Here is a 56,298-nt window from a genome sequence, read left to right on the forward strand (position 1 = left end):
CGGACGCGACGGCCGCGCACACGCGAGCCGGGCCGCGAACGGCGGATGCTCGGTCTCGCTTCGCTCGAAACCGGGAGTTGAGGTGCGCTGGGTGCGTCGGCATTCGGGCGCCGGACACGGGGCATGCGGCTGGAGCGAGTTGATCATCACTCCGCCCGGTACGGGATGGTTGCTCTGGAAGTGCGGCCGCTCTCGCATGCGAGGGCTGTGTTGATTTGCCGACGTCAGCGGGGGATGCACGGGGCTCGCTTCGCTCGAAAGACATGGTTGGGGTGCGTTGGGGGCGTCGGTATTCGCGCTCGGGACACTGGCCGTGCGCTCGGAGCGGATCGTCGGGGCGGACCGGTACTGAGTGGTCGTGGATGTGCGGGGGTAGGAGCTGAGACCGGCCCGCGCGACCCACCCGTCTGGTACGGCCGGTGCCCCGCTGTGGCGGACCAGTTATAGGCTCGCGATCGTGGGAGTACCAACTGCAGGGCCGCTTTCGGCGGAGCCGGGACTGGACACAAGGTGGCCGAAGCGCGCTGAGCAGGCCCGCTTGCACTACGTCTCCGGCAAGGGAGGCACGGGCAAGTCGACGGTTGCCGCAGCGCTGGCCCTGGCGCTCGCCGCGGGCGGGCGCCGGGTGCTGTTGGTCGAGGTGGAGAGCAGACAATCGATCGCGCAGCTGTTCGACCTGCCGCCGCTGCCGCCGACCGAGACACGGATCGCCACCGCCGACGGCGGCGGCGAAGTGGTCGCGCTGGCGCTGGACATCGAGCACGCCTTCCTCGAATACCTCGACATGTTCTACAACCTCGGCTTCGCGGGCCGCGCGATGCGCCGCATGGGGGCCATCGAGTTCGTCACCACGATCGCGCCCGGTCTGCGCGACGTCATCCTGACCGGCAAGATCAAGGAATGCGCGGTTCGCGTGGACAAGTCCGGTAAGCGGGTCTACGACGAAATCGTGGTCGACGCACCGCCCACCGGCCGGATCGCCGGCTTCCTCGACGTCACCAAGGCCATGGCCGAGGTGGCCAAGGGCGGGCCGATCGCTTCGCAGGCCGAGGGCGTGTCGCAGCTGCTGCACTCCGATCAGACCATGATTCACCTGGTCACGCTGCTGGAGGCGCTGCCGGTGCAGGAGACCGCCGACGCGATCGCCGAACTCACCGCAGCCGACCTGCGCATCGGCACCGTCATCGTGAACCGCGCGACCGAAGGCCAGCTCCCGCCCGAACTGGGCGCCCAGGCCGCTCGCGGCGAACTGGACGCCGACGCCATCCGCGCGGGCCTCACCTCCGCGGGCATCACCCTCACCGACGGCGACTTCGACGGGCTGCTCACCGAAACGATCGAGCACGCCGCCACGCTGCAAGCACAGGACGACAGCGCCGAGGAACTGGCCAGGGTCGACATCTCCCGGCTCTACCTGCCCGCCCTCCCGGACGGGATGGACCTGGGCGGACTGTACGAACTAGCCGAACACCTCACCGCACAGGGAGTCCGATGAGCACGCCGCCCCATCCCACGGCTACCCGGCTGGATATTTCGCGGATCATCGCCGACCCGTCCGCCCGGGTTGTGGTCTGCTGCGGCTCCGGTGGCGTCGGCAAGACCACCACCGCCGCCGCCCTCGCGCTGCGCGCCGCCGAGGAAGGCCGCAAGGTCGTGGTGCTCACCATCGACCCCGCGCGCAGGCTGGCCCAGTCACTGGGCGTCGCCGACCTCGGCAACAACCCGCAGCGGGTGGCGCTGGGCCCCGAGGCCAAGGGCGAACTGCACGCGATGATGCTCAACATGCGCCGCACCTTCGACGACATGGTGCTCGAGCACACCAGCGGGGAGAAGGCGGAGCAGATCTTCGCCAACCCCTTCTATCAAACGGTCGCCTCCTCCTTCGGCGGCACACAGGAATACATGGCGATGGAGAAGCTGGGGCAGCTGGCCCACCGGGGCGAGTGGGACCTGATCGTGGTCGACACCCCGCCTTCGCGCAACGCCCTCGACTTCCTGGATGCTCCCAAGCGGCTGGGCAACTTCCTCAACGGCCGCATGATCCGGGTGATCATGGCGCCCGGCCGGGGCGTGACCCGTCTCGTGACCGGCGCGATGAGCCTGGCGGTGCGGGGTGTGTCCACCGTCGTCGGTGGGCAGATGCTCAAGGACGCGTCGAACTTCCTGCAATCCCTCGAGTCGCTGTTCGGCGGCTTCCAGGAGCGGGCCGAGCGGACCTTCGCCATGCTGTCGAAGCCGGGTACGCACTTCCTCGTGGTGGCGGCGCCGGAACCGGACGCGCTGCGGGAGGCCTCGTTCTTCGTCGACCGCCTCTCCACCGAGCGGATGCCGCTGGCGGGGCTGGTGCTCAACCGCACCCATCCGGTGCTGAGTTCGCTGCCCGCCGATCACGCGCTCACCGCCGCCGACCAGGTGGCGGATTCCGATCCGCGCACCGCGGCGGTGTTGCGGGTGCACGCCCGCCGGGTCGTCACCGATAAACGCGAGCAGCATCTGCTGCACCGCTTCACCGGCGCGCATCCGCGGGTGCCGATCGTGTCGGTCACCGCGCTCCCGTTCGAGGTGTCCGATCTCGACGCGCTGCGCGTCGTGGGCGATCAGCTCACCGGCACGGCGCGCGCGACCGCTTGATACTTAGGCGTATCCGCTATTGCTCCGAACGGAAATATTGCTCCTGAAACGAAACTGAGCCCGCTCGCGCGGGCTCCGTTTCGATGTGGCCGGATTACATCGCCACTTGATGCTGGCGCTGGGCCTGGAAGAAGTCGGCCCACGAGGTCACTTCCGGATGCTGCTTCAACAGGGCGCGACGCTGCCGTTCCGTCATGCCGCCCCACACACCGAACTCGACGCGGTTGTCCAGCGCGTCGGCACCACACTGCATGAGCACGGGACAGTGCCTGCAGATCGTCGCCGCTTTGCGCTGCGCCGCGCCGCGGACGAACAACTGATCGGGATCCACTTCCTTGCATCGGGCCTGGGCTACCCAGGCGATCCTCGCTTCGGCCTGCTCCACGTCCAATCGAGCGATGGGGGTTGTCATGTGCATTTGGTGTGCCCCTTTGCAGTCCGAACACCGGGTCAACGGCGCTCCAGAATCGCGTTGCCACCGCGCAGCACCCAAACCCCGCTGCGAAGTGCACCACATTCCACTTTGAGTGTTAGCTCTATCACACTGGGTTCTCAATCTAGGTAAAGGTATGGCGCTTGCGCAAGACCACCTCGAGATTTTTTGGTACGTCCGTCCCTGCAAAGCGGGGCACGCACTGGACGGGCAGGCAGATTGCGTACGCGCCCTCATGCGACACGCCGCCCCCGATCGCGCGACACGCCCATTCCGGTTCGCGAACAACCAGTTACGGCCTCCGGACAAATGCCGCCAAGAAGGCTCGAATGGCAACCCGTAGTCTTGTTTCGTGCCGATCACACATACGCTCGCGCGGCTGGCCGGCAGTTGCGTGCTGGCCTCCGTGCTCGTCGCCGGGTTGTTGTTCCCGCTCGCCGGCGGCTTCGGGTTCGTCTCCAACCGTGCCGCCGACGCCGTCGACAACGTCTCCTCGGAGCTGGTCGAGGGCACGGCGCCCGCGGTCTCGACCATGGTCGACGCTGCGGGCAATCCGATCGCCTGGCTGTACGAGCAGCGCAGATTCGAGGTCCCCAGCGACCGGATCTCCAACGACATGAAACTCGCGATCGTGTCCATCGAGGACCGTCGCTTCGCCGACCACGAGGGCGTCGACTGGCAGGGCACGCTGCGCGCGTTCCTCACCAACAGCGCCAGCGGCGAGGTCCAGCAGGGCGCCTCGACACTGGATCAGCAGTACGTGAAGAACTTCCAGCTACTGGTGGTGGCCAAGACCGACGCCGAGCGCCGCGCCGCCATCGAGACCACTCCGGCCCGCAAGATCCGGGAGATCCGGATGGCGCTCACGCTGGACCGGGAGCTGACCAAGGACGAGATCCTCACCAGGTACCTCAACCTCGTCCCGTTCGGTAACTCGTCCTACGGCATCCAGGACGCCGCGAAGACCTACTTCGGCGTCGACGCGGCCGATCTGAACGTCTCACAGGCCGCGATGCTGGCCGGCATGGTGCAGAGCTCGTCCAAGCTGAACCCCTACACCAACCCGGACGGCGTGCTGGCCAGGCGCAACACGGTGCTGGACACGATGATCCAGAACATTCCCAGCCGCGACGAGGAGTTCCGCGAGGCGAAGACCAAGCCGCTGGGCGTGCTGCCGGAGCCCAAGGGCCTGCCGCGCGGCTGCATCGCGGCCAACGACCGCGGCTTCTTCTGCGACTACGCGCTGCAGTACCTGGCCAACGCAGGCATCAGCCGCGAACAGATCGAGAAGGGTGGCTACCTGATCAGGACCACCCTCGATCCCGCCGTCCAGGACTCGGTGAAACGAGCGGTGACCGACGCGGCGAACCCGAACCTCGACAACATCGCGGAGGTCATGTCCGTGGTCGCGCCGGGGCAGGACACGCATCCGGTGCTCGCGATGGCCAGCAGCCGCACCTACGGCCTGAACCGGGACGCCAGCGAGACCGTGCAGCCGCAGCCGTACTCCATGGTCGGCGACGGCGCCGGCTCCATCTTCAAGATCTTCACCACCGCCGCGGCCATGGAGAAGGGCCTCGGCATCGATGCCCAGCTCGAGGTGCCTGGGCGGTTCGAGGCCAAGGGCATGGGTAACGGTGGCGCCCGCGGGTGCCCGGCCGCCACCTACTGCGTGGAGAACGCGGGCCGGTACAAGTCGCCCATGTCGGTGACCGAGGCGCTGGCCACCTCGCCGAACACCGCGTTCGTGAAGTTGATCCAGGCCGTCGGGGTCACCCCCACCGTCGACATGGCGGTCCGGCTCGGCATGCGCTCGTTCACCGAGGCGGGCACCTCGGGCCACGGCAACCAGAGCCTGGCGGACATGATCAAGGACCAGAACCTCGGCTCGTTCACCCTCGGCCCGGTCGCGATCAACCCGCTGGAGCTGTCCAACGTGGCCGCGACGCTGGGTTCCGGCGGCCGGTGGTGCCCGCCGAACCCGATCAAGGAGGTCATCGACCGCGAGGGCAAGCAGGTGCCGCTGACCCAGCAGGCCTGCGAGCAGGTGGTCGAGCCCGGCCTGGCCAATACTCTGGCCAACGCGATGAGCAAAGACGACACTTCGGGCACGGCGGCGGCCGCGGCCCAGTCGGTGGGTTGGAATTTCCCGATGTCGGGCAAGACCGGTACGACCGAGAGTCACCGCTCCTCGGCCTTCCTCGGTTTCACGAACGCGCTGGCCGCCGCGGTCTACGCCTACGGCGACAGCCCCACCCCCGGCGAGATCTGCTCGTTCCCGCTGCGCAACTGCGGCGACGGCAACCTGTTCGGCGGTAACGAGCCCGCTCGCACCTGGTTCAACGCGATCAAACCGGTGATACCGCTGTTCCCGCCGCCCGGGTTGCCCCCGCTGGACGACAAGTACGTGCGCGGCGCGAACAACGCGCAGGTGCCCGATGTCGTCGGCAAGACCCAGGGCGAGGCCACCGCGGCGCTGGTGGCCGCAGGCTTCCAGGTGTCGCCGGTGACCGGGGCGGGCGATCGCCCCAAGGGCACCGTGATGGGCACCGCGCCGAACGGATCGGCGATCCCCGGCTCGGTGATCACGCTGTACATCAGCGACGGCACCGTCCGGGCCGCGCCGCCGCCCGGGCCGCCCGCCCCGCCGCCGGGCATCCCGGGACTGCCGCTACCGCCGCAGCTGCCACCGATCCCGATTCCGATTCCGATCCCGCGCTGACAGGAGAAAGGGGCCGCGAACCACACGGTTCGCGGCCCCTTTTCTCGTCGCGGTCCTACAGCCGCGCCTTCACTGCGGCCGAAATGCGCGAGCCGTCGGCCTTGCCCGCGGCGAGCCCGGTGGCGATCTTCATGACCTGCCCCATCTGACGCATGCCGGGACGCTCGCCGATCTCCTCGGCGACCTGTGCGATGGCGGTGTCGGCGAGGTCGGCGACTTCGGCGTCGGTCAACTGGGTCGGCAGATACTCGTCGATGATGCGCGCCTCGGCGTGCTCGTTCGCCGCCAATTCGCCGCGCCCGGCCTGCGTGTATACCTCGGCGGATTCGCTGCGCTTCTTCGACTCCTTCTGCAGCACGGAGACGACCTCGGCGTCGGTGAGCTCACGCGCCTGGGTGCCGGCGACCTCGGCGGTCTGGATCGCCGACAGCAACATCCGCAACGTGGAAAGGCGCAGCGTGTCCTTGGCTTTCATCGCGGCGGTGAGATCCGCTCGCAGCTGCGATTTGAGTTCCGACATGCCGCTCACGGTAGCGGCTCCGGGGCGGTGGTCCCACTACATTTGCCGCGCGGCCCGATTTCCCGCCGAGAAAAGGGGCGCTTGTGCGGAAACACACTCGGCGCTCCTGAGCGAGGTCACCTATGCTGGGCAAATGCCCGTGATCTCGACCTCTGCTGTACGCACGACCGCGCTGGGAGCCGCCGGGGCCGCGGTGGCCGGAATCGGCTACGCCTCGCTGGTCGAACGCAACGCCTTCGTCCTACGGGAGGCGACCATGCCTGTGCTGGCGCCGGGGTCGTCGTCGCTGCGGGTGCTCCACCTCAGTGACCTGCACATGACGCCCGGGCAGAAGCTCAAGCAGCAGTGGCTGCGGGAACTGGACCGGCTGGAGCCGGACCTGGTGATCAACACCGGCGACAATCTCTCGCACCAGAAGTCGGTGCCCGCGGTGGTCCAGGCCCTCGGCGGATTGCTTTCCCGCCCGGGGCTTTTCGTTTTCGGCAGCAACGACTATTTCGCGCCGGTGGCGAAGAACCCGCTGAAGTACTTCAAGAAGGACCACCGCCGCACCTACGGCGCTCCGCTGCCGTGGAAAGACCTGCGCGCGGCCTTCACCGAGCGCGGCTGGCTCGACCTGACACACGTGCGCCGCGACCTCGAGGTGGCCGGTATCCGCATCGCCACCGCCGGCGTGGACGATCCGCACCTGCAGCGCGACCGGTACGACACCGTCGCAGGCGCCCCGAACCCGCTGGCCGATCTGCGGCTCGGCCTCACCCACTCCCCCGAGCCCCGAGTGCTGGACCGCTTCGCCGAGGACGGGTACGACTTGGTGCTGGCCGGGCACACCCATGGCGGCCAGTTGTGCCTGCCCGGCTACGGCGCGCTGGTCACCAACTGCGGAATCGACCGGTCCCGGGTGAAGGGTTCCTCGAAGTGGGGCGAGCACACCCGGTTGCACGTCTCCGCGGGTGTCGGCACCTCCCCGTGGGCGCCGTACCGTTTCTGCTGCCGTCCGGAGGCGACCTTGTTGACGCTGGTCGCCGCACCGCCGAAGCGACCGGGAGCCGACACGGGCCACGGAGTGTCGGCATCGGAGGCCGTCGCCCGCTAAGGTCCCCTGCCGAGACGTGTGGCAGGTAGGGGACAACTGTGAGTGGATTCGACGACCGGCGCGACGACCCGACGATCATGGGACGGCCCGCCGGGCCGCCGGATCCCCGGCAACAGCCCTTCCGCGCACCGCATTCCGCGTTTCCTCCGGCGGGAGACGACGCAGGTGCCCGGCCACCGGAGGCAGGAGCCGGTAGCCCCCGAGAGTGGTCCCCCTGGCAGCCGAGCGGATACGACGAACCGGCCCGCCCTCCTGTCACGCCTTGGCAGCGCGGCGCACCGGAGCAGCCGACCTCGAACGGGCCTGCCCCGATGTCCCCGTGGCAACCGGGAGCCGCGACAGGTGACGGCGACGGGCCGCTGGATCCGGGGCAGGTCGACCCAGCCACGCAGTGGCAGCCGAACCGAGAGCCCGCCCCGACACTCCAGTGGCAACCCGGCGTCCAGAGCGACCCACCGACATCTCGGCTGTCGGACGGCGACTCGGGCTCGCAGCCGCACACACCGGCCGAGCCGACCGTGCTCGCCGAGTGGGTCAGCCGACGGCCGGGGACCCCGGGCCGCGACGATCCCACCAGGTCGGCCCCACCCCTCGGGCAGACACCCTCCGACCAGTGGCAGACCCCGCCGGATCTCGTCCACGGGCGCAACGATCCGACGATGCTCGGACAGCCGCTCGGCGCACTCGACCAGCCCGCCCCCTTCGGCAACCGGACGCCGGGCCCCGGTGGCCAGGCGCCACCCCAGCTCGGCTATCCGGGCGCCGGTCCGTTCGGTCAGCCGGTCCAGGCTTCGCAGTGGCAACCCGCAGGCGGCCCGGTGCGGTACGGCACGCCGCCGGATGGCCGGTATCAGTCCGGCTACGGTCCGCAGCGCGGATTCGGAGGACCACCACCGAACCATCCGAACGGGAGCGGCCGAGGAAAGCTCGTGCTGTCGGCCGGCCTGGCGGTGTTGCTGGTGGCCGGTCTCGTGGCCGGAATAGTAGCCCTGAGCACGATGAAGACGGACGATGATTCCGCTCGGGACACCGCTCCATCGATGGTGAACGCCCTCACCACCACGACGGTGGACGCGCCCACCCGGACCACGACCAAAGCGGCACCCACGACGACCGCGCGGGGCTCCGGTGACAAAACACCGGTGATCCCCGGATATCAGGTCGTCAGAGCACCCGACAGCGGCGCAGCCTACGACGTGCCCGGCGACTGGACGATCGCGCCGCAAGGCACCATCGGCGGCTTCGGCGAGCCCCCGAACGCCGTCGCGGGTAAAGGCCTGGCCAGCGAGGGCAAGGGCTACTGCCCCGGATCGACCCGCACCGTCGCCTTCCTCACCGGCTCGGGGACCTCCGACCCGGGAAAAGCGGCCACCGAACTCGGCGTCAAGACCGCCACACTCGCCTATAAGGCGACGCCCGGCGGCACACCCGCTCTGCCCATGCCGCTGGCTTCGCTGGACGGCTCCCAGCACGGCATGTTCGTGGAGACCAAGGGCACCGTCACCGACGCCAAGCCCGGCTGCGCGAAGGCGTACTCCGTGTACACCGCGGCGTTCCCCAACGACAACGGGAACTTCGTCATGGTGATCGCCGCCGACACCGGCGTACCGCACGCCATCGACGCCGACACCGCCAAGCGCATCTTCACCAGCATCCGCCCCCTCGCAGGCTGACTGACCTGCCGGTTTAACGTCTCGGGCCGCCCTGTTGTAAGCTACTCCAGGTCCACTTCACGGGGTGTGGCGCAGCTTGGTAGCGCGCTTCGTTCGGGACGAAGAGGTCGCAGGTTCAAATCCTGTCACCCCGACTCGTGGTTGAGACGACGGGAAGGCCCCTGACCGGTTCACGGTCGGGGGCCTTCCTCGTTATCGAGGCAGCGGTGGCGACGCCGATGCCGGAGGGCAGCGAAAAGCAGGGTCGAACGCCACCCGCGACAGAATGGGGTTCGCCGTGACGACGCTCCTACCCGCGCCGACACCGCGTCGATCCGATGTCCGCAATGGCGGACGACCCGTTCACCGACGCATAGCTACCCGCGCTGGCCCGAATTCGTCTGTGCACCAGCAGCTTTAGTGAGGTGGGCCGATCCGGATGCGTAGGCCCGGCACCATGCAGGCCTGCGCGCGACCGGACTTGGGCGCTGCCCGTCGCGCGGCCACTGCGGCCGCTCGCCATTGCCGACGAACCCGACACGATGACGGTCGGCGGTCCGTCGTAGGTTGGACCGCTGGTATGCGGGAATATCATCGCTGGATACTTATTTCCGCAATCGACGAAAGGTCGGCAGATGAGCAAGCCCGCCGATAGCGTGCCCGCGGACAAACCGCTGTCCGGGAAGACCGCCCTGGTTACGGCGGCCTACACCGGAATCGGCCGGTCGATCGCGAAAACGCTTGCCGCGCAGGGTGCACAGGTCGTGGTGCACCATCCGCACTTTCCCGAGCCCGCCGCGGACGTGGTGAAGGAGATCACCGAGGCAGGCGGCTCGGCGCTGGCACTGGCGGCGGACATCGCCGATCGCGGTGAGTACGAGGAACTGGTGCAGGCGCTGCTCGACGAATGCGGCGGCTGGCACGTGCTGGTCAACACCGCGGCGGTACCGGAGTCCGAGCCGTTCCCGAAGCTCAGCTCGGAGGCGTTCGACAGCGCTTTCGCGGCGACGGTGAAGGGCGTGTTCCACGGCCTGCAGCTGGCCTTGCAGCGTTTGGCCGACGAGGGCCGGATCATCACGGTCTGCGATCCCGCGGACCCGGGCAGCGCGGTGCACGACGCGACGCGCGGCGCGGTCGAGCAGCTCGGCCAGGCCGTGGCCCCGGACTTCGTGCCGCGGCGGATCACCGTCAACACGGTCAGCTACGGCGTCGGCACGACCGACAACGCGGAACTCGAGACCGCCCTCGCCGCGCTCGAGCCGGCCGAGCCGGGCGCGGTGGTCGCCTATCTGGCCGGCGCCGGGGCGAGCACGGTGAACGCGCAGGTGATCCGGCTCAACGGCACCGGCGGCCGCTAGCCCTGCGGCGCGCCCGCCGCAGCGAGCGCGCCGCAGGACGGTCAGGCGACGATCGTGCTGCCGTAGGTACTGAAGCCCCGGCCCAGCGCCTGGCAGGTGAAGCTGCCGTGGAAACCGACCTGGCACGACGCTCCGGCGTGCTCGATGATCGGACCCCACGGTCCCGAGCCGGTCTTCACGTCGTCGATGCGAGGATTGCCACCTGGCAGGGTGTACGGCGTGCCCGGATCGAAGGTGGGATGCGCGGGCAGCCAGGGCTGGTCGATCGCGATTTCGTTTACCGGCACCGGCACCGGCACGTACGTGTCGCCGATGTAGTAGCTCATATACATGGGAGAGGCGAGATCACATCCGAGCGAGCCGTTCGCGAAGATCGCGCAGTTCGTGCTGCCCACCGAAAAGTAGACCGTGCCCGCGTCCGCTTGGGCGTTACCGGCCGCGAGGATCGGCGCCGCCGCCACCGCGGCGAGCGCTCCGGCGAACTTCGTGCTGCGCTTCATATTGTCTCCCTGTTGCTTCGCTGATGGACAACCGGTCCGATGACTCTGCTGAGTCTGTCGAACCGGGACGGGATTCCGTTTCGCCGGGCCCCACCGACCGGTCGTCCGGGCACCGCGCCACGCACGGCGCGGTGAGCAGACGCTAACGCGGCGATAACTTACGGACACCCCATCGACATGCGAGGTCAATAGCGTATACAGCCATGTCGACACGGATAGCGACCCTGGCGGACGCGGCGGGCAAATCCCTGCGCGACGTGGTGTACGAGGCACTGCGCAGCGAGCTCATGAACGGGGACATCAAGTTCGGCGAACGTCTGACCGAGCCGAAACTCTCCGCGCGATTCGGCATTTCGCGCACGCCGATCCGCGAAGCGCTGACCGTCCTGTGCTCGGACGGACTGCTGCAACGCGAAGAATACGGCTTCAGTCCGGTCCGGCCGAGCATTCCGCTGATCCGGGACCTGTACGAGTTGCGAATCACCCTGGAACTGGGCGGTCTTCAGCGCGCGATGACCAATCCCGCGGTCGCGCACGACCGGGAGCTGCTGGAATCCGAGCGCGCCGCCTGGCTGGAGCTGCGCGCCGACCCACCGGAACAGGAGCCAGGTTTCGTGGTGCGCGATGAGGAATTCCACGTCACGCTGCTCACCGCGGCGGGCAACACCGAGATGGTGCGGGCACTCAAAGCGGTGAATTCCCGCATCCGTCACGTGCGCATGTACGACTTCATGGTCAACAACCGGATCGAGACCACCATCGCCGAGCATCTGGGCATCCTCGACGCCGTGCTGGCGGACGATCTCCCGCTGGCGTATCGGCTGTTGCACACGCACATCGGTGAATCGCTGGACGTGGTGCTCGAACGGGTCACCCGTGCGATCGCGGCGATGTCGCTGGCCACGGATTAGCGGGGAGCGGTAGTGGGGCTGGAATTCGATGCGGTGCTCGTCGCGAACCGCGGCGAGATCGCGTGCCGCATCATGCGTAGCGCCCGGGCACTCGGGCTGAAGACGGTCGCGGTGTACTCCGACGCGGATGTCGGGGCGGCGCACGTCGAGATGGCCGACGTCGCCGTGCGTCTGGGTCCTGGCCCGGCCGCGGAGTCATACTTGCGCGCCGACTTGGTGGTCGACGCGGCGCTGGCGACCGGGGCCGGGGCCATTCATCCCGGCTACGGATTCCTCTCGGAGAACGCGGAGTTCGCCACGGTGGTGGAGGAGGCGGGCATCGCGTTCGTCGGACCCACTGCCGAGCAGCTGCGCGTCTTCGGCGACAAGCACACCGCCCGTACGGCGGCGCGTGCGGTCGGCGTACCGCTCATTCCGGGCAGTGACCTGCTCGAAGCGGCCGATCACGCGGTGGCGGAGGCGGAGCGGATCGGCTTTCCCGTGATGCTCAAGGCGGTCGGCGGCGGTGGCGGCATCGGCATGCAGGCTTGCTTCGGCCCGGACGAGGTGCGCGCGGCCTACGAGCGCGTGCAGCGCATCGCGGCGGCGAACTTCGGTTCGGCGGGCGTCTTCCTGGAGCGTTTCGTCGCGCGGGCCAGGCACGTCGAAGTGCAGTTGTTCGGTGACGGCCACGGCCGCGTCGTCAGCCTCGGCACCAGGGACTGCTCGCTGCAACGCCGCAACCAGAAGGTGATCGAGGAGGCGCCCGCGCCGGGACTCCCCGCGCAACTGTCGGAGCGCCTGCTCGCCGCGTCCCGGGAACTCGCCCGCTCGGTCGGGTACCGCTCGGCCGGGACGGTGGAATTCGTCTACGACGCCGACAACGGAGCCGCGTCGTTCCTGGAGATGAACACCCGCTTGCAGGTGGAACATCCGGTCACCGAGGCGGTCACCGGCGTCGATCTGGTGGAGTGGATGCTGCGCCTGGCAGGCGGGGACACCTCGATGGTGGACGAACTGCCCGAGAGCGGTCCTGCGATCACCGGTCACGCGGTGGAAGCCCGCGTCTACGCGGAAGATCCCGGCCACGATTACCGCCCCAGCGCGGGCCTGATCACGGCCGCGCGCTTCCCGGACGACGTACGGGTGGACACGTGGGTCGACACCGGTTCTGAGGTCAGCCCGTATTACGACCCGTTGCTGGCGAAGGTGATCAGCGCGGGCGAGAGCCGAGCGGACGCCTTCGCCGCGCTGCGCACCGCGCTCGCCGCCACGCGGATCTACGGCGTGCAGACGAACCTGCCGCAGCTGCGCCAGGCCACGGCCGAAGGCCGGGTCCTGCGCACCGAGCACACCACCACCACGGTGGCCGAGATCCGCCCGGTCGGCCGACGCATCGACGTTCTGCGCGGCGGGACCATGACCACGGTGCAGGACCACCCCGGTCGGATCGGCCTGTGGAACGTCGGCATACCGCCGTCCGGCCCGATGGACGACCTCTCCTTCACCCTCGCCAACACCGCGGTCGGCAACCCGGCCGGGGCCCCCGCGCTCGAATGCACCCTGGAGGGCCCCCGATTGCGGTTCTCCGATACCACCCTCGTGTGCGTGACCGGTGCGCCTGCTCCGGTGACCGTGGACGGTCGCTCGGTGTCCATGTGGGAGCCCGTCAGGGTGGCCGCGGGCGCGGTGCTGGACATCGGCGCACCCACCGACACCGGCCTGCGCACCTATCTGGCGGTGCGCGGCGGTATCGACGCGCCGCTCTATCACGGCAGCGCGGCCACCTTCACCCTCGGCGGATTCGGCGGGGTGACCGGTAGCGCCGTAACCACCGGCGACGTGCTCGGCATCGCCCCGGTCGACGCGAGCGCACTCGGCTCTCCCGCCGCGGTGCCGCCGGATGAGCGGCCCGGTTTCACCCACGAGTGGCAGCTCGCGGTAGGCGTCGGCCCGCAGACCTCCGCGTACTTCACCGACGCCGACATGATCCAGTTCTGCACGCACCCGTGGCGGGTCGGCAGCCACGCCAATCGCACCGGCATCCGCTTGGAGGGCCCGAAACCGGCCTGGTCGCGCACCGATGGCGGCGAGGCCGGGCTGCACCCGTCCAACCTGCACGACAACCCCTACAGCGTGGGCGCGCTGAACGTCTCCGGTGACACGCCCATCCTGCTCGGACCCGACGGCCCGAGCCTCGGCGGATTCGCCTGCCCGCTGACGGTGGTGTCCGCGCATCGCTGGCGGATGGGACAGTTGCGTCCCGGCGACTCGGTGCGGTTCGTGCCGGTCGACGACGACAAGGCGGCCGCGTTGCGTTCGTCCGGTGGCGGTCGCGTGCCGGATCTGGTCACCAATGCTGCTGCGGCCCTGCGTGATCGCGGTGTTCTCGGCGGACTCGACGCGTCGCGGGACCGTCCGCGGGTGCGGTACCTGCGCGCCGGGGACGACAACATCCTGGTCGAATACGGCGAGATGGTGCTCGATCTCGGGCTGCGCATGCGGGTGCACGCGCTGGCCGAAAGCCTCGCCGGCGTCCGGCTGCCCGGCATTCTCGACGTGACGCCCGGCGTCCGGTCCCTGCACATCCACTTCGACCCCGCGGTGCTGCCGCTGTATCGGCTGCTCGGCACGTTGACCGAACTCGAACTCGAGCTGCCCGCCACGACCGACCTGGTGGTGCCGAGCCGCACCATCCGGTTACCGCTGTCGTTCGACGACCCGTCCATCGCCGAAGCCATCGACCGTTACCGCAGCGGTGTGCGCGACACCGCGCCATGGCTGCCGTCGAACATCGAGTTCATCCGCCGTATCAACGGGCTCGCCTGCGTGGACGATGTGCGCACCACCGTCTTCGACGCCGAGTATCTGGTGCTCGGACTCGGAGACGTATACCTCGGTGCGCCGCTGGCGGTTCCGCTGGATCCGCGGCACCGCCTGGTCACCACCAAATACAATCCGGCGCGCACCTGGACCCCGTCGGATGCCGTCGGCATCGGCGGCAAGTACCTGTGCGTCTACGGGATGGCCTCCCCGGGCGGCTATCAACTGATCGGCCGCACGGTGCCGATCTGGTCAAGCTACCGGCAGTCCGCGCCGTTCGAACCGGGCACGCCCTGGCTGTTCCGGTTCTTCGATCGCATCGTCTGGGAACCGGTCGGCGCGCAACAGTTGCTCGAGTACCGGCGCGCGGCCGAGGCGGGCAGGTTCGACGCCGAGGTGAGCGAGGGCAGTTTCGCGCTCGCCGACCACCTGCGCCTGTTGCGCACCGAGGCCGACGCCATCGCCGAGTTCGAGGCCGGGCAGGCCGCCGCGTTCGAGGCGGAGAAGGACGCGTGGCGGGCGGCGGGCGAATTCGAACGCAGCACCGTCGCGCCCGTCGCCACGCCGATCGACAACCCGCTCGCCGGGCTGCCCGCCGACGCGACCGTGGTGTCGGCGCCGATGATCGGCAATGTCTGGCGGGTGGAAGTCGAACCAGGTCAGCAGGTCGAGGCCGGTGCACCGGTGGCCGTCCTGGAGGCGATGAAACTCGAACTGCCCGTGCACAGCCCGAGCGCGGGCACCGTGCTGAAGGTACTGACCACCCCCGGCGCCAAGGTGGAGCCGGGGACGCCACTAATCGTGATCGGAGTCGACTGAATGCCCGCAGGCGTCCTAGGCAATACGGCGGCCGACCCCGTCGATCGCGTCGCGGCCGCCTATCGGCGGATCGCCGAGGTCGATCGGCCGGAGGTGTGGATCACCCTGCGACCGGAATCCGAGGTCGCCGCCGAAGCGGCCACCCTTGCGCGGCGGCTCGCCGCCGGAGAGTCCTTGCCGCTGGCCGGAGTTCTGGTGGCGGTGAAGGACAACATCGATGTGGCGGGGCTGCCGACCACTGCGGCCTGCCCGGAGTTCGCCTACCTGCCGGAGGTGACCGCGGCGGCGATCGAGCGATTGCTCGCGGCCGGGGCGCTGGTGCTGGGAAAGACGAACCTGGATCAGTTCGCCACCGGGCTGGTCGGGACGCGCAGCCCGTACGGCGCGGTGCGCAACGCCCGCTATCCGGAGCTGGTGGCGGGTGGCTCCAGTTCCGGTTCCGCCGCCGCGGTGGCGCTCGGCATCGCGGACATCGGCATCGGCACCGATACAGCCGGGTCCGGCCGCGTGCCCGCGGCACTGCACGGGATCGTCGGCATCAAGCCCACCTTGGGAGTGATCCCGGCGCATGGGACCGTGCCCGCCTGCGCCGATTACGACGCCGTCACGGTCTTCGCCACCGACCTCGACTCGGCGGTGTCCGCGGCCGCGGTGATGGCGGGCCCCGAGCCGCGCGACCCGCGCAGCCGGACCTGGCCCGCCGACGTCCGGCTGGCAGCCCCGCTCGCGCCGCGCATCGCCGTGCCGCGCCCGGAGGACCTGACCGCGCTCGGCGAGCCGTATCGGGAAGCGTTCGCCCGCACCGTCGCCGGTGTCGCCGAAATCGGCGCGAAGACCGGGGAAATCGACATCTCCGTCCTGATCGACGCCGCGCTCTTGCTCTACGACGGTGCGCTCGTCGCCGAACGTCATGCCGCGGTGGGCGCGTTCCTGGACACCGCTCCGGCGGGCGCCGACCCCACGGTCACCGCGATCATCGGCGCGGCGCGGGAGAAGACCGGCACGGCGTTCGCCGCCGATCTCGAGCGGCTGGCCCGCGCGAAGGCGGCGGCCGCAGGACTGCTGCACGGCTTCGACGCACTGCTGCTGCCGACGACCACCGAACACCCCAGCATCGCAGCGGTGCGAGCCGATCCGATCGGAATCAACCGGCGGATGGGCACATACACCAATTTCTGCAATCTGCTGGACATGGCCGCCGTCGCCGTCCCCGGCGCGTCCACCGCCGACGGCGCGCCGTTCGGAGTCATGCTGGTCACCCCCGCCTTCGCCGATCAGGTGGCCGTCGACCTCGCCGCCCGCCTGCTCGGTTCGGAGAGCTCGCCGCTGCTGGTCGACCGCGGTGTCGACCTCGCCGTCTTCGGAGCACACCTGCGTGGGCAGCCGCTGCACTTCCAGCTCGAGCAACTCGGCGCCCGCTTTCTCGGCGAGATCCGGACCACCGACGCCTACCGGCTGACCGCTCTCGACACCACGCCGCCCAAGCCGGGGCTGGTGCGGCACGGACCGGGCCGCGGCGCCCCGATCGAGGGAGAACTGTTCCGCGTCTCCGCCGCCGGGTTGGGTGCGTTCCTCGCCGAGCTTCCCGCTCCCATGGCCCTGACCAGCATCGAACTCGCCGACGGCCGCGAGGTCGTCGGTTTCACCTGCACCTACGATGCCGCGAGCGCCGCTACCGACATCACCCATCTCGCGAGCTGGCGCACCTACCTCCAGCGTCGTTCCTAGGTCGCGCTTTTCACCGATGGCCCATGGCCGCGAGGGCTCCTCGCCGCCATGGGCCATTGCGCTGCCCACCTGATTAGACATTTGTTCTAGACAGTTGTGCCAGTCTGTGTTAGACATATGTCTAAGACATTTGGTCAATCCAGTGGGAGTCGAGGAAAGTCATGAACGCCAAATCCGTAAGCCAGCTCCGCGTGCTCGTCGCCGGCGGCGGCATCGGCGGCAATGCCGTTGCGCTGCAACTGCTCCGGTCCGGCATCCGGGCCACCGTCGTGGAGCGCGCCTCGGCGCCGCGGCCCGGCGGGCAGGCCGTCGACCTGCGCGGGCCCAGTCGCGAGGTGGCCGCGCGGATGGGCATGATGCCGGGCATCCGCGCGAACCAGCTCGACGAGCGCGGCATGAAGTACGTGGACGCCGCGGGCGGGGAGATCCTTCGCATGCCCGCCGAACTCTTCGACGGCAAGGGCGGGGTCGCCGAAATCGAGATCACCCGTGGGGATCTCAACCAGGTGCTGCTCGACCTGCTCGCCGCCGAAGGCGGCGTCGACTACCGGTACGGCGAGTGGATCACCGAGATCCGGCAGGACGACGCGGGCGTCGACGTCACCTTCGCCTCCGGTGCGACCGAGCGGTTCGACATCGTAATCGGCGCGGACGGGCTGCACTCCGCCACCCGCCGGATGGTCTTCGGCCCCGAGGAACAGTTCGCGACGTACCTGGGCGGATACATGTCGTTCTTCACGCTGCCGCGCCCGGAAGACCTGGAGCCGCACTGGTTCACGATGCATTCGCTGGTGGGCGCCACCGGGCTGGGCATGCGTCCGGACGCCGACCCGGCCACCTGCAAGGCGCTCGTCGTGATCCGCGCGGCCGCCGATCCCGCGCTGCGCCGGGATGTCGCCGCACAGCAGCAGTTCATCCGCGACCGCCTGGCCGGCGGCGGCTGGGAATCGGCTCGCATCGCGGCGGCCGTGTCCGAGGCGCCGGACTTCTACTTCGACGAGTTGGCCCGGATCGACATGCCGAGCTGGGTCGAGGGCCGAGTGGTCCTGCTCGGCGACGCGGGCTACTGCGGTTCACCGCTCACCGGCCAGGGAACCGCGATGGCGCTGGTGGGCGCGTACGTCCTCGCCGGTGAGCTGGCCGCGCACGCCGACAACCCCGACCGGGGCCTGGCCCGCTACCAGGAAGTGCTGCGCCCCTTCGTGAAGACGGCCCAGCAGTTGCAGCCGGGCGGCCTGAACGCTATGACGCCCAAGTCTCGCTTCGGCATCCGCGCGGGCCACGCCCTCAGCAAGCTGATGATGTCGAAGGCGATGCGCCCGGTGATGATGCGGATGTTGAGCAAGACCGAGAGCTACGACCTGCCCGACTACTCGGCCGCGACGGTCTGAGCCCACGCGCGGCGGGCTCGCGCTTCGACCGGAGTCCCGCGCGGCTCCGGTCGACGACGTGCCGGATCAGGCGATCACCGTCCGGTCGTCGAGCAGGAACGGCAGCACGAAGTCGCGCAGCATCGCCCGTTCCTCGTCTTCCCCCGCACCGGGCAGCGACAGCAACGACACCATCGCACGCACCACCCACCGACCGACGCGCTCGGCGGCGACGGCGGGCAGCCCGGGGCGGAATCCGGCGACGAAGTCCGTGGCCAGCGCGTCCACCACGCCCGCCGAATTCGCCAGCTGGGCAACGATGCCCGCGTTGGACGGTTCGAACCAGACCGCCAGATGCGGCGTTTTCCGTACCTCGGCGAGCAGCGCGGTCAACGTGTCGAGCAACTGCTCCCCCGGCTCCGCGCCCGCGGGCGCCGCGCGGTCGCGCCAGACTCGCTCGATCAACTGCCGCGCCTCCCGCCCCGCGAAGGCCACATACAGCGCCTGCCGATTCTCGAAGTAGCGATACAGCGTCGCCCTGGAACAGCCTGCGGCGTCCGCGACTTCGGCCATGCCGACCCCGCTGACGCCCTTGTCGATGAACAGCGCGCGCACCGCGTCGAGAATGCGCTCACCGGCCAGCTCGGTGCGGCCGTCGGCCAGCCAATCGCCACTCATGCCGTGTCCTCTCCTACTTCACCGCACCGCGGCGCCACTCCGACAGCGGTACCGACCGCCGCGCCGAGTTCTCCGGCCCGCCGACGCCGGGTTCACCCGCTGCGGCGCGGGCGACGCGCGCGGTCCGGGTCGCGCCACCTCGCCGCTCAGGCCCTGCACCGGAACGGCACAGTAGTCGGCCTGCGAACGTACGGACCGCTCGCGTACTCGACCGCGTCGATGTCGACCACGTACTCGGGGAACCGATCGAGCAGCTCCTCGAGCGCGACCCTGGCCTGCATCCGCGCCGCCGCCGCACCGAGACAGTGGTGCGGCCCGTGCCCGAAGGTGAGGATGCGCTGCGGGTTCCGGTCGATGTCCAGTTCGGCGGCGTCCGCGCCGAACGCCCGCTCGTCGCGGTTGGCGGACCCGAACACCAGCAGCACTTTCCGCCCCGCTCGCACCGTCTTCCCGGCCAGTTCGACATCGCGCGTCGCGGTTCGCGCCAACCCTTGCACCGGCGAGGTGAGCCGGGCGAACTCCTCGATCGCGACGCGAATCCGGTCCGGCTCCGCGGCGAGCGCGGCGCGCTGGTCCGGGTGCTGTTGCAGCAGTTGCACGGCGCCGCCGAGCAGGCCCGTGGTGGTGTCGTTGCCGCCCGCGACCATGGTCCAGGCGTAGGCGAGGATTTGGATCAGCCCGCGCACGTCCGTGTCGTCGGCCGCCATTCCCGCCTGGACCAGCAGTGACACCGTGTCGTCGCCGGGATCGGAGCGCCTGCGTTCGATCAGCCCGGCGAAGTAACCCATCATCTCCGCCGACGCCGCCTGCGCCTTGGTGTTCGTCCGGTCGATGCTGCCCGCGACGACGGCGTCGGTCCACCCGTCGAACTTCGCCCGGTCCTGTTCGGGCACCCCGAGGTAGTACGCCACCACCATGCTCGGCAGCGGCTTGAACAGCTGCTCGACGATGTCACCGCCGCCCTGTGCCCCGAGGTGGTCGAGCCGGTCGCGCACGAACCGGCGGACCACCGGCTCGACTTCCTCGACCTGACGCGGGATGAACCCGCGAGCGACCAGTTTGCGGAAGTCGGTGTGCTGCGGCGGGTCCTGCATCACCAGCGGCGGGTTGTCGGTCAGGCCGAGTTCGTCGAGTTCGCCGTATTCCACCGTCAGCCCGTCGCGAGAGGAATACGTTTCGCTGTCGCGTGCCGCCGCGTACACGTGCTCGTGCCGGGTGAGCACCCAGTAGTCGTTCTCCGGGCGCGCCGCGGGCACGACGTGCTGCACCGGATCGTGCTCACGCAGCGCCCCGTACATCTCCCAAGGCGATGCCCAAGTGGCGCCGGAACGGAGTTCGAACACTGGAGCCGACCGATACGCAACGTTCACCATGTATCGACCGTAAGACAGAACTAAGGATCTGTCTAGAACAGGTTCCAGAAGGCGGGCTGTCCGCCCTCGCGACCAGCCCAGCCGCACCTTTCCGCTGCGGACCCGGTGCCGCCACCCACCGGTTACCTTCGGCAGCGGCAACCACCGTGTCGTTGCCGGTCAGCTCCAGGAAGAGCCGGTGCGAGCGTCCGCTCCGCATCCGCGTCCACCGGGCCGGCCACCCCTCGTAGACCGGCCCGGCGGACACCACCCCCGAGGTCCGGCCTGTCACCCCTCGAGACAGGTCGTTCCCCGGTTCGCACCTTCGGTGCTGGGCTTGTTCCTCCCGCGAGACAAACAATGCAGGCCGGCGCTTGGCACGCACTTAAGAAGACCTTGCAAGATCGAAACCGCAGGTGAGCGCACCTTTACCAAGCGGTGCCCGGCAAGCTCCTACCGCGCGGGGCCGGATCGCGGGATGATGGTGACGAGTGCGCCGAACGATTGGGAGCGACGATGGAAACCGTGGTGGTCTGGATTCTGGCCAGCCTGCTGTACTGGTGGGGCCTGCTGTAGGTGTACGAACCTGGCCGCCCGAACCCGGCCAGGTCCACTACAGTCCCCGCGAAAGTCCGGCGCACCGCGGCGACGGAAGCGCGCAGCCTGCGATGCCGATCGGTTCGATGGGGCGGGCGCCGTGGGTCACCGCAGACGTTCTACGGCTACCTTCGTCACTTCCACCAGCAAGTCGCTGTTCGCCTCGGCGTCCGCGTCGGACTTGCGGCTCATGATCGCGATCACGATCGGCGCCCGGCCACCCTCGGGCCAGACGATCGCGACGTCGTTGGCCGAGCCGTAGGAGCCGGTGCCGGTCTTGTCGCCGGTCACCCAGTTCGCGGGCAACCCCGCGCGGATGCGTTCGCCGCCGGTGGTGTTCGCCTTCAGCCAGGCCACCAGCTGATCGCGTTCGGGCGCGCCGAGCGCGTCGCCCAGCGCCGAAGCGCGGTAGTCCGCCGCCAGCGCGGCGGGCGTGGTGGTGTCCCGCTCGTCACCGGGGATCGCGGTGTTGAGTTCCGTTTCCCAGCGGTCGAGCCTGCTCGCCGGATCGCCGAGCGTGCGAAGGAATGCCGTGAGCCCCTCAGGCCCGCCGATCTCGCGCAGCAACAGGTTGCCCGCGGTGTTGTCGCTCCGGGTGATCGCGGCCTCGGCCACTCGCGCCAGGGTCATCCCGTCGACCACTCCCGCACTGGTCACCGGCGAGTGCTCGACCAGATCCGCTTCGTCGAACCGGATCACTCGATCGAAATATCCCGTGTCGAGCGGATGCGATCGCAGCAGGGCGGCCGCCGCGAGCGCCTTGAAGGTGGACAGGAACGGGAAACGCTCGTCGGCGCGGTGGGTCACCGTCCTGCCGGTGCCGGTGTCCACCGCGAACAGCCCGATCTGCGCGCCGTAGCGAGCCTCCAGGTCCGCCACGCTCGTGCTCGCGGCGGGACTTACTTGGACGCTGGATGTGATCGAACCCGGCTGCGCCGCATCCGTGCCCGTGCCGCAACCGGCCAGCAGAGCCAATGCGGCGGCGAGCGCCACCCGGTGGTCGCGTGTCAGCCGAGACATGCCATCACTCTGGCACCCGGGCACCTACCGGGCAAACAGGATCGGCCGGACACGCCGAAGGCAGGCGCGCGCCGATGACGCACACCTGCCTTCGATGCGGGCGCTCAGCCCTGCGAGCTGTCGTCGAGCCCGGCGCGCACGCCCTCCTCGACCCGCTTGCCGAGGTCGGCGTCCACGTTCTTCCAGTACTCGAAAACCCGGCCGAGCACCGGTTCCCGCACACCGCCGAGCACGTGGCCGACGATGTTGCGCACCAGCCGCTCGCGTTGCGCGTCGTCGAGCACCTCGCGGACCAGGGTGCCCGCCTGGGTGAAGTCACCGTCCTCGGCGTGCCGCAGGTAGCCTGCCCGCACGATGGCCGGGTCGAAGTCCCAGATTCCGCCGTCGGGCGCCCGCTCGGGGGCGGCGTGCGGCCCACCGAACGAATTCGGCGCGTACACCGGCACATTCGGCTCGTTGTAGTGGTACCGCATGGCGCCCTCCTTGGAGTAGGAGTTCACCTCCGCCGCCCTGGCCTGGTTCGGCGGCAACTGCGCGTAGTTGGTGCCGATGCGGTAGCGGTGCGCGTCCGCGTAGGCGAAGACGCGGCCGAGCAGCATCTTGTCCGGCGAGAAGCCGATGCCGGGAACCACATTCGACGGCTCGAACGCGGCCTGCTCGATATCGACGAAGTAGTTGCGCGGGTTGCGGTTCAGCGTCCACTTGCCGACTTCGAGCAAGGGGTAGTCCTTGTGCGACCACACCTTGGTCAGGTCGAACGGGTTGAACCGGTAGCCTTCCGCCTCCGCGACCGGCATGACCTGTACGTACACCGTCCAGCTCGGGAAGTCGCCGCGCTCGATCGCCTCCCACAGGTCCTTGCGGTGGTAATCGGCGTCCTCGCCCGCGATCCGGTCGGCGTCGGCCTGGGTCAGGTATTCGATGCCCTGGTCGGTCTTGAAGTGGTACTTGACCCAAAAGCGCTCGCCCGCGGCGTTGATCCACTGATAAGTGTGCGATCCGTAACCGTTCATGTGCCGGTAGGTCTTCGGGATGCCGCGATCGCCCATCAGCCAGGTCACCTGATGCGCGCTCTCCGGGCGAAGGGTCCAGAAATCCCACTGCATGTTGTGATCGCGAAGACCGTTGCCGGGCAGGCGCTTCTGCGACCGGATGAAGTCGGGGAACTTGATCGGGTCCTTGATGAAGAAGACGGGCGTGTTGTTGCCGACGAGGTCGTAGTTGCCGTCCTCGGTGTAGAACTTCACCGCGAATCCGCGCGGGTCACGCCAGGTGTCCGGGCTGCCCTGCTCACCGGCCACGGTGGAGAACCGCGCCAGCGACTCCGTGCGCGCGCCGGGCTGGAACAGTTTCGCCTTGGTGTACCTGCTGACGTCGTTGGTCACGACCAGTTCGCCGTAAGCGCCCGCGCCTTTGGCGTGCACGATGCGTTCCGGCACCCGTTCCCGGTTGAACTGGGCGAGCTTCTCGATGAGGTAGTGGTCGTGCAGCAGGATCGGGCCTTGTGCGCCCGCGGTGAGCGATTCGTCGTCGCTCTCTACCGGGATACCGGTGTTCGTGGTGGTCGGCTCGGTCATCGGACTCCTCGGCTGGTGAACATCGTCCCGGGAGTGCTACCCGGGGTGGCAGGGTGCGGACCGCTACTCGGAACGGCAGGTCGGGCACAGCCCCCAGAAGACGACCTCGGCTTCATCGACCACGAATCCGTGAGCGTCCGAAGGGTCCAGACATGGGGCTTCGCCCACGGCGCAGTCGACATCCGCGACCGCACCGCAGCTTCGGCACACCAGATGGTGGTGGTTGTCACCGATCCGGGTCTCGTATCGCGCGGACGAGCCCGCGGGCTCGATCCGCCGCAGGATCCCGGCGCGCACGCAAGCGCGCAAGACGTCGTAGACAGCCTGCGTGGACACCGAGCCCAGCGCGTCCCGGACGGTGGCGGCCACCGTGTCGGCATCCGAATGCGGCCGCGCGGCAACCGCGTCCAGCACCGCGATCCGCGGGGCGGTGACCCGCAAACCCGCTGCTCGCAGCCACTCGCGTGGATCGGCGCCGTTGGTGTGCATGCTTCGATTCTTGCCATTTTCTGGAATAAGTCAAGAAAACAATCTGGAATCATTCAAGAAAAGTTTCGGCCCGAAGACCGCGTCTACCGGCCGCGACTCGCCGAGCACGACCGCGAACACGACCGCCCCGAAGTGGCCGACGTCACAAATCTGCCTCGGAATAGCTTGCGGGAGCCGGTGGTTGAACCCCCTGTCGGCGTCCGGACAGCCCCGGGCCGCACCCTTCGTCGCTTCGAGCGACCACCCGCCGAGAGGCGCTTGTGGGACGTCGACACCCACCGCCGGCGTCCGGACAGCCCCGGGCCGCACCCCTTTGTCGCTACGAGCGACCACCCGCCGAGAGGCGCTTGTGGGACGTCGACGGTTGTGACACCGATATGGTGTCCGAGCTCGCAGCGCCGCCGGATTCCTCGCGAATCCGGCGGCGTTGTCATTTCCGACCACATCGTCGAGTGACACCCGAGCGTGCCACCGACGGAGTTCTTCGCCGAGTCGTGCTCGCTCTGCGGCGGCGGGGGGCGATGCGGGAGGATGCACTTCATGGCGTCGCAGGACGGGACCTTGCACCGCAGGCTCGGGCTCACCGATTCGGTGGTCATCGGGTTGGGCGCGATGGTGGGGGCGGGGATATTCGCGGCGCTGGCGCCCGCGGCGGCTTCGGCCGGAAGTTGGTTGCCGGTGGCGCTCGCGGTGGCGGCGGTGCTGGCGTACTGCAATGCGACGTCGTCGGCACGGCTGGCGGCGCGGTATCCCGTGTCCGGTGGAACGTATGTCTACGGGCGGGAGCGGCTAGGGCCGTTCTGGGGATATCTCGCGGGGTGGGGATTCGTCGCGGGCAAGTCCGCCTCGTGTGCGGCGATGGCGCTGACCGTCGGCAGCTACGCCTGGCCCGAGCAGGCGCATGCCGTGGCGGTAGGGGCGGTGGCGGCGATCACCGCCGTCAACTACACCGGGGTGCAGAAGTCGGCGTTCGTGACCCGGGTGCTCGTCGCGGTGGTGCTCGCGGTGCTGGCCATCGTCATCGTGATCGGGCTGGCGGGAACGCACTCGGCGGCAACGGCCTTGCCCGACCGGATCGGCCCGCGCGAGGTGCTCACGGCGGCGGGGTTGCTGTTCTTCGCGTTCGCGGGGTACGCCCGCATCGCCACGCTCGGCGAGGAGGTACGCGACCCGCGACGCACCATTCCCCGTGCCGTCATGATCGCGCTCGGACTCGCCCTCGTGGTCTACGCGCTGGTGGCGGTCGCGGCGCTGAGCGTGCTCGGCTCCGCCGGACTGGCCCAGGCCACCGATCCACTGGCGCGAGTGGTCGGTGCGGCAGGCGTCCCCGCAGCCGCTCCGGTGGTGCGGATCGGCGCGGTACTCGCGGCGACCGGTTCGCTGCTCGCGTTGATCCTCGGCGTGTCACGCACGGTGCTCGCCATGGCGCGGGACCGTTATCTGCCGGGCGCGCTCGCCGCCGTGCATCCGCGGTTCGGGGTGCCACACCGCGCGGAACTGGTGGTCGGCGCGATGGTCGCCGTGGTGGCCGCGCTGTTCGATCTGCGCGCGGCCATCGGATTCTCCTCGTTCACCGTGCTCTTCTACTACTTGATCGCCAACATCTCCGCCGCGACCCTGACCACCGAGGAGAACCGCCCGCCCCGGTGGGTCCCCGTGGTCGGCGCGGTGGGCTGCGTCGTCGTCGGGTTCTCCCTGCCCCTCGGCTCCGTGCTCGCCGGGCTCGGTGCGCTGGCACTCGGCACCGCGTTATATGGCCTGGCCAGGCGCTCCCGCCGATGACGCCCGCCCGTCGCGGCACGGACCAGGCCCGGCACCGCACGTGCTCGGCAGGCCGATAGCGGCCGCGCGTCCCCGATCGGTCGGCACACTCGCCCGTTTGCGCGGCGGGTATGCGATAAGGGTGTCCGCCGATCGAGTTTCAACGACGAGGAGCCCGGCCCGGCCCGCGCGGATATCAGACGTCCAGTTCCCCGCCTGTTGCCCGTGTGATCAGGCGAAAGGGCGCTAGCCTCTTGCATATGGGGCGTTTCGGTGGATTCCTGGCGGGAATCGCGGCAGTTTCGCTGGTGGCGGGCAATGTGTTCGCCGGAAGCGCGGTGGCCGCGCCCGACGAGCAGGTGCGGTGCGCGGTCAGCTCGGGACGCGATCTGGAGCGGGCGGCGCCGGAACAGGTCGGTCTGGATTCCGTGAAGCTCCAGGACGCACTGACCTTCGCGTCCGGCCGAAACCGGTTCAACGTGCAGGTGTTCCGGCACAACTGCCTCATCGGCGAGGGACCGACGAACGACCAGACCGGCGACGTGGCCTGGAACATCTGGAGTGCGACGAAGAGCGTCGTCTCCCTGCTCGCCGGAATCGCCTGGGACCAAGGAAAACTCGATCTCCGAGCACCGATCGACCGCTATCTGCCCGCCGGGCTCGGCGATGCGGCGCACCGGTCGATCACTGTCGAGAACCTGCTCACCGAGACCTCGGGCATGCGGGTCGGCGTGCTGACCGAAGGCGTCACCGGTGTGATCCCGGTCGACCCGGACAGCGCGGTGCAGGCACTCGGCGTGCCGCTGGACAATCCGCCGGGCACCGTCTTCACCTACAGCCAGCGCAATGTCGACCTGCTGGCCTACGTGCTGGAGCTGGCCGTCGGCGAGCCTCTGCAACGGTTCGCGCAACGCGAGTTGTTCGATCCGCTCGGCATTCTCCGCGGCGATTACTACTGGGCGCGCGACCGCTCCGGGCACACCTACGGCTACGCGCACCTGATGATCCCGCCGAACGACTTCGCGAAACTCGGCCTGCTGGTCGGCAACGACGGGCGCTGGGGCGCGCAGCGAATCGTCTCCACCGAATACTTGACCATGGCACGCACGCCGTCACCCACGAACGCGTGCTACGGCTACCTGTTCTGGCTCGGCAGCGGTTGCGCCGAGATCGCCGACTTCCTGCCCCGTGACGTGTACGCGATGGCCGGGCTCGGGTTGCAGAACGTCTTCGTCATTCCGAGCCTCGATCTCACGGTGGTGTGGACCGGCGTCTTCGGAAACGTCAGCAGCCAGGGCATGTCGGGCGTCGTACAGAACACCCAGGAACTGCCCTACGAGTTCTTCCGCAAGGTGTTCGACGCGTTCGACGACCGGCCGGTGCCCGACCCGGGGCCGTACGTCGAGCCGCCGCTGCGGCTGGACCCCCGCCGCTTCGTCGACGCGGACATCCTGATCGCGGTGTTCGGGCTCGGTCCCGCCGCATATCCGGGCTGCAATGTCTTCGCTTGCCTGAATCACCCGCTGGACCCGCCGTTCGCGGACACCCCGCCGGGGTGCGCCATCCTGGTCTGCCTCGGACCCGACCCGCGCACCCCGGGCATCCGCTGAGCGGCGCGGTGGACTACCGGGCCGCGGACAAATCCGTGACCCAGCCGTGCACGCTGTCGGTACGCAGTGCCGCGTAGTGGCGTTTGCGCAGCCCCTGGGAGATCGGACCGGGCACGCCGTTCGCCACGACGCGGCCGTCCACCTCGACGACCGGCGCCGCGCCTGCCGACGTTCCGGTCACGAAAACCTCATCGGCGATGTACAACTCGGTGAGATCGACGGTGCGTTCGACCACCGGAATGCCGTCCTCGGCCGCCAAGGTGAGTACGGTCCTGCGGTTGATGCCGTCGAGGATGTCGCAGGAGACATCGGGGGTGATCAGCGTGCCGTTGCGGACCAGGAAGATATTGGCCGCGCTGAGTTCGCAGACGTGCCCGTTGCCATCGAGGAAGACACAGTCGTCGTAGCCGCTGTCGATCGCGTCCTGCTTGGCCAGCACGGAATTCACATACGCCCCGTTGACTTTCGCGCGGGACGGAATCGCGTTGTCCGGAATGCGCCGCCACGGACTCGACTTCAGGCGCATGCCGTCCTGCGGGACGATGGGCACCGCGTCGTAGACGAACATGCTGACCTGGATCGCGCAGCCCCGCACCCGGGTGCCCGGAATGGACTCGACCACATGCACCGTCGCCCGGACGAAAACGTCCTCGCGTGGAGCGTTCACCGCGATCAGTTCCACGACGGTCGCACGGAACCGCTCGAAATCCCACTCCGCCGCGAAACGATCGATCCCGATGATCTTGCAGGACTCCTCGAGCCTGCGGAAATGGTCGTCCAGGCGGAATGCCGTACGCGCTGCTCCATCCACATGCACCGGGAAAACGGTGTAGACGCTGAGACCGTACAACACCGCCGACGATGCGACGCCCACCGTGGCGGCATCGGCCGCAACGATCCGGTCGCCGAGATACACATGAGGATGAGGATTCGCCATCGGCGCAGGCTAACAGCCGCGCCGTGCACCGAGCGAGGCCTTTTCGGCGGGCAGACCGAGGTCAGTCGTAGTGCTTGCCCACCTTGGCGATCCAGATCGCATCGTCGACGACGCGGTAGACGATGCGATGCTCCTGCGTGATCCGTCGTGACCAGTACCCCGCCAAGTCGTGCTTCAGCGGCTCGGGCTTACCGATGCCTTCCAAGGGCTCCGCCATGATCGCCTTGATCAGTACATTGACCTTCTTCAGCACGAGACGGTCGCGCCGCAGCCATGCCGAATACTCTTCCCACGCGGATTCGGAGAAAACGACCTTCATTCGATGAGGTCGCGTTCGGCGCCGCCACCATCCTCGAGTTCCTGAATCGATCGGCGTAGGCGCGCCCCATCGCGCCCGCTGAGCAACTCCACGGTAGTCATCAGGGAGTCGTAGTCTTCCTTGGACATGAGCACAGCGTTCCCCCCCTTCGACACGATCTCGATCGTGTCGTGATCCTCATTGACTTTCCTGACCAGGGGAAACAGGTTCTTGCGCGCCTCACTGACGGTAATCGCGGCAGCCATGAGTCCCTCCAGCCAGTAGTACGAGATATGGTACCACTACCCCCGTGCCGTACCCATCCGACAGCTTCAGGGACCCGCAAGAGCGACGTTCCGAGCGAACGCGTCATTCACCGCTTCGCCGAGCGGGCGAAGCGGGCGGTGTCCATGTAGTCGCGGAAGAGCACGACCTCGCCGTCTCGGACATGGACGACGTTGACAGACGTGCGAACTCGGGCGCGGCCGGTTCCCGGGACGGTCATGTCGACCTCGTTCTCCACGAGCAGCACCTCGGGGTCGGTGGTCTCGTAGACCTGGGGATGGATGGCGTGCACTTCGATTCCGGAAAGTCCCGACCAGCGCTGCGCCAAGTGCTCGCGAATCGCCTCGCGGCCTTCCAAGCGGGCCGGGAGCCCGGGGAGGGTGAACGGAATCTCGAAGATGGCATCGGGCGCGAACCGCGCGACGAACGCCTTCGCGTCGCGGGAACGTAGCTCGCTGAACAGCCGCTCGACCACCTCACGCGGGCTTTCGACGGGCGAGTCGAGAGTCATCACACACCTCCGAATAAGCGGAACGAACGATCCGCTTATCATTCGGAACGAGCGCCCCGTTTGTCAACAGTAAACTCGTCCCCCATGACCGAGCCCGAACGCCGACCGCTGCGCGCCGACGCCCGCCGCAACCGAGAGCGGGTGCTGGCAGCCGCGCAAGAAGCGTTCGCGGCGGAGGGGCTCGCGGTGCCGCTGGACGAGATCGCGCGGCGAGCCGGTGTCGGCGCGGGCACCGTCTACCGGCACTTTCCGACCAAGGAGGCGCTGTTCGAGGCGGCGATCGTGGATCGAGTCGACCGGATCATCGCCTCGGCCCGGGAACTGGCCGACGCCGCCGACCCGGTGCCCGCGTTCTTCGACTTCCTCGCCAGGCTCGTGGCGGAGGGCAGCGTCAAACGCGATCTCGCCGATGCGGTGGGCGGCGCGGATGCCCCGGCGTACCTGCGGCCGGTGCACGAACTCAACACGGTGATCGGCACGCTGCTCACCCGCGCCCAAGAGGCGGGCGGCGTACGCACCGACATCGATGTCGATGACCTGATGCGCCTCGTCAAGGGCGCGTTCCTCGCCACCCACGGCAGCACGGCCACTCCCGCGCAGCGCGACCGCACCTTCGCCGTCGTCTTCGACGGACTGCGCGCCCGCTGATCGGTTCCGGAAACGACGAACGGGCCGCGGAAAGTCCGCGGCCCGTTCGATCGATCCGTCTCAGCGGTCGCCGATCAGTACCTCGGCGATCTGAATGGTGTTGAGGGCAGCGCCTTTACGCAGGTTGTCACCGGAGATGAACAGCGCGAGCCCGCGGCCGTCCGGCACGCCCGGGTCCTGGCGGATGCGACCGACGAGCGACTCGTCGATGCCCGCCGCGGCCAGCGGGGTCGGCACGTCGACCAGCTTCACGCCGGGCGCCTTGGCCAGGATCTCCTTCGCGTGCTCGACCGAGAGCGGCTCGGCGAATTCGGCGTTCACCGACAGCGAGTGGCCGGTGAAGACCGGCACGCGCACGCAGGTGCCGCTCACGGCCAGATCCGGGATGCCGAGGATCTTGCGGCTCTCGTTGCGCAGCTTCTGATCCTCGTCCGTCTCGCCGGAGCCGTCGTCGACCAGCGAACCCGCCAGCGGGAGGACGTTGAACGCGATCGGGGCGACGTACTTGTTCGGGGCGGGGAAGTCCACGGCGCGGCCGTCGTGGGTCAGCTTCTCGGCGTCGCCGATCACCGCGCGGGCCTGGCTCGCCAGTTCTTCGACACCGGCCAGGCCGCTGCCGGAGACGGCCTGGTAGCTGGACACGATCAGACGGCGCAGACCGGCGATGTCGTGCAGCGGCTTGAGCACCGGCATGGCCGCCATCGTGGTGCAGTTCGGGTTGGCGATGATGCCCTTGACCAGGTTGCGCGTCTGCTCCGGGTTGACCTCGCTGACCACCAGCGGGACCTCGGGGTCCTTGCGCCACGCCGAGGAATTGTCGATCACCGTGACGCCCGCCGCGGCGAAACGCGGCGCCTGCACGCGGGACATGGTGGCGCCCGCCGAGAACAGCGCGATGTCCAAGCCGGACGGATCCGCGGTCTCGGTGTCCTCGACGACGATCTCGCGGCCGCGCCAGGGCAGCGTCTTGCCCGCCGAACGGGCGGAGGCGAAGAACCGCAGCTCGTCGGCCGGGAAGTCGCGCTCGTCCAGCAGTTTCCGCATGACGGCGCCGACCTGCCCGGTCGCGCCGACGACTCCTACGCGAACTCCCATGACCTATCGCCCCGTTCCCGCGTGGACCACAGCGACCTCGTCGCCGCCCAGATCGAACGCCTTGTGCAGCACCTGCACGGCCTCGTCCAGTTCGGTGTCCTTGACCAGCACGGAGATCCGGATCTCCGAGGTGGAGATCAGGTCGATGTTCACACCCGCCTCGGCCAGCGCCTCGCAGAAGGTGGCGGTGACGCCCGGGTGGCTCTTCATGCCCGCGCCGACCAGCGACACCTTGCCGATGTGATCGTCGTAGAGCACCTGGGAGAAGCCGATCTCGGCCTGGCGCTTGGTCAGCATCTCGACCGCGCGGGCGCCCTCTGACTTCGGCAGCGTGAACGTGATATCGGTCTTGCCGGTCTCGATCTTCGAGATGTTCTGCAGGACCATGTCGATGTTGATCTCCGAGTCGGCGACGGCGCGGAACACCTTGGCGGCGTAACCCGGTTCGTCCGGCAGCCCGACCACGGTCACCTTGGCCTCGCTGCGGTCGTGCGCGACGCCGGTGAGGATTGCTTGCTCCAAGGGGATGTCCTCCATCGATCCGTAAACGTAGGTGCCCTGCTTGTCGGTGTAGGACGAGCGCACATGCACGGGCACGTTGTAGCGGCGGGCGTATTCGACGCAGCGCAGCATCAGCACCTTGGCCCCGCAGGCCGCCAGTTCCAGCATCTCCTCGTAGGAGACCTGCTCGAGCCGCTGCGCGTCGGGCACGATCCGCGGATCGGCGGTGAAGACGCCGTCCACGTCGGTGTAGATCTCGCACACATCGGCCTGCAGCGCGGCCGCCAGCGCGACGGCCGTGGTGTCGGAGCCGCCGCGACCCAGCGTGGTGACGTCCCTGCTGTCCTGGCTCACGCCCTGGAAGCCCGCGACCAGGACGACGAGGCCCTCGTCCAGCGCGGCGCGGACGCGACCGGGCGTCACATCGATGATCTTCGCGTTGCCGTGCGCGCCGGTGGTGATCACACCCGCCTGCGAACCGGTGAACGAGCGGGCCTCGGCGCCGAGGGAGTGGATGGCCATGGCGACCAGCGCGTTGGAGATGCGCTCACCGGAAGTGAGCAGCATGTCCATCTCGCGGGCGGGCGGCGACGGCGCCACCTGCTGCGCGAGATCGAGCAGCTCGTCGGTGGTGTCACCCATGGCGGAGCAGACGACCACCACATCGTGGCCCTGCTTCTTGGTCTCCACGATCCGTTCAGCGACGCGCCGGATACGCTCGGCGGTCGCCACCGAGGATCCTCCGTACTTCTGAACCACGAGAGCCACGACAGGGTCCTCCAAGATCGACAACAAACTGGTAACAGTCATTCAGGGTACCGGCCGGGGCCAGCGGTTTTGCCGCTACCTACCCGGCTTGTGGAAAAGCCCACAGCCGCATCCCATCCCGGTCGCGCCGTGCGGGCCGCGGCGGATGAGGGACGATGTGCACATGAAGAGCACACTGCTCGAGGTGCGAACAGGCCACAATGAAGTGGTACAGGACATCACGCCGCAGTGCGCGACTTTCGCGCACGAAGCAGGCGGCGACGGGCTGCTGCACGTCTTCGTGCCGCACGCCACCGCGGGAATCGCGGTCATGGAACTCGGCGCGCGCAGCGACGACGATCTGCTGGCCGCGCTGCGCGATCTGCTGCCCGCCGACGACCGGTGGCGGCACGCGCACGGCTCGCGCGGACACGGACGCTCCCACGTCATGCCCGCCCTCATCGCGCCGTACGCGACCGTGCCGGTGCTCGGCGGGAAGCTCGCCCTCGGCACCTGGCAGTCGATCGCGCTGGTCGATCTCAATGTCGACAACCCGGACCGGCAGGTGCGACTGTCGTTCCTCACCGACGCGACCTGACCCGGATTTCTCCGGGCGGAGCGATAACGGAAAGATCGCGGCCGACCCGGCCACCGCGGCCGGCCGCGTCCCAGAGGCCGAGCGCCGGCTCAGGTTCGGGTGAACCAGCTGACCTGGACGCCGTCGCCGATGGCCTTGCGCTCGGTCGGCCGGAACAGCGTCGGACGGAACTCGCCCGCGAAAGCGGGTACCCCGGTGCCCGCGACCACCGGATAGCTCTTGATCACCAACTCATCGATCTCCGCCAGCAGCGCGGCGGCGAGCAAGCCGCCACCCGCCAGCCAGATGTCCTTACCGTCCTGCCGCTTCAGTTCGCGGACCAGCCCGACCGGGTCGCGCTCGACCAGTTCGACCGCCGGGTCATCGATACGGCCGAGCGTGCTGGACACCACGTACTGCTTCATGTGGGCGTACGGGCTGGTCACGCCGATGGCCAGGGCGGGGTCGTAGGTGCCGCGGCCCATGACGAGACTGTCGAACTTCTGATTGGGCGCGTCCGCGGCGAGGCCGATGTGTGGCCGCACGTGGGTGGGCAGCGTCTCGGGATACTCCGCGCGCAGCCACTCCCACATGTCATCGCCCACCGGAATGAAGTCGATCTCACCATTCGGCCCCGCGATATAGCCGTCGAGGGAAAGTCCGACGAAATAGACGAGTTTTCGCATGAAGTACCTTTCGGATGGAGGTCGGGGCTCAGGCCCGCGTGAACCAGGTGACCTGGGCGCCGTTGCCGAACTCCCTGCGCTGTACCGGGGCGAACAAAGTGGGACCGAACACGCCGGAGAACGCGGATATCCCGCTGCCCGCGACCACCGGATAGCTCTTGATGATCATCTCGTCGATCTCGCTCAGCAATTGGGCGGCGAGTTCGCCACCGCCGACCAGCCAGATGTCCCCGCCTTCGGCTTGCTTCAGCTCCCGCACCAGGCCCAGGGGGTCGCGTTCGACCAACTCGACGGCCGGATCGTCGATGCGCCCGAGCGTGCTGGACACCACGTACTGCTTCAGGTGCGCATACGGGCTGGTCACGCCTTCGGACAGGGCCGGTTCGTAGCTGCGGCGGCCCATCACGGCGGTGTCGCACCGCTTGTTCGGTTCGTCCACCGCCATCCCCACGAGCGGACGCAAGTGACTCGGCACGAATTCCGGATACCGGCCGTTGAGCCACGCGCCCATTTCGGCGTCGGACGGATAGAAGTCGAACTCCCCCGCGGGGCCCGCGATGTAGCCGTCCAGCGACACAGCCACGTAGTAGACAAGCTTTCGCATGCCAGCACCTCACTTGTAGTACTCTGTTTGTAGTGATTGAAAGATAGTACTACGAATGGAGTGGTGTCAAGTGCGGACCAATCCGGAGCGACGACAGACGCTGGTCGACGCCGCGATCGAGGTCTTGGCGCGCGACGGGGCGCGCGGACTGACCTTCCGTGCGGTGGACAAGGAGGCCGGGGTACCCGCGGGAACGGCGTCGAACTACTTCGCCAACCGCGACGACCTGCTCACTCAGGCGGGCCGACGGTTCTACGAGCGGCTACAGCCGAGCGAAGCCACGATGGCCCAACTGACCGACGGGCCGAAGACCCGCGCCAATATCGTCGAACTGATGACGGAGACGGTCGGACGCATCGAGGCTTTCCGCACCGGCTACCTCGCGCTGCTCGAATTGCGCCTGGAGGCGACCCGGCGGCCGGAATTGCGCGCGGTGCTGACCGAGCGAGTGCGCGAGGACATCGACTACAACGTGCGCAACCATCTGGCGGCGGGCCTGCCCGGTGACGAGAAGTCGGTGCTGTTGCTCTACCTCGCGGTGAACTGGCTGATCGTCGACCGGATGACGCTGCCCGACGTGTTCACCGAGGAGCAGAGCCGGGCATTGATCGAAGCCGCGGTCGAGCGCGTGATCAGCGCGGACGACTGAATCGGATCCGGCGCCTGCCCGAATGGTTGTGACGCGCACCACTGGCGTTCGATAATGGGGCGATGATCGCACATGTAGGAGATCGACTCTGCGTGCATGGACACGTGGTGGGAGAAGTGGATCACCTGGCCGAGATCATCGAGGTCCGCGGGCCGGAGGGGACGCCGCCCTACGTGGTGCGCTTCTCCGACGGTCACGAGTCGCTGGTGTATCCAGGGCCCGACGCTATCGTCGAGCCCGCCACATCGGAATGAACGCCGCGCCGGATCGTGCGGCGGGCGGCCTCGCCCGCGCTCGATCCGGCGCTCTCCGACGGGAGACGCCGGTCAGGCGCGGCGTTTGGCGTAGCGAGTCAGCGCGAAGGCCAGCACCCCCGCGATCAGCACCTTGCCCGCCGTCTCGATGATCGCGTTGACATCCACGGCCGGATGCCAGGTCAATCGCCCGTCGCGGAGCACATAGGCGCCGACGGGCTTGGCGCCTACTCCGAACGCCACGCCTTCCCCGGCGCCCTCCCCGTCCGGACCGTTCCCAGTGCCGCCGCCTCCACCACCGCCGCCACCGACCGAGGCGGCGGGAATGACTATCGCCCCATCGGATTCGTAGGGCTCGCCGTAGACCCGGCGCACCGTGATCGTATCCCGCGCCTGCGCCAGCAGTTCGGCGTATTTCATGACATCCTCCCGCCCGACCGACGGCGCCGCAGACCGGCGCCCATTCGGATCCGATCGTAGGCGCGCGAACCTCCGGACGACCCCATCCTTCCGTCCGGAAGTTGTTCCGGCGGTAGCCGATCGCCGATCTCGACCTGATAACGGCACGTTATCCGGTTAGCCGAGATGTGGTCTCGCACAGTCAGGTTGACGAACCGGACAAATCGCGGAGACAATCGGCCGACTTGTCCAACCGGGGGTCGGAGGTATGCCATGCGCACCAAAACGGATATCCGATTCTTCGTCGATACCGATCCCGACCAGGTCATGGATGCCCTGACAGCCGTCGAATCGCTGCCGGAATGGTCGTCCTCCTACAGTGACGTCCGGGTCGCCACCCGCGACGCCCGGCGCAGGCCGCGGCGCGTTTTCCTCAAGGCGGAACTGCTCGGCAGCTCGGATCTGCAAGTGCTCGAATATGATTGGACCGATGACCGGTCCTCCTGGGTTGTCGCCGACAGCACCCGTGGCGTCCGGGGCGGCGGCTTTTTCGAAGTGTCCGACAGCGTCGACGGCACGCACGTCTGGTACCACGTCGAGCTCTATCTGCCCCTCCCTGTTCCCGGATTTCTGCTGAAACGCACTTTCCGCAAGGCCAATGAAGTGGTCGCGGAGTGTTTCATCGATTTCGCCGAGCGGTTCCCCGAAACGGAGACCTATCAACCCGTGTAGCCGCGCTGTGCTCTGCGCGAAATCGGCGGGCGGGTGCGGCAGCGAACCGGCGCCGAACCGATCGGGGTGCGACGATGAGCGGCATGATCGGTTCCAAACGAGTGCGGTTCCAGCCGATGGCCGAAGACGCCTCGGTGACGCAGCTCGAGCTGTTCTTCGACCTGGTGCTCGTCTTCGCGCTGACCATGGTCACCGGCTTGGTCGCGGACGACACCAGCGCGAAGAACGCGCTGCGCGCGGGGCTGGTGCTCGCGGTGATGTGGTGGCTGTGGATCGCGTACTCCTGGCTCGGCAATGTGGTCCGCGCCGACGAGGGCGTCGCACGGGTGGCGATGTTCGCGGCCATGGGCGGCGCGTTCCTCGCCGCGCTCACCATCCCGGAGGCGTTCGACGACAAGCCCGGCGGATGGTTCGGCCCACTGGTCTTCGCCGTCGCCTACCTGGTGGTGCGGTTGGTGCACCTGGGGATGTTCTGGCTGGCCAGTGCTGATGATCCGCAATTGCGCGGCCAGTTGCTGCGCTGGGCGCTCGGCTCTATCACCCTCGGTACTACGCTGCTGGTCGTCGCCGCGCTGACCACCGGCAGGGTGCAGATCGCGCTGTGGATCGCCGCGATTGCGGGCGACTACCTGTGGACGTTGTTCGCAGGCACCGATTGGCGGTTGAAGTCGGCCAGGCATTTCGTCGAGCGATACGGGCTGATCGTCATCGTCGCGCTCGGTGAATCGATCGTCTCTATCGGCATCGGGGTGGCCGGCCTGCCGATCTCTTGGCCGATCGCTCTCGGCTCGCTACTGGGCCTCGCCATTTCCGGTCTGCTGTGGTGGGCGTACTTCGACGTCGCCGCTCTGGCGGTGGAGCACGAACTCGTCCACGCCGAGGGCAGGCGGCAGATCAAGATCGCGCAAGGTTCCTACACCTTCTGGCATTTCCCGATGATCGTCGGGATCATCGCGCTGTCCCTCGGGCTGAAGAAAGTCCTCTACTACGTCGGGGATTCCTCGCACCACACGCTGAAGGACGCGCTGTACGGCATCCCGCTCTACGCCCTCTACGGCGGCGTCGTGCTGTATCTGATCGGTCTGGTGGGGTTCAAGCACTTCGCCACCGGCACCGTCACGACGCCCCGTGTGGTCGCCGTGGCGGTGCTGCTGGCGCTCATCCCGTTGGCCTGCGCCCTGCCCGCGCTGGCGTCGCTGGCCCTGCTGTGCGTCGTCCTGATCGCGCTGATCGCTTGGGAGACCGTGCGTTTGGCGCAGCCGCGGGACGCGATCAGGCACGCGGCGCCCGAGTGACGTGATGCCGCACGCAGTCCTCTTCGGGTGTCGGCCCGTACGCGGACGGCGGCACCCGCACACCGTCGCGGACCGCGTCGCGGATCTGATCGATGTTCTCCCGCAGCACGTCCGCGACGAGTTCGTCGGTGCGCGGATCCTCCAGCACCTGGAACACGATGCGGAAGGTGGTGTCGGCGATCAGCCGGATGATCTCGTCGTGGAACGGGATGTAGCGCACCCGGCCCGCCTGCGGGTCCTTCTTGATCAGCTCGAGGATCATCTCGTCCAGCTCGGCGCGGTTCTCCTCGAGGGCGGCCGCGATGTTGCGGGTGTAGTGGCCGGTGCGCAGCACCTGCGCCACCTCGTCCATCACCGCGATCGTCATCGGACGGCGGATGGTGTCGACGATGGTCGCCACGAACCGGTTCACCACCGCGGCCGTCACCCTGTCGCCGAACAGGCGATCGGCCACCCTGGCGAGCCGGACGACGATCACCACGATCCGCAACAGCCGGAAGCCGCGGAAGAACAGGCTGGTCACCGGGATCATCCCGAGGACCTCGTACCAGTACACGAGCGGGAATGTCCACGGCCAGCCCGCGCGGCGCCAGCGCCACAGGAACTCGATCGCGAACACCGCGCACAAGGACCAATCGGCGACCACTACCGCGTGGTAGGTGTGCCCGGAGACCGGGAAGAAGGTGATCCAGGCGACCAGCGCCACGGAGATGACGGCCAGCGCGAGCATCACGAAATCGGTCCACAGCATCGGCGGCTTGCGCGGATAGTCCTGCGGCTGCGGCGATTCCCGCAGCCCGTATCGATCAGCGGAGGAACTCTCGATGCCCGAGCTGGAAGCGGGAGCGGACACTGCGAATCCCTTCGACGCCGAACGGTGCCGCCGACATTAGTACGCCGAAAGCATGCTCGGCACGGTTGGCGATACTCCCGGACGCACCGCCCGGAGGCCTACGTGCTCAGCGACCGGCGCGAACGATCGCCTCGATATTGCGTTCGGCCAGCGCGGCGATGGTGAGCGACGGATTGACCGTGCCCGTGCTGCCCGGTATCGCCGCGCCGTCCATCACGTAGAGGCCGGGATGACCGTGCACGCGGCCGTACCCGTCGGTGGCCCGCCCCAGTACCGCTCCGCCGAGCGGATGCGCGGTGAACAGCGCGTTCGCGTCGTAGCCGAGTGCGCTGTACTCGACGAGGGCGTCCGCTCGTTCGGCGATCCGGTGGTCGACCGCCCTGGCCGCCGCCACGGTGTCCGCCCGGTTCTCGGCCGACCAGCTCAGGCCTACCCGGTTCGCGGCCCGGTCGTAGCCGAACCGGGTACGGGTCGGATCGAGCACCATGCCGAGCGAGGCAAGCGCGCCGGTCTCGAACGGGATGCCGGGGATATACCAGCTCTCCAGGGTCAGCGGTACGCCGGATTCGTCGAAGATACGGCTCGCGCTCGGCACGCCTTGGCCGTGACCGGCGAGCGCGCTGGCGCCGCGGGCGAGCACCACATCACCGTTGGTGCCCCAGCCGTCGCCGACGTGTTCGTTCAGGTTCGGCAGCGCGCCGGTGGCCTGGGCGCGGACCAGCAGTTCGGAGGTGCCGATCGATCCGGCGCCGAGGAAGAGCCGGTCGCAGGTGAGGGTGCGGGTGGACAGCACCTCACCGGTCGGCGACAGCTTCGTCACGGTGACCGCGTAGCGGCCGCCGGATTCCTGCGCGATGGCGTCCACCTGATGGCCGGGGAAGACCCCGCACCGTCCGGTGCCCTGCGCGTAGGCCAAGTAGTTCTGGTTGAGGTCGAACTTGGCGCCGTTGGAGTTGCCCAGGTTGCTCCTGGCCGCCGTGGCCGAAGGCTTCGCGCCGCCCGCGAGTTCGGCGCGCAGGATGTCCCAGTTGAAGATCGAGTCGTTCGCCTGCGGCTGGTAGCCGGCTTTGCGCACCTGGTCGTCCCAGGCGCGGGAATGCGTGAACGGCGAGGAGTTGTAGATGTCCGCGGGCATCGGGCTCAGCCGCAGCATGTCCCGCACGCGCGGGTAGTAGACGCGCTCCATTTCGCCGTAATCGACGGTGCCACCGAAGACGTGGTCGAAGAAGCGGCGCTGCGGGGCGATCATGGCCCCGCTGAAGATCACCGAGCCGCCGCCGACCGCCGCCGCGCGCCAGACGTCGATGCCCGGATACTCGGTGCAGTCCAGAACGCCGCCGAAACTGGCGAAATGCATCGGCACCTTGGTGACGCCGGTGAACTGGGTGCGGTGCCAGAAGCCGCGGCCGTCGGGCAGGTCGTCGCCGGTGAAGATCTCCCGCCACGGGTCGTTCGGCCAGCGCGAACCGCGTTCCAGCACGGTGGTGACGATCCCGGCCTCGGCCAGGCGCAACGCGGTCACGGCGGCGCCGAAGCCCGAGCCGATGACGATCGCGGGCGAGTGCTCCGCCGGGTCGGGTATCGGGGCGAAGATCTCCGGCACCCAGGCGCGGAACAAGGCCTCCCACATCGGGTCGGCGGACGCCCTGCTCGTCCCCGTCATCGTCCCCACAGCACCGAGCAGGGCTGCGGTGCCCGCCGCCTTGAACAAGGCACGTCTACGCACCGGTCACCTTCCATCATCAGGCTTAGCGTGCGCAGATTACCGGTATTCCCGTTTTGTGAACAGATATCCGTTTTTGCTATCGGTCGAACGGCAGCTCATCGGGGCGACAGGTCGCTCCGGGGGCGGGTAGCTGTAGGTCGATGAGATAGCGCTCGCGCAGCTTCCGGGTGCAGTCGTTCAGGGGGGTGTGCCCGTACCCGTCCTCGACGACGACCAACCGGGCGTTCACCAATTCCTGCTGCGCGCGCCGCGCGCCGCTGAGCGGAGTGACCGGGTCGAATCGGTTGTCGACCAACACGGCCGGGGTGTCCGATCGCAGGATCCACGGCCCGGTATACCGCTGGGCATACCCCTCGGGCGGGGACGGCCAGAAGGCGCACGCGTGGAGCAACGACAACCAGAACGCGCCGTAGGTCGGGCTGACGCCGACCAGATCCCTTGCCATGCCGGACCATTGGCCGGGATCACGCGGAAGGTGTTGTCCGCGCAGGAAATCGCGGTGAAAGAGTCGAGGAATCCGTCCGATTGCGCGGTCGCCGAGAGGATCTCGCCCACCACGTCCGGGTTGCCCGCCGGTCCGCGTTCCAGTTCGGCGAGCAGTTCGGCCAAGGCGGGCCAGCCCCGCTCCGGGTCGTACAGCAACAGCGCGTGCGACGACAGCACCTCGGCATAGGTGACCGTCCGCGCCCGCTCTCCGGCCCCCACCACGAGCGGACCCTCGCGAAGACGTTGCAGCACAGCGTCATTGCGGGTGCGGAGGTCGGCGGGGCGGACGGGAGCGCCCGCACCTCCGCTCACGACGGCATCGCCCTGGCCGCCGGGCGCGGCGAAGGCGCAGCGCTCCCGTCCCGCGTCCGCGCACAGCCGCAGGAATTCACCGAGCACTTCTTCGGTTCCGGCCGCGCGGTTCTCGACGGCGCTTCGCGTGTCGTTGGTGTACGTGTCCGGGTCGATCACCGACGCCAGGTGCAGCGCGCGCACCCGATCGCCGAACAGCGCGCCGTACACCTGGCCCAGGTAGCTCGCGTAGGAACCGCCCTCATAGGTCAGCTGCGGGTCGCCGACGGCTCGGCGCAGCAGGTCCAGGTCGCGTGCCGCATCGACAGTGGTCAGGTGCCCGAGCAGTGCGCCGCCGTGCGCCGCGCAACCGGCGGCCAGCTCGCGACTCGCCGCGTCGGCCGCCCGCTCCTGCTCGGGGTTCGCCGGCGGCAGCAAAGCGCCGGACCAGAACCGCCGCTGCTGCTCGGTGTCCGCGAAACACCGCACCTGCCCGCTCCGGCCGATACCGAGCTGGTCGAAGGTGATCACGTCGAAGCGGCGCGCGAGCTCGCCGCCGAGCAGTTCCCCCTGCTCCGCCCAGCGCAGCCCCGAGCCACCGGGACCGCCGACGGCGGAGAACAGCGTGCCGATCCGCCGCTGCGGGTCGGTGGCCTGCTGACGCACCACCGCCAGCCCGAGGGTCGGCCCGTCCGGGTGCGCATAGTCCACCGGCACCTGCGCGGTCGCGCATTGGAACCTGTTCAGCTTCGGCTCCGCGCACGGAGCCCACTCGAGCAGCGGCGTCGGCGCCGCGTCGGCCTGCGCGGCCAGTTCCGCGACCGCCGACTCGTGTCGGCTCGGCGGACCGCCGCAGCCGCTCACCGCGGGCAGCGCGGCGGCGAGGGCGGCGGCGATGACGATCTTCCAGCTAGGCACGGCACTCATCCTGTGCCCCGTGCGGGCGGGCGTCGTCCCCCTGAGGATTGACATCCCACCCTGAGATCTTCGCGACATTACCTCGGCACCCGGCGCGGCCCGTCCTAGGACGCCATCAGGCGGATCACCGCGATGACGCCGACGACGACGATGACCGCGCGCAGCGCGACCGGCGGCATCCTCCTGCCCAGCCGTGCGCCGAGCTGCCCGCCGATGATCGAGCCGAGCGCGATCAGCACCGCCGCACGCCAGTCGACGTCCGCCACGACGATGAAGATCAGCGCGGACACCGCGTTCACGATCAGGGCGAGCGCGTTCTTCACTCCGTTGAGGCGCTGGATGTCGTCGTGCACGAAAACGCCCAGCAAACCGATCAGCAGCACGCCTTGGGCGGCTCCGAAGTACCCGCCGTAGACACCTGTGGCGAAGATCGCCGCGAACAGGACGGGGCCGCCGTGCGCGGGCGCCGGGGCGCCGTCGTTCTCCCTGCGGCGCTTGACCCAGCCTGCCAATCGCGGCTGCACGACCACCAGCACCAGTGCCAGGATGATCAATATGGGCACGATCGCCTTGAACGCTCCGGCCGGTAAGACCAGCAGCAGGACCGCGCCGGTGATGCCGCCGAGCAACGACGCGGTGCCCAGCCGCACCAGCCGGTCGCGCTGGCCTGCGAGTTCCCTGCGATATCCGTGCACGCCGCTGATCGAGCCGGGGACCAGACCGATGGTGTTGGAGACGTTCGCGGTCACCGGAGGAAGGCCGAAGGCCAGCAGAACGGGAAACGTGAGCAGGGTGCCGGAGCCGACGATGGTGTTGATGCCGCCCGCCGCGATGCCCGCACCGAAGACGGCCAGTTGCTCCAGCCAGGTCATAGCCAATCCTTCGACGTCCCGTCGGACCACGGGCCCGTACAAGCGTTGTCCACTGCCGGACCGAACGGTAGCCGGGTCGTCGGATCACCCGACGACGGACCTCCCTTCCCGCCCGAACAGCGGCACGGTAAACTCGCGGACATCATGCAGCGGGCACTTCTTCTCGACCGCCGCGACGGGGTCTGATCGGACCGGCTCCCGTCGCGGGGTTTTGCCGCGCCGGTCGACCCAGCCCATTGGGAAAAACGACATCCTCGGGAGAAACCCCCATGTCCCCTGCTGACGCATTCGTATCCGCCGCGCGCACCACCACCGCGCCGAGCAAGCCCGCCCCGGCCGACCAGCCCGGGTGGAACAAACAGAAGAACTCCTCGATGCCCACGTTCCGGTACCGGCCGTTCGCCGAGGAGGTCGAGCCGATCGCGCTGCCCGACCGCACCTGGCCGGACCGGGTCATCGACCGGGCGCCGGGCTGGTGCGCGGTCGACCTGCGTGACGGCAACCAAGCGTTGATCGACCCGATGAGCCCCGCCCGCAAGCGCCGCATGTTCGACCTGCTGGTGCGGATGGGCTACAAGGAGATCGAGGTCGGGTTCCCGTCGGCGAGCCAGACCGATTTCGACTTCGTCCGCGAGATCATCGAGGACGGCGCGATCCCCGACGACGTGACCATCCAGGTGCTGACCCAGTGCCGCCCGGAGTTGATCGAACGCACGTTCGAAGCATGCGCGGGCGCGCAGAGCGTCATCGTGCACTTCTACAACTCCACCTCGATCCTGCAGCGGAAGGTGGTGTTCCGCGCCGACCGCGAGGCGGTGAAGAAGATCGCCACCGACGCCGCGGCGCTGTGCCTGGAGATCGAGCAGCGCTACCCGGACACCTCCTGGCGCTACGAGTACAGCCCGGAGTCCTACACCGGCACCGAGCTGGAGTACGCCAAGGACGTCTGCGACGCGGTCTCGGCGATCATCGCGCCGACGCCGGACAAGCCGCTGATCATCAACCTGCCCGCCACCGTGGAGATGGCCACGCCGAACGTCTACGCCGACTCGATCGAGTGGATGAGCCGCAACCTGGCCCGCCGCGACTCGATCGTGCTGTCGCTGCACCCGCACAACGACCGCGGCACCGCGGTGGCCGCCGCCGAGCTGGGCTACCAGGCGGGCGCCGACCGGATCGAGGGCTGCCTGTTCGGCAACGGCGAGCGCACCGGCAACGTCTGCTTGGTCACGCTGGGGATGAACATGTTCTCCCGCGGCATCGACCCGCAGATCAACTTCTCCGACATCGATGAGATCCGCCGGACCGTCGAATACTGCAACCAGCTGCCGGTGCACGAGCGCCACCCGTACGGCGGCGACCTGGTCTACACCGCGTTCTCCGGCAGCCACCAGGACGCCATCAACAAGGGCCTGGACGCGATGAAGGCCACGGCCGACGCCGCCGGGGCGGATGTCGACGACATCGTCTGGGAGGTGCCCTACCTGCCGATCGACCCGAAGGACGTCGGCCGCACCTACGAGGCGGTGATCCGGGTCAACTCGCAGTCCGGCAAGGGCGGCGTCGCCTACATCATGAAGACCGACCACGGGCTGGCGTTGCCCCGGCGGTTGCAGATCGAGTTCTCCCAGGCGATCCAGAAGATCACCGACGGCGAGGGCGGCGAGGTGACGCCGAAGGAGATGTGGGATGTCTTCCACGAGGAGTACCTGAGCCCGATCCGCCCGCTGGAGCGGATGCGCCAGAAGGTCACCGCCTCGGAGACCGACGGCGGGGTCGACTCCATCGTGGCCGTGGTGAAGGTCGACGGCGTCGAGCAGGAGATCACCGGCAAGGGCAACGGACCGCTGGCCGCGTTCGTCGACGCGATCGCCGCGGTCGGCTTCGACGTCGAGGTGCTGGACTACTCCGAGCACGCGATGTCCGCGGGCGACGACGCGCAGGCCGCCGCCTACGTGGAATGCGCGATCGGCGACAGGGTGGTGTGGGGCGTCGGCATCGCCACCTCGATCACGACCGCGTCGCTGCGCGCGGTGGTGTCGGCGGTGAACCGGGCGCACTGACAGCGCATTCCGGAAGGACTCGGACGGGCGTCGCGACGGTTCCACCGCGCGGCGCCCGATCCCGCTGGCGCAGACCGCTTGTGGGCCGCGCCGCTCCCCACGTCCGGCACGCCTTCCGCGACACGGCGTAGCGAACCCCGTGCTAGCGTGGGATTCGCACTCCAAGCGCCGAGCTCTCTGCTCGAATTCCCGAGCAGATGGGGGAACCGTGACAACTAACGACCACAATCCGACCTCACCGCCCTGGCTGCAGAGTCATTCCGTGGAGACGGCCGAAGTCAGCGACGCGGAGTCAGCGGCCACCGATCCGTCGGCCGAACCGATCGGCGGCGAGGAAGCGAAGGAATCCGACGTGGCGGATGGGCCTGCCCAGCCGGACGCACAGCCCGAACAGCCGGAGCCGCAAGGCTCGACGGAGCAGACCACGGTCTACTCGCAAGCAGGCGCACCGGCGCAGGCTTGGGCTCCCCCGCAGGCCGGACCGGCCGAGCCCTACGGTTCGTACGCCCCGCCGAGCCCGGGCCCGTATCCCCCTCCGTCGCCGTTTCCGGGGGAGCCGTTCCCTACCGGCGCAATTCAGCCGCAGCAGAGTCACAGCGGTAGCCACCCGATAGCCCCACCTCCCGACGGACCCCATCCCGGTTACGGGGAGTACCGCCAGGAGATCGGCGGCGACGGCTTGGTCCGGCGAGTTCCGGTGGATTCCGCGCAGCCCGAATCCGGTGCGCCGCAGCAGGATCAACCCAGCGGCCCGATCTACAGCTGGGCGCCGCCGCCCCCGCCGGTGACGCATCAGCCTCCGCCGCCCCCTTACCAACCGCCGCCTCCGCCGCCGCTCGGGCAACCGCAGATGCCGAGCTGGCAGGGCGGTCCGCCGCATCTGTCCGCACCGCCGTTCCAACCGCAGCATGTGCCGCAGCCCGGCCAGCCGGGACATTCGGTGAACGACCTCAACCTGCTCAGGCGGGCCCGCAGGGCGCCGCGCAGCGGTTGGCGCCGTGCCGTGCACAAGGCGTCCGGCGGCATGATCAACCCGGGCGAGTCGGCGGCCGACGTCGTCTACCAGGACCTCGTCGACCGGGTGAATCAGCCGGTACGCGGGGACTACCGGATCGCGATCCTCTCGCTCAAGGGCGGCGTCGGGAAGACCACCACCACGGTCGGTCTCGGTTCCACCTTCGCCTCGCAGCGCGGCGACCGGGTCATCGCGATCGACGCCAATCCCGACCTGGGCACGCTCGCGCACCGGGTGCCGCGGCAGACCCGCTCCACCGTGCGCAACCTCCTCGAAGACCAGCACATCACCAGGTACTCCGATGTGCGGGCGCACACCTCGCAGGCGCCGAGCCGCTTGGAAGTACTTGCCAGTGAACAGGATCCGGCGGTCTCCGAGGCGTTCAGCGAAGCGGACTACCGCAAAGCGATCGGCATTCTGCAGTCGTTCTACAACATCATCCTGACCGACTGCGGCACCGGCTTGATGCACTCCGCGATGGCGGGTGTGCTGGATATGGCGAGTTCGCTGGTGCTGGTCACCTCGCCCGCCATCGACGGCGCGCGCAGCGCGTCGGCCACGCTGGACTGGCTCGACCACCACGGCTACGGCAAGCTGGTGGAGCGAACGGTCGTGGTGGTGAACGCTTCCCGGCGCGGCGCGTCCACCGTCGATCTCGACCAGCTGCGCAAGCTGTTCCTCGACCGCACCCGCGCGGTGCAGGTGGTGCCGTTCGACGACCACCTCGCCGAGGGCGCGGAGATCGATCTGGAACTGGTGAGCAAGCCGACGCGGCGAGCGCTGCTGGAGCTGGCGGCGATGGTCGCCGACGACTTCGGCTACGTCAGCTCGCAGTCCCAGCATCCCTACCGGCACCAGCCGCCGCCTGGATTCTGATCGGTTCATCGGCCGACTCGGCGCCGCCGCCCGGAGCTATGCCCGGGCGGCGGTGCCTTTTCCGCGCGGCGTCCCGGAATCGGCCGTCGCCGACGTGGCGGCCGATTCGAACGCAGCGAGCACGGCCGCGATCGCCGGACGGGCCTCGGCCCGGGGCCGGGTGACCAGTTCGTACATCCGGGCGGCACGCACACCGGACAGCCGCAGCACCGCCAGGTCGGGGTGGCCCACGGCGTAGCGCGGCATGAGCGCGACACCGTAGCCGACGGCGACCAAGGTCTCGATGACGCGGAAATCGTTGAGGCGCTGCGCTATGCGCGGCTGCACGCCGGTCACGGTGGCGATCGAGCGCAGCACGTCGTCGACGGGGAATCCGCCCCGCACGCTCAGCCAGGTCTCGTCGGCCAACTCCTCCGGCGTCACGGCCGAGCGGCCCGCGAGCCGATGCGTCGGCGCCGCGACGACATCGATCGGCTCGCGCATGAGCACCCGGGTCACGACGCGCGGATCGGCGATGGGCGCGGCGCGTTCGTCGCGGTGGGTCAGGACCACGTCGTAGTCGGCGAGCAGTCGCGCCACCTCCGACGGTGGCACGTCCTCGTCCCGCGCGATCACCTCGACACCGCTGTCCACCATGCCGGGCAGCACATGCGGCAGCAGCAGGGCGCCGCCGGAGGGGAACACCGCGACGCGGACCCGGCCGCGTGGTGAGCCGCGATAGTGCGCCATCTCGGCGACCGCGCGATCCATCGCCGCGAGCACTTCGTCGGCGCGCACCACCAAGGCGCGGCCCGCATCGGTGAGCCGCACCCGTCTGCCGTCGGGTTCGAGCAGGGCCACGCCCGCTTCCCTGGCCAGTACCTTGAGCTGCTGGGAGACGGCGGAAGGCGTCATCGACAGCGCCGCCGCGACGGCGGCCACGGTGCCTCGATCGGCCAGTTCACGCAGCACCCGCAGCCGCTCCAGGGCCATGGGCGGACCAGATGTGCCCGGGTCATCCATTAAGTGAAACTACATTATTCATCCATAATTATTCGATTGTCCTGATGATTAGCGAGCCGCACGATGTAGTGCGTGACCAACCGCGACCGCCTGCTCGGCTTGACCGTCGTCCTGCTCTGGGGATTGAACTTCCTCGCCATCCGGGTGGGGCTCGACCACTTCCCCCCGTTCTTCTTCGCGGCGCTGCGCTTCGCGGTGCTCGCGGTGCCCGCGCTGCTGTTCGTTCCGCGCCCTCCGGTGCGGATGCGCTGGATCCTGCTGTACGGCACCGGGTTCGGCATCCTGCAATTCGCGTTCCTGTTCACGGCGATGCGGGTGGGCATGCCGACCGGGCTGGCCTCGCTGGTCCTACAGTCCTCGGCGCCGTTCACCGTGCTGCTCGGCACGCTGCTGCTGGGTGAGCGGATTCGCCCGGCGCAGGTCGCGGGGATCGCCGTGGCGGTGGCGGGCATGGCGGTGATCGGCTGGGACCGGCTGGAACACGCGACCCTGCTCCCGGTGCTGCTCACCTTGGCGGGCGGGCTCGGCTGGGCCTTCGGCAACATCGGCGCGCGCCTGGCGGGTACCGAGACGCCGGGCGTCAACCCGCTGCATCTGATGCTGTGGACCACCGCCGTGCCGCCGGTACCGCTGTTCGCGCTGTCCGTGGTCGCCGAAGGGCCGACCACGGGGGCTCACGCCTTCGCCGAGTCGTGCACAGCCGAGGGTTTGCCCGCGCTGCTGGCTCTCGCCTATATCGCCGTTCTCGCGACCGTCGTGGGCACGGGACTGTGGACCTACTTGCTCGGGCGCTATCCCGCCGGGCTGGTCGCGCCGTTCTCGCTGCTCGTTCCGGTCGTCGGCATCGCCGCCGCCTGGATTGCACTCGGCGAGATACCGACCCCGTTGTCGCTGGTCGGAGGCGTGGTGGTGCTGGCAGGCGCGTTCGCCGCCACGTCGAGCAGGCCGCGGGCCGGGACGGCCGACGTCCGCACCGGGGCACCGAGCGTCCCCGTGCCGGCCGGCTCCGGCCACCCGGCCTGACCGGCTGTCACGCCCGGATCCGGTCGGCGGCAGCGACGCCGCGGGCCGGGACGGACCCGCGCGACCTGATCGGCGTCGACCCCACGGACGTCGAAGCGCCCGCGCCCGCGTGTGCTCGGTCGCACGAGTTCCATACGTCGCACCGATCGCTTCGCGGGGTCGGTGCGAGATCCTCGAATTGCCGCCTTACAGTAGTGCCCGGCGTGGAAATTGGTCCCGGTTCTAGCAACAGAGCGGCGCATGGCAGAAAATCGATGGACCGTATCGCGAAGAACACTGCTTCGTAACACGGTCGTGGCGGGAGTGGCGGCAGGTGCGCTGGCGGCGGGCGCGGTGCGACCGACGCCGGGCGCGGCGAATCCCGGCGGAAGACGGGTCGCGGTGCTGGGTGGCGGTGTCGCCGGTCTCACCGCCGCGCACGAGCTGGCCGAACGCGAATTCCAGGTCACCGTCTACGAAAAGCGCGCGTGGGGCGGCAAAGCCCGCAGCGTCGGCGTACCGGGCACCGGAGTCGAAGGACGACCGGACCTGCCCGGTGAACACGGCTTCCGCTTCTTTCCGGGCTTCTATCAGCACGTGCCCGACACCATGCGCCGAATCCCGTTCCCTGGCAACGCGAACGGCGTATGGGACAACCTCGTCGCGGTACCGGAAGCGCGATTCGCCCGCCGCGGCGGCGACGACTTCCGCGTCCCGCTCGGTCCGCGTTCCCGCGCCGAATTCGCACCGGACAGTTTCCGCGAAACGCTCGGCGCTGCGCTGTCGACCGCGCTGAAGATGCCCCCCGACGAGGGCATCTACTTCGCCGAACGCCTGCTGGTCTTCAACACCAGCTGCGATGCCCGCCGCGTCGGCCAGTGGGAGCGCACCTCCTGGCACGATTTCGTCGGCGGCCACGCCCGCTCGCACGAGTTCCGCGCGCTGCTCTCGCGCACGCTGACCAGCATCATGGTCGCCGCGAAGGAGAACGTGGCGAGCGTGCGCACCATCGGCACGATGGGCGAGCAGTTCCTCGGCAATCCGATGGGGATCGGCAACGACGGCAGCTTGGACCGCGTGCTCAACGGCCCGACCACCGCGGTCTGGATCGAGCCGTGGATGCGGCGGATCCGCGAACTCGGGGCCGAGTTCGCGCTGGGCACCGAGGTGCGCGAGCTGGAGGTGCGCGACCGCAGGATCGTCGCGGCCCGCGTCGTCGACGAAACCGGCGCGCAGCGCACGATCGAGGCGGACTATTTCGTCGTCGCGCTGCCCGCCGAACGAGCGCGCACCCTGTGGTCGCCGCAGGTGCTCGCCGTCCAGCCGGAATTGGCGGGGATGGACAACCTCGTCACCGACTGGATGAACGGCATCCAGTTCTATCTGCGCAGGTCGGCCGACATCTCGCGCGGCCATACCGCCTATATCGACGCGCCGTGGTCGCTCACCTCGATCAGCCAGAACCAGCTGTGGCGCCGCAAGCTGACCGAGTTCGGCGACGGAGCTGTGCGGGACTGCCTGTCGGTGGACATCTCCGACTGGAACACCCCCGGCATCCTGTTCGGCAAACCGGCCAAGGAGTGCACGCACGAGGAGATCGCGCGCGAGGCGTGGGCGCAGATCCGGGCGCACCTGGACGACCGCGGCGAGGTGCTGGGGGACGCCGACCTGCACTCCTGGTTCCTCGACCCCGGCATCACCTGGCAGGAGGGGCAGCGGCGCAATGCCAACGCCGACCCGCTGCTGATCAACACCGCCGGGTCGTGGGAGTACCGTCCGCAGGCGCACGGCGCTGTGGAAAACCTCTTCCTGGCGGGCGACTACGTGCGCACGAATGTCGATCTCGCGACCATGGAGGGCGCCAACGAGTCCGCGCGCGCCGCGGTGAACGCGCTGCTGGACGTGGCCGGTTCGAACGCGGAGCGCTGCCGGACGTACACCCTCTTCCGCGCGCCCGAACTGGAACCGCTGCGCCGGATCGACGCCGACCGCTACGCGGCGGGGCAGCCGAACCTGTTCGACGTGCCGGTCTGAATCGCGATCAATGGACACGGCAGGGTGTGAGATCTGCCGGCACGGGCTCGGATGATTTCATTGCGCCGCCGTCATCGAGGCGATAGTGCCTGACTATGCATGGGAAAGAGGGGGAGTTGATAACGCGGGGAAAAATCTGGCGCTGGAACAACAAGCGCGCGACGGGGATCATCGAGTCGGCCACCGGAGATCACATCTGGTTCGGATTGGACTCGTTGCGCGGGAGGGATTTCGACGACATCTCGATAGGTGACAACGTCGAGGTCGAGTACGAATTCGCCCAGCAAGACTCCCATACTCTGCGCGCAGTAAGAATAGACCGGTTGTAGATCACGCCTTTACTGGGGGATAATGAAATATTTTATTGCGGCTGCATTCGTCATTGCCGCAACTCTGTGCGTGCCGAACTTCACTGTTGCCGAACCCAATCCAGCCGACCCGGAGTTCACAGCAAATTCCGCATAGCGCGAATACCAGAATAACATCGCAAAATTCACCGGCCAGGTCGGCTACAGGATGGTACAAGCTGCGTAGTCGATGCGATTTCAAAGTGTTGACCGATGCTGGAATGCAGCCAGGCAATGTGGAAACGCCTGTGGACTTCATCGCTAGATGACCGAAATCCTGCCAGTATCGAAGGTCTGCGACGGAGCGACCGACCGGAGCGCCTGTGCGACTCCCCGCCTGAACGCATGTGACCGATCTGCCTTCGCCGGAATGGAATTCGATCGCCGTCCCCGGCGAAACGGTGCTTGAATCGGACTATGCGCGAGACCACCGCCCCCTATCAGATCACCGACGCGGCGGATCTACGGGCGTTGCTCGGCGAAGTCGCGCCGCGCACCGCCACCAAGGAGCGGGCCGCGCTGCACGCCAGGGACCGGGAGTGGATCGCCGCCTCCCCGTTCCTGGTGATGAGCACCAGCGATGCGAACGGCAACTGCGACGCCTCCCCGAAAGGCGATCCGGCCGGGTTCGTGCGGGTGCTCGACGACACCACCCTCGCCGTGCCGGAGCGCCCCGGTAACCGGCGCGCCGACGGCTACCTCAACATCCTGGCCAACCCGCATGTCGGCCTGCTGTTCGTGATCCCGGGCCGCCGCGAGACGCTGCGGATCAACGGCCGCGCCCGGTTGGTGCGCGACGCGCCGTACTTCGACGACATGGTGGTGCGCGGGCACCGCCCGATCCTCGCCGTCGAGGTGGATATCGACCAGATCTTCTTCCATTGCGCCAAGGCGTTCATGCGCAGCCACCTGTGGGAGCCCGAGCAGTGGCCGGAGGACAACTTGCCGAGCGCTGCGTGCCTGGTCAAAGAGGTGCAGACGAACGTAACCGAGACCGTGGAGGAACTGGAGCGCTACTACTCGCCGGAGAACTACGCGGCCAAGCTCTACCGGGACTGAGCCGCGTGGCCCACGCCACCCGACCGCGGCGCGCCCGGAGCGCGGCGCGAACATAGACTCGCGACGTGGCAGAGATATCGGTGCGCGGACGGCTCGCGCTGGCGGCGGCGGGAGCGGCGTCCTGGGCCTCGCAGAAGGCGGGTCGCGGCAAGGGCTCGATGATCGGCGGCCTGATCGCGTTGAAGATCGATCCGACCGTCATGGACCAGTTGGGGCGGCAGCGGCGCACCGTGCTGGTGACCGGCACGAACGGCAAGTCCACCACCACGCGGATGACCACCGCCGCGCTCAGCACCCTCGGCACGGTCGCGACCCAGGCCGACGGCGCGAACATGGACGCGGGCATCGTCGCCGCGCTCAACGCGCACCGGCGCGCGCCGCTGGCCGCGATCGAGGTGGACGAACTGCACCTGCCGCACGTCACCGATTCGCTGAACCCCTCGGCGGTGGTGCTGCTCAACCTCAGCCGCGACCAACTCGACCGGGTCGGCGAGATCAACATGATCGAGCGCAAGCTGCGCGCCGGGCTGGCCCGGCACCCCGCCACCGTGGTGGTCGCCAACTGCGACGACGTCCTGGTCACCTCCATCGCCTACGACCACCCGAACGTGGTGTGGGTGTCCGCGGGCAGCGGCTGGGCGATGGACGCGACCAGCTGCCCGCGCAGCGGTGAGCCGATCGTCTGGGAGGGCACGCACTGGCGCAGTACCGGTGCGGAGTTCCAACGCCCCGAACCGGACTGGTGGCTCGACGGGGAAGACCTGGTCGGGCCGGAGGACGCGCGGTTCCCGCTGCGGCTCGCGCTGCCGGGCCGGGCCAATCGCGGCAACGCGGCGCAGGCGGTGGCAGCCGCCGTCGCACTCGGCGCCGACGCGGAGCAGGCCGTAGCGGCCGCGGGCACGGTCCGCGAGATCGCGGGCCGCTACCGCACCGTGCAGGTCGGTGAGCACGACGCGCGTCTGCTGCTGGCGAAGAATCCGGCAGGCTGGCAGGAGGCGCTGTCGATGATCGAGCCCACCTCCGCGGGCCTGGTGATCGCGGTGAACGGCCAGGTGCCCGACGGCGAGGATCTGTCCTGGCTGTGGGACGTGCGGTTCGAGCACTTCGAAGGCGTCCAGGTGGTGGCCGCGGGCGAGCGCGCCACCGACCTGGCGGTGCGGCTGACCTACGCGGGCGTGGAGCACACCTTGGTGCCCGATCCGGTGCGCGCCATCGCGTCGTGCCCCGCGGGCCACGTCGAAGTGCTGGCGAACTACACCGCGTTCCGCGATCTCAACCGTGACCTCGAGGAGCAGGCGTCATGAGTACTTTTCGCATCGGCCTGGTGCTGCCGGACGTGATGGGCACCTACGGCGACGGCGGCAACGCCCTCGTGCTGCGCCAGCGACTGCGCATGCGCGGCTACGACGCCGAGATCGTGGAGATCACACTGTCCGACCCGGTGCCGGATTCCCTGGACATCTACACCTTGGGCGGCGCGGAGGATTCCGCCCAGCGGCTGGCCACCCGGCACCTGCAACGCTATCCCGGTTTGCAGCGCGCCGCCGCGAAAGGCGCTCCGGTACTGGCCATCTGCGCGGCCATCCAGGTGCTCGGCCAGTGGTACGAGACCTCGGTGGGCGAGCGCGTGGACGGTGTCGGCCTGATCGACGTCACCACCTCGCCGCAGGCCGAACGCGCGATCGGCGAGGTGACCACCGCACCGCTGCTCGACGGGCTCACCGCCGCGCTCACCGGCTTCGAAAACCACCGTGGCGGTACGAAACTCGGCGGCGAAGCGCACGGCCTTGCGCGCGTCACCCGTGGCGTCGGCAACGGCGTCGGCGACGGGCTGGAGGGCGTCGTCCAGGGTTCGGTGATCGGCACGTACATGCACGGCCCCGCGCTGGCCCGCAACCCCGAACTCGCCGACCTGCTGTTGACGCGCGCCCTCGGCGTCACCGAGCTGGCTCCCCTCGACCTCCCCGAGGTCGATCAGCTCCGCCGGGAGCGCCTGCGCGCCTGAGTTCGGCGGGTGGTCTCGCCCCGTCCGGCTCGGTGCGCACGTCGACGCGGGGCAGGCGGGCCCGATTCCGCCGGTCGGGGTTGCATCCTGTACCCGGGTACAGGCTTACCGTGGCCACATGATGATTTCGCCTTCCGCTGGGGATTGGGTGCCGGAGTCATGCACCTTGCCCACCGTCGAGCAGCCTGTCCGGGTCGCGGAGTTCGATCGGTTCTTCGCCGACTCGGTGCGGGGCGCGCGCCGGCCCGCGCGCACGCGGCTGGATCTGCTGCTGTACGCCGACGCCGAACCGGTCGGCCGTGATCTCGCCGCCCGGGAATCGGGTTGCTGCTCGTTCTTCGCGTTCAGCTTCGGCACCGCCGATTCCGGACCGGTGATGCACATCGAGGTTCCCGACACCGAGGTCGAGGTCCTCGATGCGCTCGCCACGCGGGTGGAAGCCTCGATCGGCGGCCGGAGGTGACCGGCCTGCGCACCGGCGAGCCGGCCGCCACCCGGTTCGGCCGCCGCCGCGCCGATGCCGGGTTGCAGGCCCGCGCCGCGGCAAAGCTGGCCGAGATCGACGCGAAACTCGCCGAGCTGACCGCGGTGCGCGACACCCTGCGCGCCGCACTCGCGGCCGGATGTGACGACCTGATCGCCTGTAGTGAGAACCCCTGCTGCCCGGTCCCATTCGCCGTCACCGCGAGTACGGGGGCCGACCGTGACCGCTGAGGACACGGCGCTGGTGATCCGCCTCGGGCGCTATCCCATTCCGATCCTGATCACCGCAGGGTCCTCCGCGACCGAATCACAACGGCTTCAGGCCTCGCGCCATAGGGAGGACAATCCCCAGAGTTCGGCGATGCGTCCATCGCGGATGGTGAACATCTCCAGCATCATCGGTGGGTGCCCGCCGGGGATGCCGTGCACGCTGGTTCGTACGGCGACTCGATCGTCATCGACGATCATGTCCTCGACGACGACGCGGACGTCGGGAAAGGCCTGGTGGAAACGCTTCCATGCCTGGACGACGCTGCTCGGCCCGGTGGCTTCGAGCGGATGGCTGTAGAAATCCTGGCTGAAGATCTCCTCGGTCGCGGTGTAGTCACGGGCGTTGAACGCCTCGTACATCCGGTGGGCGGCGGCCTTGTGGTCGACTGTCAAAACTGGTCCTTCGCGGTGGCGATCAAGGGTCGTGCGGTACCGGCACGACGCGTGCCGGTCTGATTCCGATCTCGGTGACGTCGACGGAAACGGTGATCGTGCTGTCCTTGGCGTCGGTGTAGATGATGCCGCGCAACGGAGGGACGTCCGCGTAGTCCCGGCCCCAGGCGGCCGTGATGTAGCGCTCGTCGCCGAACTGGTCGTTGGTGGGGTCGAGGTCGAGCCAGTGGCCGGCGCGGTCGGAGCCGTGCGCGGCGGGCGTCCACACGGCCGCCCAGGCGTGCGTGGCGTCGGCGCCGACCATCCGCTCCTTGCCCGGCGGCGGATCGGTGGCCAGGTAGCCGGACACGTAACGGGCGGCGAGGCCGTGCGACCGCAGGCAGGCGACGGCGAGGCGGGCGAAGTCCTGACAGACGCCCGCGCGTGCGGCGAACACGTCGGCCACCCGGGTGGACACCGTCGTTGCGCCGGAACGATAGGCGAAGTCGTCGTGGATACGCGTGTTCAACTCGGCCACCGCGTCCAGCAGCGGCCTGTTCGGCGGGAAGGATTCGGCCGTGTACGCCGCGACCTCCGCGGTGATCTCCGGCGGGTGCAGGTCGAGGGCGAACTCCACGGCGAACGGTCCGTTCGCACCGGTCGGCCGGGCCTTCTCCCACGGTTCGGCGGCCGGGCCGCCATCCCGAAGGGGGGCGTCGACTTCGACCAGCGATTCGCCGACGACGGTCAGCGCACGATGTTCGGTGGTGACGTGGAAGT

At 68.8% G+C, this 56,298-nt stretch carries 53 protein-coding genes, 1 tRNA gene and 1 pseudogene (1 of these 55 only partly in view); 30 read left to right on the top strand and 25 right to left on the bottom strand.

What is annotated here, in order from left to right; genetic code table 11:
- Positions 1 to 457 precede the first annotated feature (457 nt).
- On the top strand, positions 458 to 1,495 hold the full coding sequence (gene bagA, locus NG1_RS17750) for an ATPase BagA (RefSeq protein WP_062972237.1): 1,038 nt from the start codon (positions 458 to 460) through the stop codon (positions 1,493 to 1,495).
- A complete protein-coding gene (gene bagB / locus NG1_RS17755) occupies positions 1,492 to 2,631 on the top strand; it encodes an ATPase BagB (RefSeq protein ID WP_062972240.1) in 1,140 nt (379 codons plus the stop codon). Before bagA ends, bagB begins: the two co-directional genes overlap by 4 nt.
- Positions 2,632 to 2,725: 94 nt before the next feature.
- Here bagB and NG1_RS17760 read toward each other — a convergent pair whose 3' ends face one another.
- Positions 2,726 to 3,049 carry a WhiB family transcriptional regulator gene (locus tag NG1_RS17760; protein WP_014981178.1) on the bottom strand — a complete coding sequence of 108 codons (324 nt, stop codon included), beginning with the start codon at positions 3,047 to 3,049 and terminating at the stop codon, positions 2,726 to 2,728.
- 367 nt (positions 3,050 to 3,416) lie between these two features.
- Between NG1_RS17760 and NG1_RS17765 the strand changes: the two genes are divergently transcribed.
- Positions 3,417 to 5,786, top strand: a complete 2,370-nt coding sequence (locus NG1_RS17765; protein ID WP_062972242.1) for a penicillin-binding protein — start codon at positions 3,417 to 3,419, stop codon at positions 5,784 to 5,786.
- Positions 5,787 to 5,841: 55 nt separating this feature from the next.
- On the opposite strand, the gene NG1_RS17770 is transcribed toward NG1_RS17765, so the two are convergent.
- Entirely contained in the window at positions 5,842 to 6,306 is a 465-nt protein-coding gene (locus tag NG1_RS17770) for a GatB/YqeY domain-containing protein (RefSeq protein ID WP_040864453.1), read from the bottom strand.
- Between the two features lie 133 nt (positions 6,307 to 6,439).
- Between NG1_RS17770 and NG1_RS17775 the strand changes: the two genes are divergently transcribed.
- The 4 genes from NG1_RS17775 (at position 6,440) to NG1_RS17790 (ending at position 10,412) form a co-directional block, all read left to right on the top strand.
- Positions 6,440 to 7,402 carry a metallophosphoesterase gene (locus tag NG1_RS17775; RefSeq protein ID WP_062972244.1) on the top strand — a complete coding sequence of 321 codons (963 nt, stop codon included), beginning with the start codon at positions 6,440 to 6,442 and terminating at the stop codon, positions 7,400 to 7,402.
- Between the two features lie 659 nt (positions 7,403 to 8,061).
- Positions 8,062 to 9,075 (top strand): DUF8017 domain-containing protein, encoded by a 1,014-nt coding sequence (locus NG1_RS17780; protein WP_157114100.1) that lies wholly within the window; start codon positions 8,062 to 8,064, stop codon positions 9,073 to 9,075.
- Between the two features lie 60 nt (positions 9,076 to 9,135).
- Positions 9,136 to 9,209 (top strand) — tRNA-Pro (locus tag NG1_RS17785).
- Positions 9,210 to 9,689: 480 nt separating this feature from the next.
- A complete protein-coding gene (locus tag NG1_RS17790; protein ID WP_062972248.1) occupies positions 9,690 to 10,412 on the top strand; it encodes an SDR family NAD(P)-dependent oxidoreductase in 723 nt (240 codons plus the stop codon).
- 41 nt (positions 10,413 to 10,453) lie between these two features.
- Here the strand turns inward: NG1_RS17790 and NG1_RS17795 are convergent, their stop codons facing one another.
- Positions 10,454 to 10,912: a hypothetical protein gene (locus NG1_RS17795; protein ID WP_062972250.1), complete on the bottom strand. Its 459-nt coding sequence runs from the start codon at positions 10,910 to 10,912 to the stop codon at positions 10,454 to 10,456.
- Between the two features lie 203 nt (positions 10,913 to 11,115).
- Here NG1_RS17795 and NG1_RS17800 point away from each other — a divergent pair, with 203 nt between their 5' ends.
- From NG1_RS17800 to NG1_RS17815, 4 genes are all read left to right on the top strand, one after another.
- Complete coding sequence (locus NG1_RS17800; protein WP_062972252.1) at positions 11,116 to 11,823, top strand: GntR family transcriptional regulator; 708 nt, start codon at positions 11,116 to 11,118, stop codon at positions 11,821 to 11,823.
- Between the two features lie 72 nt (positions 11,824 to 11,895).
- The gene (uca, locus tag NG1_RS17805; protein WP_062972424.1) at positions 11,896 to 15,444 is read left to right on the top strand and encodes an urea carboxylase; all 3,549 of its coding nucleotides are present in this window, start codon (positions 11,896 to 11,898) and stop codon (positions 15,442 to 15,444) included.
- Positions 15,445 to 17,172 carry an allophanate hydrolase gene (atzF, locus tag NG1_RS17810; protein WP_062972254.1) on the top strand — a complete coding sequence of 576 codons (1,728 nt, stop codon included), beginning with the start codon at positions 15,445 to 15,447 and terminating at the stop codon, positions 17,170 to 17,172.
- Positions 17,173 to 17,333: 161 nt separating this feature from the next.
- On the top strand, positions 17,334 to 18,563 hold the full coding sequence (locus NG1_RS17815) for an FAD-dependent monooxygenase (protein ID WP_062972256.1): 1,230 nt from the start codon (positions 17,334 to 17,336) through the stop codon (positions 18,561 to 18,563).
- A gap of 66 nt (positions 18,564 to 18,629) precedes the next feature.
- Here NG1_RS17815 and NG1_RS17820 read toward each other — a convergent pair whose 3' ends face one another.
- Together NG1_RS17820 and NG1_RS17825 are read right to left on the bottom strand one after the other, a co-directional pair.
- Positions 18,630 to 19,220: a TetR/AcrR family transcriptional regulator gene (locus tag NG1_RS17820; protein WP_062972258.1), complete on the bottom strand. Its 591-nt coding sequence runs from the start codon at positions 19,218 to 19,220 to the stop codon at positions 18,630 to 18,632.
- A 146-nt stretch (positions 19,221 to 19,366) separates the two neighbouring features.
- Positions 19,367 to 20,593 (bottom strand): cytochrome P450, encoded by a 1,227-nt coding sequence (locus NG1_RS17825; protein WP_062972260.1) that lies wholly within the window; start codon positions 20,591 to 20,593, stop codon positions 19,367 to 19,369.
- 417 nt (positions 20,594 to 21,010) lie between these two features.
- On the opposite strand from NG1_RS17825, the gene NG1_RS36765 reads away from it, so the two are divergent.
- Positions 21,011 to 21,148, top strand: a complete 138-nt coding sequence (locus tag NG1_RS36765; protein ID WP_157114101.1) for a hypothetical protein — start codon at positions 21,011 to 21,013, stop codon at positions 21,146 to 21,148.
- Between the two features lie 126 nt (positions 21,149 to 21,274).
- On the opposite strand, the gene bla is transcribed toward NG1_RS36765, so the two are convergent.
- The 3 genes from bla to NG1_RS17840 all read right to left on the bottom strand — a co-directional run bounded on the left by bla (position 21,275) and on the right by NG1_RS17840 (position 24,255).
- The gene (gene bla / locus NG1_RS17830) at positions 21,275 to 22,189 is read right to left on the bottom strand and encodes a class A beta-lactamase (protein WP_062972262.1); all 915 of its coding nucleotides are present in this window, start codon (positions 22,187 to 22,189) and stop codon (positions 21,275 to 21,277) included.
- Positions 22,190 to 22,293: 104 nt separating this feature from the next.
- Positions 22,294 to 23,766 (bottom strand): catalase, encoded by a 1,473-nt coding sequence (locus tag NG1_RS17835; protein WP_062972264.1) that lies wholly within the window; start codon positions 23,764 to 23,766, stop codon positions 22,294 to 22,296.
- A gap of 63 nt (positions 23,767 to 23,829) precedes the next feature.
- Complete coding sequence (locus NG1_RS17840; protein WP_062972266.1) at positions 23,830 to 24,255, bottom strand: Fur family transcriptional regulator; 426 nt, start codon at positions 24,253 to 24,255, stop codon at positions 23,830 to 23,832.
- Positions 24,256 to 24,795: 540 nt separating this feature from the next.
- On the opposite strand from NG1_RS17840, the gene NG1_RS17850 reads away from it, so the two are divergent.
- Positions 24,796 to 26,037, top strand: coding sequence for an APC family permease (locus NG1_RS17850; protein WP_062972426.1), 1,242 nt, complete (start codon positions 24,796 to 24,798; stop codon positions 26,035 to 26,037).
- Between the two features lie 239 nt (positions 26,038 to 26,276).
- Positions 26,277 to 27,626, top strand: a complete 1,350-nt coding sequence (locus tag NG1_RS17855; protein WP_062972270.1) for a serine hydrolase domain-containing protein — start codon at positions 26,277 to 26,279, stop codon at positions 27,624 to 27,626.
- A 13-nt stretch (positions 27,627 to 27,639) separates the two neighbouring features.
- On the opposite strand, the gene NG1_RS17860 is transcribed toward NG1_RS17855, so the two are convergent.
- The 4 genes from NG1_RS17860 to NG1_RS17875 form a co-directional block, all read right to left on the bottom strand.
- A complete protein-coding gene (locus NG1_RS17860) occupies positions 27,640 to 28,563 on the bottom strand; it encodes an aminotransferase class IV (RefSeq protein WP_062972272.1) in 924 nt (307 codons plus the stop codon).
- A 61-nt stretch (positions 28,564 to 28,624) separates the two neighbouring features.
- Positions 28,625 to 28,882 (bottom strand): Txe/YoeB family addiction module toxin, encoded by a 258-nt coding sequence (locus NG1_RS17865; RefSeq protein ID WP_062972274.1) that lies wholly within the window; start codon positions 28,880 to 28,882, stop codon positions 28,625 to 28,627.
- Positions 28,879 to 29,127, bottom strand: a complete 249-nt coding sequence (locus tag NG1_RS17870; protein ID WP_062972277.1) for a type II toxin-antitoxin system Phd/YefM family antitoxin — start codon at positions 29,125 to 29,127, stop codon at positions 28,879 to 28,881. Before NG1_RS17870 ends, NG1_RS17865 begins: the two co-directional genes overlap by 4 nt.
- Before the next feature lie 107 nt (positions 29,128 to 29,234).
- Positions 29,235 to 29,657 (bottom strand): nuclear transport factor 2 family protein, encoded by a 423-nt coding sequence (locus NG1_RS17875; RefSeq protein WP_062972279.1) that lies wholly within the window; start codon positions 29,655 to 29,657, stop codon positions 29,235 to 29,237.
- 84 nt (positions 29,658 to 29,741) lie between these two features.
- Between NG1_RS17875 and NG1_RS17880 the strand changes: the two genes are divergently transcribed.
- A complete protein-coding gene (locus tag NG1_RS17880; protein WP_062972281.1) occupies positions 29,742 to 30,305 on the top strand; it encodes a TetR/AcrR family transcriptional regulator in 564 nt (187 codons plus the stop codon).
- Positions 30,306 to 30,365: 60 nt separating this feature from the next.
- Here the strand turns inward: NG1_RS17880 and NG1_RS17885 are convergent, their stop codons facing one another.
- Positions 30,366 to 31,400 (bottom strand): aspartate-semialdehyde dehydrogenase, encoded by a 1,035-nt coding sequence (locus NG1_RS17885; protein WP_062972283.1) that lies wholly within the window; start codon positions 31,398 to 31,400, stop codon positions 30,366 to 30,368.
- A gap of 3 nt (positions 31,401 to 31,403) precedes the next feature.
- Positions 31,404 to 32,669 carry an aspartate kinase gene (locus tag NG1_RS17890; RefSeq protein WP_040864436.1) on the bottom strand — a complete coding sequence of 422 codons (1,266 nt, stop codon included), beginning with the start codon at positions 32,667 to 32,669 and terminating at the stop codon, positions 31,404 to 31,406.
- A gap of 163 nt (positions 32,670 to 32,832) precedes the next feature.
- Here NG1_RS17890 and NG1_RS17895 point away from each other — a divergent pair, with 163 nt between their 5' ends.
- Entirely contained in the window at positions 32,833 to 33,246 is a 414-nt protein-coding gene (locus NG1_RS17895) for a YjbQ family protein (RefSeq protein WP_062972428.1), read from the top strand.
- 89 nt (positions 33,247 to 33,335) lie between these two features.
- Here NG1_RS17895 and NG1_RS17900 read toward each other — a convergent pair whose 3' ends face one another.
- Both NG1_RS17900 and NG1_RS17905 read right to left on the bottom strand, forming a co-directional pair.
- Complete coding sequence (locus tag NG1_RS17900) at positions 33,336 to 33,911, bottom strand: dihydrofolate reductase family protein (protein ID WP_062972285.1); 576 nt, start codon at positions 33,909 to 33,911, stop codon at positions 33,336 to 33,338.
- A gap of 28 nt (positions 33,912 to 33,939) precedes the next feature.
- Entirely contained in the window at positions 33,940 to 34,515 is a 576-nt protein-coding gene (locus NG1_RS17905; protein WP_062972287.1) for a dihydrofolate reductase family protein, read from the bottom strand.
- A gap of 55 nt (positions 34,516 to 34,570) precedes the next feature.
- On the opposite strand from NG1_RS17905, the gene NG1_RS17910 reads away from it, so the two are divergent.
- Together NG1_RS17910 and NG1_RS17915 are read left to right on the top strand one after the other, a co-directional pair.
- On the top strand, positions 34,571 to 35,164 hold the full coding sequence (locus NG1_RS17910) for a TetR/AcrR family transcriptional regulator (RefSeq protein WP_062972289.1): 594 nt from the start codon (positions 34,571 to 34,573) through the stop codon (positions 35,162 to 35,164).
- Positions 35,165 to 35,226: 62 nt separating this feature from the next.
- Positions 35,227 to 35,418: a DUF1918 domain-containing protein gene (locus NG1_RS17915; protein ID WP_040864432.1), complete on the top strand. Its 192-nt coding sequence runs from the start codon at positions 35,227 to 35,229 to the stop codon at positions 35,416 to 35,418.
- Positions 35,419 to 35,490: 72 nt separating this feature from the next.
- Here the strand turns inward: NG1_RS17915 and NG1_RS17920 are convergent, their stop codons facing one another.
- Positions 35,491 to 35,838, bottom strand: a complete 348-nt coding sequence (locus NG1_RS17920) for a spore germination protein GerW family protein (protein ID WP_062972291.1) — start codon at positions 35,836 to 35,838, stop codon at positions 35,491 to 35,493.
- Positions 35,839 to 36,090: 252 nt separating this feature from the next.
- On the opposite strand from NG1_RS17920, the gene NG1_RS17925 reads away from it, so the two are divergent.
- Positions 36,091 to 36,549, top strand: a complete 459-nt coding sequence (locus tag NG1_RS17925) for an SRPBCC family protein (RefSeq protein WP_062972293.1) — start codon at positions 36,091 to 36,093, stop codon at positions 36,547 to 36,549.
- 83 nt (positions 36,550 to 36,632) lie between these two features.
- Positions 36,633 to 37,844: a low temperature requirement protein A gene (locus tag NG1_RS17930; RefSeq protein ID WP_062972430.1), complete on the top strand. Its 1,212-nt coding sequence runs from the start codon at positions 36,633 to 36,635 to the stop codon at positions 37,842 to 37,844.
- Here the strand turns inward: NG1_RS17930 and NG1_RS17935 are convergent.
- The 5 genes and pseudogenes from NG1_RS17935 to NG1_RS17950 form a co-directional block, all read right to left on the bottom strand.
- Positions 37,822 to 38,697 carry an ion transporter gene (locus tag NG1_RS17935; protein ID WP_245659946.1) on the bottom strand — a complete coding sequence of 292 codons (876 nt, stop codon included), beginning with the start codon at positions 38,695 to 38,697 and terminating at the stop codon, positions 37,822 to 37,824. The two genes, NG1_RS17930 and NG1_RS17935, sit on opposite strands and share 23 nt — an antisense overlap.
- A 106-nt stretch (positions 38,698 to 38,803) precedes the next feature.
- Entirely contained in the window at positions 38,804 to 40,423 is a 1,620-nt protein-coding gene (locus tag NG1_RS17940) for a GMC oxidoreductase (protein ID WP_062972295.1), read from the bottom strand.
- A 76-nt stretch (positions 40,424 to 40,499) separates the two neighbouring features.
- The gene (locus tag NG1_RS38365) at positions 40,500 to 40,868 is read right to left on the bottom strand and encodes an alpha/beta hydrolase (RefSeq protein ID WP_245659947.1); all 369 of its coding nucleotides are present in this window, start codon (positions 40,866 to 40,868) and stop codon (positions 40,500 to 40,502) included.
- 473 nt (positions 40,869 to 41,341) lie between these two features.
- Positions 41,342 to 42,196, bottom strand: a pseudogene (locus NG1_RS38370) (alpha/beta fold hydrolase); the annotation flags it as partial.
- A 26-nt stretch (positions 42,197 to 42,222) separates the two neighbouring features.
- On the bottom strand, positions 42,223 to 42,990 hold the full coding sequence (locus tag NG1_RS17950) for a sulfite exporter TauE/SafE family protein (RefSeq protein ID WP_062972297.1): 768 nt from the start codon (positions 42,988 to 42,990) through the stop codon (positions 42,223 to 42,225).
- A gap of 269 nt (positions 42,991 to 43,259) precedes the next feature.
- Here NG1_RS17950 and leuA point away from each other — a divergent pair, with 269 nt between their 5' ends.
- Both leuA and NG1_RS17960 read left to right on the top strand, forming a co-directional pair.
- Complete coding sequence (gene leuA, locus NG1_RS17955) at positions 43,260 to 45,053, top strand: 2-isopropylmalate synthase (RefSeq protein WP_062972299.1); 1,794 nt, start codon at positions 43,260 to 43,262, stop codon at positions 45,051 to 45,053.
- A gap of 262 nt (positions 45,054 to 45,315) precedes the next feature.
- Complete coding sequence (locus NG1_RS17960) at positions 45,316 to 46,944, top strand: MinD/ParA family ATP-binding protein (protein ID WP_084499003.1); 1,629 nt, start codon at positions 45,316 to 45,318, stop codon at positions 46,942 to 46,944.
- A 36-nt stretch (positions 46,945 to 46,980) separates the two neighbouring features.
- Here the strand turns inward: NG1_RS17960 and NG1_RS17965 are convergent, their stop codons facing one another.
- A complete protein-coding gene (locus tag NG1_RS17965; protein WP_062972434.1) occupies positions 46,981 to 47,916 on the bottom strand; it encodes a LysR family transcriptional regulator in 936 nt (311 codons plus the stop codon).
- Positions 47,917 to 48,018: 102 nt separating this feature from the next.
- On the opposite strand from NG1_RS17965, the gene NG1_RS17970 reads away from it, so the two are divergent.
- The 8 genes from NG1_RS17970 to NG1_RS18005 all read left to right on the top strand — a co-directional run bounded on the left by NG1_RS17970 (position 48,019) and on the right by NG1_RS18005 (position 55,107).
- Complete coding sequence (locus tag NG1_RS17970; protein ID WP_062972301.1) at positions 48,019 to 48,969, top strand: EamA family transporter; 951 nt, start codon at positions 48,019 to 48,021, stop codon at positions 48,967 to 48,969.
- A gap of 240 nt (positions 48,970 to 49,209) precedes the next feature.
- Complete coding sequence (locus NG1_RS17975) at positions 49,210 to 50,982, top strand: hydroxysqualene dehydroxylase (RefSeq protein ID WP_062972302.1); 1,773 nt, start codon at positions 49,210 to 49,212, stop codon at positions 50,980 to 50,982.
- 116 nt (positions 50,983 to 51,098) lie between these two features.
- Entirely contained in the window at positions 51,099 to 51,311 is a 213-nt protein-coding gene (locus tag NG1_RS17980) for a hypothetical protein (RefSeq protein WP_157114102.1), read from the top strand.
- Positions 51,312 to 51,746: 435 nt separating this feature from the next.
- Positions 51,747 to 52,388 carry a pyridoxamine 5'-phosphate oxidase family protein gene (locus NG1_RS17985; protein WP_062972304.1) on the top strand — a complete coding sequence of 214 codons (642 nt, stop codon included), beginning with the start codon at positions 51,747 to 51,749 and terminating at the stop codon, positions 52,386 to 52,388.
- Positions 52,389 to 52,453: 65 nt separating this feature from the next.
- Positions 52,454 to 53,692, top strand: coding sequence for a MurT ligase domain-containing protein (locus NG1_RS17990; protein ID WP_062972305.1), 1,239 nt, complete (start codon positions 52,454 to 52,456; stop codon positions 53,690 to 53,692).
- A complete protein-coding gene (locus tag NG1_RS17995) occupies positions 53,689 to 54,393 on the top strand; it encodes a type 1 glutamine amidotransferase (protein ID WP_062972307.1) in 705 nt (234 codons plus the stop codon). The genes NG1_RS17990 and NG1_RS17995 overlap by 4 nt, the downstream gene beginning before the upstream one ends.
- 118 nt (positions 54,394 to 54,511) lie before the next feature.
- A complete protein-coding gene (locus tag NG1_RS18000) occupies positions 54,512 to 54,856 on the top strand; it encodes a hypothetical protein (protein ID WP_063910370.1) in 345 nt (114 codons plus the stop codon).
- On the top strand, positions 54,853 to 55,107 hold the full coding sequence (locus NG1_RS18005; RefSeq protein WP_062972309.1) for a MerR family transcriptional regulator: 255 nt from the start codon (positions 54,853 to 54,855) through the stop codon (positions 55,105 to 55,107). The genes NG1_RS18000 and NG1_RS18005 overlap by 4 nt, the downstream gene beginning before the upstream one ends.
- A gap of 87 nt (positions 55,108 to 55,194) precedes the next feature.
- On the opposite strand, the gene NG1_RS18010 is transcribed toward NG1_RS18005, so the two are convergent.
- Positions 55,195 to 55,539, bottom strand: coding sequence for an ester cyclase (locus NG1_RS18010; RefSeq protein WP_157114103.1), 345 nt, complete (start codon positions 55,537 to 55,539; stop codon positions 55,195 to 55,197).
- 22 nt (positions 55,540 to 55,561) lie between these two features.
- Positions 55,562 to 56,298, bottom strand: the 3' portion of a protein-coding gene (locus NG1_RS18015) for a transglutaminase family protein (protein WP_062972313.1). The gene runs 211 nt beyond the window's last position; only the last 737 of its 948 coding nucleotides appear in the window; its start codon lies off the right edge, out of view; its stop codon occupies positions 55,562 to 55,564.

This window comes from Nocardia gamkensis NBRC 108242 (genome assembly GCF_001612985.1).
GTDB lineage: Bacteria > Actinomycetota > Actinomycetes > Mycobacteriales > Mycobacteriaceae > Nocardia > Nocardia gamkensis.

Bases quoted from the DNA above. Each gene is read 5' to 3' on its own strand.
- NG1_RS17850 (WP_062972426.1), top strand. From the start codon at position 24,796: ATGGCGTCGCAGGACGGGACCTTGCACCGCAGGCTCGGGCTCACCGAT.
- bla (WP_062972262.1), bottom strand. From the start codon at position 22,189: ATGTCTCGGCTGACACGCGACCACCGGGTGGCGCTCGCCGCCGCATTG.
- NG1_RS17875 (WP_062972279.1), bottom strand. From the start codon at position 29,657: ATGACTCTCGACTCGCCCGTCGAAAGCCCGCGTGAGGTGGTCGAGCGG.
- NG1_RS17815 (WP_062972256.1), top strand. From the start codon at position 17,334: ATGAACGCCAAATCCGTAAGCCAGCTCCGCGTGCTCGTCGCCGGCGGC.
- NG1_RS38365 (WP_245659947.1), bottom strand. From the start codon at position 40,868: ATGGCAAGGGATCTGGTCGGCGTCAGCCCGACCTACGGCGCGTTCTGG.
- NG1_RS17820 (WP_062972258.1), bottom strand. From the start codon at position 19,220: ATGAGTGGCGATTGGCTGGCCGACGGCCGCACCGAGCTGGCCGGTGAG.
- bagB (WP_062972240.1), top strand. From the start codon at position 1,492: ATGAGCACGCCGCCCCATCCCACGGCTACCCGGCTGGATATTTCGCGG.
- NG1_RS17930 (WP_062972430.1), top strand. From the start codon at position 36,633: ATGATCGGTTCCAAACGAGTGCGGTTCCAGCCGATGGCCGAAGACGCC.
- NG1_RS17770 (WP_040864453.1), bottom strand. From the start codon at position 6,306: ATGTCGGAACTCAAATCGCAGCTGCGAGCGGATCTCACCGCCGCGATG.
- NG1_RS17865 (WP_062972274.1), bottom strand. From the start codon at position 28,882: ATGAAGGTCGTTTTCTCCGAATCCGCGTGGGAAGAGTATTCGGCATGG.
- NG1_RS17790 (WP_062972248.1), top strand. From the start codon at position 9,690: ATGAGCAAGCCCGCCGATAGCGTGCCCGCGGACAAACCGCTGTCCGGG.
- NG1_RS17895 (WP_062972428.1), top strand. From the start codon at position 32,833: ATGAAGAGCACACTGCTCGAGGTGCGAACAGGCCACAATGAAGTGGTA.
- NG1_RS17855 (WP_062972270.1), top strand. From the start codon at position 26,277: ATGGGGCGTTTCGGTGGATTCCTGGCGGGAATCGCGGCAGTTTCGCTG.
- NG1_RS17885 (WP_062972283.1), bottom strand. From the start codon at position 31,400: ATGGGAGTTCGCGTAGGAGTCGTCGGCGCGACCGGGCAGGTCGGCGCC.
- NG1_RS17910 (WP_062972289.1), top strand. From the start codon at position 34,571: ATGGAGTGGTGTCAAGTGCGGACCAATCCGGAGCGACGACAGACGCTG.
- NG1_RS17800 (WP_062972252.1), top strand. From the start codon at position 11,116: ATGTCGACACGGATAGCGACCCTGGCGGACGCGGCGGGCAAATCCCTG.
- NG1_RS17825 (WP_062972260.1), bottom strand. From the start codon at position 20,593: ATGGTGAACGTTGCGTATCGGTCGGCTCCAGTGTTCGAACTCCGTTCC.
- NG1_RS17985 (WP_062972304.1), top strand. From the start codon at position 51,747: ATGCGCGAGACCACCGCCCCCTATCAGATCACCGACGCGGCGGATCTA.
- NG1_RS17840 (WP_062972266.1), bottom strand. From the start codon at position 24,255: ATGCACACCAACGGCGCCGATCCACGCGAGTGGCTGCGAGCAGCGGGT.
- NG1_RS17880 (WP_062972281.1), top strand. From the start codon at position 29,742: ATGACCGAGCCCGAACGCCGACCGCTGCGCGCCGACGCCCGCCGCAAC.
- NG1_RS17950 (WP_062972297.1), bottom strand. From the start codon at position 42,990: ATGACCTGGCTGGAGCAACTGGCCGTCTTCGGTGCGGGCATCGCGGCG.
- uca (WP_062972424.1), top strand. From the start codon at position 11,896: ATGCGTAGCGCCCGGGCACTCGGGCTGAAGACGGTCGCGGTGTACTCC.
- NG1_RS17760 (WP_014981178.1), bottom strand. From the start codon at position 3,049: ATGCACATGACAACCCCCATCGCTCGATTGGACGTGGAGCAGGCCGAA.
- NG1_RS17995 (WP_062972307.1), top strand. From the start codon at position 53,689: ATGAGTACTTTTCGCATCGGCCTGGTGCTGCCGGACGTGATGGGCACC.
- NG1_RS17965 (WP_062972434.1), bottom strand. From the start codon at position 47,916: ATGGCCCTGGAGCGGCTGCGGGTGCTGCGTGAACTGGCCGATCGAGGC.
- NG1_RS17860 (WP_062972272.1), bottom strand. From the start codon at position 28,563: ATGGCGAATCCTCATCCTCATGTGTATCTCGGCGACCGGATCGTTGCG.
- NG1_RS18000 (WP_063910370.1), top strand. From the start codon at position 54,512: ATGATGATTTCGCCTTCCGCTGGGGATTGGGTGCCGGAGTCATGCACC.
- NG1_RS17835 (WP_062972264.1), bottom strand. From the start codon at position 23,766: ATGACCGAGCCGACCACCACGAACACCGGTATCCCGGTAGAGAGCGAC.
- NG1_RS17920 (WP_062972291.1), bottom strand. From the start codon at position 35,838: ATGAAATACGCCGAACTGCTGGCGCAGGCGCGGGATACGATCACGGTG.
- NG1_RS17795 (WP_062972250.1), bottom strand. From the start codon at position 10,912: ATGAAGCGCAGCACGAAGTTCGCCGGAGCGCTCGCCGCGGTGGCGGCG.
- NG1_RS17870 (WP_062972277.1), bottom strand. From the start codon at position 29,127: ATGGCTGCCGCGATTACCGTCAGTGAGGCGCGCAAGAACCTGTTTCCC.
- NG1_RS17925 (WP_062972293.1), top strand. From the start codon at position 36,091: ATGCGCACCAAAACGGATATCCGATTCTTCGTCGATACCGATCCCGAC.
- NG1_RS17915 (WP_040864432.1), top strand. From the start codon at position 35,227: ATGATCGCACATGTAGGAGATCGACTCTGCGTGCATGGACACGTGGTG.
- leuA (WP_062972299.1), top strand. From the start codon at position 43,260: ATGTCCCCTGCTGACGCATTCGTATCCGCCGCGCGCACCACCACCGCG.
- NG1_RS17900 (WP_062972285.1), bottom strand. From the start codon at position 33,911: ATGCGAAAACTCGTCTATTTCGTCGGACTTTCCCTCGACGGCTATATC.
- NG1_RS17775 (WP_062972244.1), top strand. From the start codon at position 6,440: ATGCCCGTGATCTCGACCTCTGCTGTACGCACGACCGCGCTGGGAGCC.
- NG1_RS17975 (WP_062972302.1), top strand. From the start codon at position 49,210: ATGGCAGAAAATCGATGGACCGTATCGCGAAGAACACTGCTTCGTAAC.
- atzF (WP_062972254.1), top strand. From the start codon at position 15,445: ATGCCCGCAGGCGTCCTAGGCAATACGGCGGCCGACCCCGTCGATCGC.
- NG1_RS17780 (WP_157114100.1), top strand. From the start codon at position 8,062: ATGCTCGGACAGCCGCTCGGCGCACTCGACCAGCCCGCCCCCTTCGGC.
- NG1_RS17905 (WP_062972287.1), bottom strand. From the start codon at position 34,515: ATGCGAAAGCTTGTCTACTACGTGGCTGTGTCGCTGGACGGCTACATC.